At 45.6% G+C, this 57,671-nt stretch carries 44 protein-coding genes, 1 rRNA gene and 3 pseudogenes (1 of these 48 running past the window's edge); 16 read left to right on the top strand and 32 right to left on the bottom strand.

Annotated features, from left to right (window positions below; translation table 11 throughout):
• On the top strand, positions 1–170 hold the 3' portion of the coding sequence (locus ACU1JV_RS24280) for a hypothetical protein (RefSeq protein WP_058831258.1). It extends 229 nt beyond the left edge of the window; 170 of the gene's 399 nt are visible here — the last part of the coding sequence; the start codon falls outside the window, past its left edge; the stop codon is at positions 168–170.
• A gap of 113 nt (positions 171–283) precedes the next feature.
• Here ACU1JV_RS24280 and ACU1JV_RS24275 read toward each other — a convergent pair whose 3' ends face one another.
• The 6 genes from ACU1JV_RS24275 to ACU1JV_RS24250 form a co-directional block, all read right to left on the bottom strand.
• Positions 284–1,111 carry a carbohydrate ABC transporter permease gene (locus ACU1JV_RS24275; RefSeq protein ID WP_017425736.1) on the bottom strand — a complete coding sequence of 276 codons (828 nt, stop codon included), beginning with the start codon at positions 1,109–1,111 and terminating at the stop codon, positions 284–286.
• Positions 1,108–1,992 carry a carbohydrate ABC transporter permease gene (locus ACU1JV_RS24270; protein WP_413987502.1) on the bottom strand — a complete coding sequence of 295 codons (885 nt, stop codon included), beginning with the start codon at positions 1,990–1,992 and terminating at the stop codon, positions 1,108–1,110. Before ACU1JV_RS24270 ends, ACU1JV_RS24275 begins: the two co-directional genes overlap by 4 nt.
• Before the next feature lie 38 nt (positions 1,993–2,030).
• Positions 2,031–3,311 (bottom strand): ABC transporter substrate-binding protein, encoded by a 1,281-nt coding sequence (locus tag ACU1JV_RS24265; RefSeq protein ID WP_413987501.1) that lies wholly within the window; start codon positions 3,309–3,311, stop codon positions 2,031–2,033.
• 109 nt (positions 3,312–3,420) lie between these two features.
• Positions 3,421–4,488 carry a response regulator transcription factor gene (locus ACU1JV_RS24260; RefSeq protein WP_413987500.1) on the bottom strand — a complete coding sequence of 356 codons (1,068 nt, stop codon included), beginning with the start codon at positions 4,486–4,488 and terminating at the stop codon, positions 3,421–3,423.
• Positions 4,485–6,284 (bottom strand): sensor histidine kinase, encoded by a 1,800-nt coding sequence (locus tag ACU1JV_RS24255; RefSeq protein ID WP_413987499.1) that lies wholly within the window; start codon positions 6,282–6,284, stop codon positions 4,485–4,487. The genes ACU1JV_RS24260 and ACU1JV_RS24255 overlap by 4 nt, the downstream gene beginning before the upstream one ends.
• Before the next feature lie 136 nt (positions 6,285–6,420).
• The gene (locus ACU1JV_RS24250) at positions 6,421–8,427 is read right to left on the bottom strand and encodes a beta-galactosidase (protein ID WP_413987498.1); all 2,007 of its coding nucleotides are present in this window, start codon (positions 8,425–8,427) and stop codon (positions 6,421–6,423) included.
• A gap of 194 nt (positions 8,428–8,621) precedes the next feature.
• On the opposite strand from ACU1JV_RS24250, the gene ACU1JV_RS24245 reads away from it, so the two are divergent.
• Positions 8,622–9,536, top strand: coding sequence for an AraC family transcriptional regulator (locus ACU1JV_RS24245; RefSeq protein WP_013369328.1), 915 nt, complete (start codon positions 8,622–8,624; stop codon positions 9,534–9,536).
• Positions 9,537–9,691: 155 nt separating this feature from the next.
• Here the strand turns inward: ACU1JV_RS24245 and ACU1JV_RS24240 are convergent.
• Positions 9,692–10,780 (bottom strand): annotated as a pseudogene (locus tag ACU1JV_RS24240) (site-2 protease family protein).
• Between the two features lie 334 nt (positions 10,781–11,114).
• On the opposite strand from ACU1JV_RS24240, the gene ACU1JV_RS24235 reads away from it, so the two are divergent.
• Entirely contained in the window at positions 11,115–12,065 is a 951-nt protein-coding gene (locus ACU1JV_RS24235) for a macrolide 2'-phosphotransferase (RefSeq protein ID WP_413987497.1), read from the top strand.
• Positions 12,066–12,234: 169 nt separating this feature from the next.
• Positions 12,235–15,594: a DEAD/DEAH box helicase gene (locus ACU1JV_RS24230; protein ID WP_446724692.1), complete on the top strand. Its 3,360-nt coding sequence runs from the start codon at positions 12,235–12,237 to the stop codon at positions 15,592–15,594.
• A gap of 115 nt (positions 15,595–15,709) precedes the next feature.
• Here ACU1JV_RS24230 and ACU1JV_RS24225 read toward each other — a convergent pair whose 3' ends face one another.
• From ACU1JV_RS24225 to ACU1JV_RS24215, 3 genes are all read right to left on the bottom strand, one after another.
• Positions 15,710–16,669 (bottom strand): ring-cleaving dioxygenase, encoded by a 960-nt coding sequence (locus tag ACU1JV_RS24225; protein ID WP_064961745.1) that lies wholly within the window; start codon positions 16,667–16,669, stop codon positions 15,710–15,712.
• A 38-nt stretch (positions 16,670–16,707) separates the two neighbouring features.
• Positions 16,708–17,334: a nitroreductase family protein gene (locus ACU1JV_RS24220; protein ID WP_025677994.1), complete on the bottom strand. Its 627-nt coding sequence runs from the start codon at positions 17,332–17,334 to the stop codon at positions 16,708–16,710.
• Positions 17,335–17,452: 118 nt separating this feature from the next.
• The gene (locus ACU1JV_RS24215) at positions 17,453–17,824 is read right to left on the bottom strand and encodes an MmcQ/YjbR family DNA-binding protein (protein WP_025677993.1); all 372 of its coding nucleotides are present in this window, start codon (positions 17,822–17,824) and stop codon (positions 17,453–17,455) included.
• A 403-nt stretch (positions 17,825–18,227) separates the two neighbouring features.
• Between ACU1JV_RS24215 and ACU1JV_RS24210 the strand changes: the two genes are divergently transcribed.
• A complete protein-coding gene (locus tag ACU1JV_RS24210) occupies positions 18,228–19,145 on the top strand; it encodes a ketopantoate reductase family protein (protein WP_413987540.1) in 918 nt (305 codons plus the stop codon).
• Between the two features lie 66 nt (positions 19,146–19,211).
• On the opposite strand, the pseudogene ACU1JV_RS24205 reads toward ACU1JV_RS24210, so the two are convergent.
• The 7 genes and pseudogenes from ACU1JV_RS24205 to ACU1JV_RS24175 all read right to left on the bottom strand — a co-directional run bounded on the left by ACU1JV_RS24205 (position 19,212) and on the right by ACU1JV_RS24175 (position 24,982).
• Positions 19,212–19,771: pseudogene (locus tag ACU1JV_RS24205) on the bottom strand (NADPH-dependent FMN reductase).
• 145 nt (positions 19,772–19,916) lie between these two features.
• Entirely contained in the window at positions 19,917–20,924 is a 1,008-nt protein-coding gene (locus ACU1JV_RS24200; protein WP_013369319.1) for an AI-2E family transporter, read from the bottom strand.
• A 55-nt stretch (positions 20,925–20,979) separates the two neighbouring features.
• Entirely contained in the window at positions 20,980–21,396 is a 417-nt protein-coding gene (gene psiE, locus ACU1JV_RS24195) for a phosphate-starvation-inducible protein PsiE (RefSeq protein WP_013369318.1), read from the bottom strand.
• 89 nt (positions 21,397–21,485) lie between these two features.
• Complete coding sequence (locus ACU1JV_RS24190; protein WP_013369317.1) at positions 21,486–21,980, bottom strand: DedA family protein; 495 nt, start codon at positions 21,978–21,980, stop codon at positions 21,486–21,488.
• Between the two features lie 22 nt (positions 21,981–22,002).
• Positions 22,003–22,512 carry a CDP-diacylglycerol--serine O-phosphatidyltransferase gene (pssA, locus tag ACU1JV_RS24185; protein ID WP_025677988.1) on the bottom strand — a complete coding sequence of 170 codons (510 nt, stop codon included), beginning with the start codon at positions 22,510–22,512 and terminating at the stop codon, positions 22,003–22,005.
• Between the two features lie 23 nt (positions 22,513–22,535).
• Positions 22,536–24,305 (bottom strand): sensor histidine kinase, encoded by a 1,770-nt coding sequence (locus ACU1JV_RS24180; protein ID WP_040102176.1) that lies wholly within the window; start codon positions 24,303–24,305, stop codon positions 22,536–22,538.
• Positions 24,302–24,982, bottom strand: a complete 681-nt coding sequence (locus ACU1JV_RS24175; RefSeq protein WP_040102177.1) for a response regulator transcription factor — start codon at positions 24,980–24,982, stop codon at positions 24,302–24,304. Before ACU1JV_RS24175 ends, ACU1JV_RS24180 begins: the two co-directional genes overlap by 4 nt.
• 213 nt (positions 24,983–25,195) lie before the next feature.
• On the opposite strand from ACU1JV_RS24175, the gene ACU1JV_RS24170 reads away from it, so the two are divergent.
• A complete protein-coding gene (locus ACU1JV_RS24170) occupies positions 25,196–26,539 on the top strand; it encodes a glycoside hydrolase family 30 protein (protein WP_346835182.1) in 1,344 nt (447 codons plus the stop codon).
• Positions 26,540–26,702: 163 nt separating this feature from the next.
• Complete coding sequence (locus tag ACU1JV_RS24165; RefSeq protein WP_013369312.1) at positions 26,703–27,098, top strand: winged helix-turn-helix transcriptional regulator; 396 nt, start codon at positions 26,703–26,705, stop codon at positions 27,096–27,098.
• 303 nt (positions 27,099–27,401) lie between these two features.
• Here the strand turns inward: ACU1JV_RS24165 and ACU1JV_RS24160 are convergent, their stop codons facing one another.
• Positions 27,402–27,893 (bottom strand): phenolic acid decarboxylase, encoded by a 492-nt coding sequence (locus ACU1JV_RS24160; RefSeq protein WP_413987495.1) that lies wholly within the window; start codon positions 27,891–27,893, stop codon positions 27,402–27,404.
• Between the two features lie 160 nt (positions 27,894–28,053).
• Between ACU1JV_RS24160 and ACU1JV_RS24155 the strand changes: the two genes are divergently transcribed.
• Positions 28,054–28,602: a PadR family transcriptional regulator gene (locus tag ACU1JV_RS24155; protein WP_013369310.1), complete on the top strand. Its 549-nt coding sequence runs from the start codon at positions 28,054–28,056 to the stop codon at positions 28,600–28,602.
• Positions 28,603–28,676: 74 nt separating this feature from the next.
• On the opposite strand, the gene ACU1JV_RS24150 is transcribed toward ACU1JV_RS24155, so the two are convergent.
• The 3 genes from ACU1JV_RS24150 to ACU1JV_RS24140 are packed head-to-tail and all read right to left on the bottom strand — an operon-like array spanning position 28,677 to position 32,690.
• Complete coding sequence (locus ACU1JV_RS24150; RefSeq protein WP_413987494.1) at positions 28,677–29,876, bottom strand: Ger(x)C family spore germination protein; 1,200 nt, start codon at positions 29,874–29,876, stop codon at positions 28,677–28,679.
• Complete coding sequence (locus tag ACU1JV_RS24145; RefSeq protein WP_328801662.1) at positions 29,873–30,967, bottom strand: GerAB/ArcD/ProY family transporter; 1,095 nt, start codon at positions 30,965–30,967, stop codon at positions 29,873–29,875. Before ACU1JV_RS24145 ends, ACU1JV_RS24150 begins: the two co-directional genes overlap by 4 nt.
• A gap of 22 nt (positions 30,968–30,989) precedes the next feature.
• Positions 30,990–32,690, bottom strand: coding sequence for a spore germination protein (locus ACU1JV_RS24140; protein ID WP_413987493.1), 1,701 nt, complete (start codon positions 32,688–32,690; stop codon positions 30,990–30,992).
• Between the two features lie 245 nt (positions 32,691–32,935).
• On the opposite strand from ACU1JV_RS24140, the gene ACU1JV_RS24135 reads away from it, so the two are divergent.
• From ACU1JV_RS24135 to ACU1JV_RS24125, 3 genes are all read left to right on the top strand, one after another.
• Entirely contained in the window at positions 32,936–33,277 is a 342-nt protein-coding gene (locus ACU1JV_RS24135; RefSeq protein ID WP_013369306.1) for a phage tail protein, read from the top strand.
• 48 nt (positions 33,278–33,325) lie between these two features.
• On the top strand, positions 33,326–37,216 hold the full coding sequence (locus tag ACU1JV_RS24130) for an immunoglobulin-like domain-containing protein (protein ID WP_413987492.1): 3,891 nt from the start codon (positions 33,326–33,328) through the stop codon (positions 37,214–37,216).
• A gap of 213 nt (positions 37,217–37,429) precedes the next feature.
• On the top strand, positions 37,430–39,103 hold the full coding sequence (locus tag ACU1JV_RS24125) for an exosporium glycoprotein BclB-related protein (RefSeq protein WP_413987491.1): 1,674 nt from the start codon (positions 37,430–37,432) through the stop codon (positions 39,101–39,103).
• Between the two features lie 67 nt (positions 39,104–39,170).
• Here ACU1JV_RS24125 and nirD read toward each other — a convergent pair whose 3' ends face one another.
• Together nirD and nirB are read right to left on the bottom strand one after the other, a co-directional pair.
• The gene (nirD, locus tag ACU1JV_RS24120; RefSeq protein WP_102163361.1) at positions 39,171–39,500 is read right to left on the bottom strand and encodes a nitrite reductase small subunit NirD; all 330 of its coding nucleotides are present in this window, start codon (positions 39,498–39,500) and stop codon (positions 39,171–39,173) included.
• Positions 39,501–39,542: 42 nt separating this feature from the next.
• Complete coding sequence (gene nirB / locus ACU1JV_RS24115; RefSeq protein WP_413987490.1) at positions 39,543–41,972, bottom strand: nitrite reductase large subunit NirB; 2,430 nt, start codon at positions 41,970–41,972, stop codon at positions 39,543–39,545.
• Positions 41,973–42,289: 317 nt separating this feature from the next.
• Here nirB and ACU1JV_RS24110 point away from each other — a divergent pair, with 317 nt between their 5' ends.
• The 3 genes from ACU1JV_RS24110 to ACU1JV_RS24100 are packed head-to-tail and all read left to right on the top strand — an operon-like array spanning position 42,290 to position 46,299.
• Positions 42,290–43,978: a spore germination protein gene (locus tag ACU1JV_RS24110; protein WP_090737016.1), complete on the top strand. Its 1,689-nt coding sequence runs from the start codon at positions 42,290–42,292 to the stop codon at positions 43,976–43,978.
• A gap of 25 nt (positions 43,979–44,003) precedes the next feature.
• Positions 44,004–45,107 (top strand): GerAB/ArcD/ProY family transporter, encoded by a 1,104-nt coding sequence (locus ACU1JV_RS24105; protein WP_064961902.1) that lies wholly within the window; start codon positions 44,004–44,006, stop codon positions 45,105–45,107.
• A complete protein-coding gene (locus ACU1JV_RS24100) occupies positions 45,100–46,299 on the top strand; it encodes a Ger(x)C family spore germination protein (protein WP_413987489.1) in 1,200 nt (399 codons plus the stop codon). Before ACU1JV_RS24105 ends, ACU1JV_RS24100 begins: the two co-directional genes overlap by 8 nt.
• A gap of 121 nt (positions 46,300–46,420) precedes the next feature.
• On the opposite strand, the gene treR is transcribed toward ACU1JV_RS24100, so the two are convergent.
• The 4 genes from treR to ACU1JV_RS24080 all read right to left on the bottom strand — a co-directional run bounded on the left by treR (position 46,421) and on the right by ACU1JV_RS24080 (position 51,903).
• Entirely contained in the window at positions 46,421–47,170 is a 750-nt protein-coding gene (gene treR / locus ACU1JV_RS24095; protein WP_013369297.1) for a trehalose operon repressor, read from the bottom strand.
• 76 nt (positions 47,171–47,246) lie between these two features.
• Entirely contained in the window at positions 47,247–49,211 is a 1,965-nt protein-coding gene (treP, locus tag ACU1JV_RS24090; protein ID WP_137077805.1) for a PTS system trehalose-specific EIIBC component, read from the bottom strand.
• Between the two features lie 105 nt (positions 49,212–49,316).
• The gene (gene treC, locus ACU1JV_RS24085) at positions 49,317–51,044 is read right to left on the bottom strand and encodes an alpha,alpha-phosphotrehalase (RefSeq protein WP_413987488.1); all 1,728 of its coding nucleotides are present in this window, start codon (positions 51,042–51,044) and stop codon (positions 49,317–49,319) included.
• 277 nt (positions 51,045–51,321) lie between these two features.
• Entirely contained in the window at positions 51,322–51,903 is a 582-nt protein-coding gene (locus tag ACU1JV_RS24080; protein ID WP_013369294.1) for a LysE family transporter, read from the bottom strand.
• A 112-nt stretch (positions 51,904–52,015) separates the two neighbouring features.
• Here ACU1JV_RS24080 and ACU1JV_RS24075 point away from each other — a divergent pair, with 112 nt between their 5' ends.
• Complete coding sequence (locus ACU1JV_RS24075; RefSeq protein WP_413987487.1) at positions 52,016–52,570, top strand: helix-turn-helix domain-containing protein; 555 nt, start codon at positions 52,016–52,018, stop codon at positions 52,568–52,570.
• A gap of 121 nt (positions 52,571–52,691) precedes the next feature.
• Here ACU1JV_RS24075 and ACU1JV_RS24070 read toward each other — a convergent pair whose 3' ends face one another.
• From ACU1JV_RS24070 to ACU1JV_RS24055, 4 genes and pseudogenes are all read right to left on the bottom strand, one after another.
• On the bottom strand, positions 52,692–53,261 hold the full coding sequence (locus ACU1JV_RS24070; protein WP_013369292.1) for a sugar O-acetyltransferase: 570 nt from the start codon (positions 53,259–53,261) through the stop codon (positions 52,692–52,694).
• A gap of 13 nt (positions 53,262–53,274) precedes the next feature.
• Positions 53,275–54,311, bottom strand: a pseudogene (locus ACU1JV_RS24065) (MFS transporter).
• A 181-nt stretch (positions 54,312–54,492) separates the two neighbouring features.
• Positions 54,493–56,178 carry a dihydrolipoyl dehydrogenase gene (lpdA, locus tag ACU1JV_RS24060; protein WP_413987486.1) on the bottom strand — a complete coding sequence of 562 codons (1,686 nt, stop codon included), beginning with the start codon at positions 56,176–56,178 and terminating at the stop codon, positions 54,493–54,495.
• A 58-nt stretch (positions 56,179–56,236) separates the two neighbouring features.
• Positions 56,237–56,677 carry an OsmC family protein gene (locus ACU1JV_RS24055; protein WP_090737030.1) on the bottom strand — a complete coding sequence of 147 codons (441 nt, stop codon included), beginning with the start codon at positions 56,675–56,677 and terminating at the stop codon, positions 56,237–56,239.
• A gap of 203 nt (positions 56,678–56,880) precedes the next feature.
• Between ACU1JV_RS24055 and ACU1JV_RS24050 the strand changes: the two genes are divergently transcribed.
• On the top strand, positions 56,881–57,306 hold the full coding sequence (locus ACU1JV_RS24050; protein ID WP_025675712.1) for a MarR family winged helix-turn-helix transcriptional regulator: 426 nt from the start codon (positions 56,881–56,883) through the stop codon (positions 57,304–57,306).
• 256 nt (positions 57,307–57,562) lie between these two features.
• Here ACU1JV_RS24050 and rrf read toward each other — a convergent pair.
• Positions 57,563–57,671: ribosomal RNA gene (gene rrf, locus ACU1JV_RS24045) — 5S ribosomal RNA — on the bottom strand; the annotation flags it as partial.

Below are 57,671 nucleotides of genomic sequence, written 5' to 3'. Positions count from 1 at the left end.
TTCACTACACCATTTATCTATCCAGTATTTTTTTTATTCCCAGTTTAATCATTGGCTATAAAAATCCTGAAGACTTTGGAGCTCTTATCGGAAGACGAGTTTCTAGTATTTATCTATTTTTGATCATCATTTCGCTTTTATTTTTTATAATAAGCTGTTTGTCGAAGTGAAAGTTGGATCTGCGTCGTTCCAAAACAAGAGCCTTCCTTAATTATAGGAAGGCTTTGATATTTATGTCATGGGGATGATAGGTAGTACCATCCGCCTGCCCACCGTCTCCACCTTATCCCTTAACCGCTCCCTCCGCGATGCCTTCCATAATGAATTTCTGAAAGAAGGCATAGATCAGGATAACCGGGATAGAAGTCAGCACGAGCGCGGCCAGAATAAGCGACCAATCCTTGTTGTACTCTCCAAACAGCATATTGGTCGAGAGAATCAGGGTGTAATGGTTCACATCCGTCAACATCAAAAGTGGAAGCAAAAAGTCATTCCAAATCCACAGAAAATCCAAAATAGCAATCGTGACTGTGATCGGCAGCAGCAAAGGAAATATAATGCGAAAGAACGTTTGGAACTCATTGCACCCGTCCATTTGCGCAGATTCTTCCAGCTCACGCGGGATGGATTTGACGAATCCGTGATACAAAAAGATTGCCATGTTCACACCCAAGCCGATATAGATCAAAGCCAAGCCGTACGTACTGCCTTGAACAGACAAATCCTTTGCCATTCGTGTAAGCGGTATCATTATAGAGTGAAACGGCACCAGCATGGAGGCAACAAACAGGAAGAAAATCGCACTGCTCAGTTTTCCACTTGTACGAGACAGCTTGTAGCCTGCCAGTGCCGAACAGACTACGATCCCGCCAATACCGATAAAAGAAATAATCGTAGAATTCAGAGCGCTATTCAGCAAATGGGTCTGATGAAAAGCCTGACTGTAATTTTCAAAGTGAAGCTTCGTCGGCAATGCCGTAAAGGATGCAAACATCTCGCCCTGTGTTTTAAACGAATTAATGACCGCCATGTAGATCGGGAAGAAGGACACGACTGCGCCCACGCACAACATCAGCGTGATCAGCAAGGAATTAGCTTTTTTCAGCCTCATGCCTCCACCTCCCTCTTCTTCATGACACGCAGTTGGATCAGAGTAAAGATTAGCACAATGGCGAACAAAATAACGGATTTAGCACTCGCATAACCATAGCGGAAGTTGTTGGAGAACGCTTCCTCATAAATGTTCATCGTAATCACCTGTGTACTGCGTCCCGGTCCCCCGCCAGTCAGTCCGTACACGACCTCATACACCTTGAAGGCACCGTTAAGTGTCAGGAAGAAACAGATCGTAATCGCGTGGGTAATCATCGGCAGCGTCACACTTCTCAATGTCTGAAATGCGTTCGCCCCGTCAATAATAGCAGCCTCCTTCAAGCTTTGTGGTACACCCTGAAGCGAAGCCAGATAGATGATCATCATATATCCCACACCATTCCAGAGCGAGACAATAATGATGGAAAAGAAGGATACTTTTGGATCGCCCAGCCATGATTGACCTAAAAAGGCGATGGCCGTCTTTTCAGCGATTTGCGGTAGCACGGAGGAAAAAACGAATGTCCACATAAATGCGCTAATAATAGTACTGATCATATTAGGCATAAAAAATATCGTCCGAAAAAATCCTTTGCTGCGTGTGCGTGACTCAATCAACACTGCCAGTACTAGCGCAAGTACATTTTGCAGCACGATCATGACCAATACGTATTTAAGTGTAAACCAAAGGGAATTGAGAAAATCGGGGTCTTCCTTCAAGGATTCCACAAAGTTCCCCAAGCCGATAAAGTTGTAATTGGGATTCAATCCGTTCCAGTCTGTAAAACTGTAGTACATACCGCTGATCGTTGGAATAAGCAGGAAGATGGCGTAAAAGATTAGTGCCGGAGCAGTAAACGCCAGCAGCATGACGTATTTTTTGTAGATTTTAAAAGGCATGGAGTCTCTCCCTCCCGATGTCATTCTGTAGGTTACCGCTACTTGTTCACTTTGTTATACGATTTCCATGCCTTATCCAGCGCCTTAATGACGTCATCCTGCGAGAGCTGGCCAGCATAATAGGATTGTAGCGATTTGCCTGCCTCATCCTTAACCGCCTGCGGGATGGATGGATCTTGGTACGACTTGCCTGCTTTCACATACTCGGTAGCGTCATTAACCCAAGGATAGCTTTTAAACGTATGCACTTTGGAGATGGGGTTAAATTTCAATGCTTCATAGAATGCGCTCGAATCCTTGTCGTCCAACACATAGTTAACAAAATCGAGCGCAACCTCCTTATTCTTGCTGGTAGAGGATACAGCCAGCGAAGTCGAAGTGGACAGATTGATCAGGGTCGCATTAGGATCGTCATTAATCGGCAGAGGTGCTACTCCAAATTCCATCTTCGGATCAGATTTTAAAATCGTTTCCGCAAACCACGGTCCCTGGATCCACATTGCCGCTTTACCCGAAGCAAATGCCGCTGATCCATCATCCCCGCCAATTTCCAGCGCCTTGTCTGTGCCATTGCTGTTCACCAGATCAATAATATCGAACATGCTCTTCATTTCGGAAAAAGAGCCTTTGTCTTGATTCATCCGTTCGATAAAATCTTTATTCTGTGTGTTCATCATCGCACCTGCTGTGAGCGGCACAAACAGCTGTGGAATCCAGGATTCCTTGTAAGACAACAGGAACGGTTTCACATTGTTCGCTTTCAGCTTCTCGACGACAGCCTTCATTTCGGTTAACGTTCCTGGCGGCTTCAAATCCAAATCCTTAAATATCTTTTTGTTGTACAAATAGCCCCAGGAGATCGTTTCCAAAGGAACCGCTACAACCTTGCCGTCTTGGGTTGTCACCGAAGGCTTCACACTATCCATCAATTTACTGACGAATGGCTGACCGGACAAATCCTCCAAGTATCCCGCTTTGTAAAACGGTGGAATTTCATTCACCGCATGCAATGCGAATACATCCGGTGCATCGTTGGAAGCGAGTCTTGTCTTCAGAATTTGTGCGGCATTGTCAGCAGGCGGCATCTCTAGTTGAACGGTGACGTCGATATTTTTATCTTTCTTCTCTTTGGCTACAAACGCATTAATGTATTTATCGTAGTGCTCCTTTAAGCGGGGCTGAGCAATAAACATTTTGAGATTTACAGTTTTTCCGTCTCCACTGGAACCGCTGCTGTCACTGCCTGAAGAATTTGCTCCACATCCGGCCAACAACGTGCCAACCAGCATCGTACTCAATACACCTTTCCACATTTTCATGCAAAATGACCTCCTCTAAGTTGAAAATCTCATTTTGTATACGCTTTCATTATAGGATGAGAGGTCACTTCTGCCATTGGACACCCTTAACTTATTGGATTGGATTTTTTTAAACTTCCTTTCTCATTTCACCGGGGGCCATGCCAAAATGCTTTTTAAATACCCGATAAAAATAAGACACATCTTCATAACCAGCCATCTCTGCAACGGCTTTAATTGAAATCTGTTTATTGGACAGCCATTCCCGCGCCTTTTCCATTCTCCGTTCTACAATGTAGTCCGTTACATTCTGACCATACTCCTGCTTGAATACCTTGCTCATATATTCCTTGCTCACAAAAAAGTTTTTCGCCAACTGCTCCAGTGTAATCGGCCCAGCAAAGTGACTGTCGATATACCGCCGTACCTCCTCCAAATTCAGCTTATTTTTGTATTTCCGTTGCCGAATCAGCTGATCCAGTTCCTGAACATAGCATGACGATACGAATTCCAGCGCATGTTCTACAGAGGATAGGGCAGCCTGCGAAAGCGGAAATCGTTTCTTTGCCGTAGAAGTATCCAGCCCGTTATCCGCTGACAGCCCTTTCAGCAGGGAAAGCAACTCCTGTACCAGCCTGCCCAGCATAGGTTGACTTGGTGCTCCATAACTCTCCAGCTCCTGCACAACCTGCCTGCATGTTAAGTTCACCCCGTCACGATTCAGTTCATTAAAATAAAGACGCAGCAGTTGCTTATACCGGGTTAACTTGTGGAAAAACTCATAATCCAGTTCTGTTGCTTCTGGCTGCTGTTCGGTCGCCTTGACCTCCAGATCGTTTTTGCATTTGAGTAGCACCGCATTCAGCTCGACAGGATTGACAGGCTTGAGCAAATAATCAACAGCCTTGTAACGGATCGCATGTTTGGCATACGCGAAATCATCATAACCGCTCACGACAATGATTTTCACATCAGGACATTGGTTATTTAGCGCTTGCAGCAGCTCTACTCCGTCCGCACCCGGCATGTGCATATCCGTAATCACAATGTGGGGAGCTAACTCCCCGACCAGCCTGAATGCCTCGTCTCCATCCTCAGCCTCACCCACTACTACCATTCCAAGCTTTTCCCATGTGCCAAATGTCTTCAAAATATCGCGGTTCCACGGCTCATCGTCAACGATTAATACCCTGATCATATTTTGCCCTCCTCTGCTGAGATGAATGGAATACGAATAGTGACACATGTACCGACTCCCTGCTCACTATCTATAGTCACTCCATAATGCACTCCAAAATTCATTTGTATGCGTGAAGCCACATTGCTTAATCCGATATGACTGCCCTGCGCCCAAATTGGTTCCTCCGATGCGTTTTCCAGCTTAGCCCGAACTTTCTCCAGCTTGTCCGGGGGCATACCGTTACCATTATCGCTGACCGTAATGCACACTTCTTCCTTCATAATTTCCACGCGGATTGCCATTCGCCACGCCCCTGCCTTGCGATCAAGACCATGCTGAAACGCATTTTCCAACAATGGTTGAAGCGATAGCTTCGGCAAACGAATATCCATCGCCTGCTCTTCTGTCTCCACCTGAAATACCAATCTTTGCGGAAAACGACGCTGCTGGATACGCATATAATGTCCCACATGATCAAGTTCTGCACGCAGAGAGGCCATATCCTGAGGCTCACGTACCACGTAACGGAACATCTCACTCAGCGAACGAATGACTTCATAGGTATCCTCCGGCTTTTGCGAAAACACCATACTTCCGATCATTTGCAGCGTATTTTGCAGAAAATGAGGATGAATCTGCGCCTGGAGCGCTTTCAATTCAGCCGTCTTTTTTTGCAAATTGATACTGTATTCCGTCTGGATATGCTCGCGTATTCGGCCTGCCATCCCATGCAGACTTCTTTCCAGTAATCCAATTTCATCCGGTCGTGTACTTGGCTCTCCAACTGGCCCCTTGATCATATCCAGCTCCTGCACCGAACGTGCCAAATGGACAATCGGGCGTGCGGTCCGCCATGCGATGAAAACGGCAATGCAGATGGAAACCAGGATTGAAATCACGCCTACGACAATACCATACAGCATGGTTGAAAAGGCACTGTGGTTAATGGAGGAAGTCGGTACGATTTTGACCAGTTTCAGTCCAACTACATCCAGATCATTGTAGAACACATAATGTTCGGCAGTTTGAAGCATCCCGTGGCCCGGCTTAACATCACGAAGAGCGGTCAGTACTCCTGGAGGAGGAGGCGACTGACGAGCCTGCGTTGGATACATGACCCTGCCATCCCCATCTGTAATCAATACCTGGTGCTGATCCCCACGTCCCAACAGACCCAGCGTCTGATCAAATTGTGACCATAGCACCTCCAATGAAATAGCCCCCGTCTGCTTCTGGTCTTCAAAACGCCGAATACTGCGTGTCAGTGTAAAGCGATCTGGATCTGCAGGGCTTGATCGAATCGAATAATCCTTGTTCGCTTGCCACATCTCGGCGTACTGCGAGGGAATACCGCCCACTGTCGTAATTTCATTTTGCATACTATTAAAGGTAAACAGGGTTTGCGATTGCTTCAAATACAGCTGAATACCGATGACATGACTCCCGGCTGAATAATATACATTCGCCAGCGTATTCAACATTTTTCGCTGAGCATTAAATTGGCTTGAAAGATTGTCAGGCTCGCGTTCATTCAAATAATCGCTTAGATCAGGGCTGATCTGAATGCTGTAAATCAGATGATTCAGACGATCTAACTGGTCGCTGATATAAATGCCCGTCCATTTCATATTGGACATGTTCGTCTCGACCACTTCGGTTTCCATAGATGCTCTGCTTTTCTCCGCAGCCAGCACCGTGACAGCAATGACAGGCACAACAGACAGAACTATCATCGTCAAAATCAGTTTGAGCTGAATGCTGCTTCGATACGGGGCCGTCAGCGCCCGGAACCAGCGGACTGCTCGGGTTGGCATAGCGATGCACTCCTCTATTCAGCCATATGCGAAAACGCCCCGCAATTCGCAGGGGCGCTTCAATGTGCCGGATCGTTACGGCGGGATACCTATTCTGATATTATTCGTACGTCGATTTCAACTCATTATTCATCATTTACGCTTCTTCGATAATTATAACACTCCAAGGCTTCAATTGGAGCAATTGTCCATGGGTAACCGCCTGCTCTCCGATCAGCTCCTTGCCGTCTCCGTGCGGATACACCACCGACCCTGCTTGTTCGGAATAGTTAAAATAGTACCGGATCGTTCGTCCCAAATCATTCGTACCGGACTTAACAATGATCGGATAAGAAGCTTCCTGATCCAGTCCCCATACGCCTGCCTTTTTGGCTACAGAGCTGAACAATTCGCGGATGACCGCCGAACTGATGATACAGCCGATGTAGGTCGCCGTTCCCTGACCATAGCGATTTTGCGTAATCGCAGCATATTTGCCCCAATGCGGGTGATCGTAATAGGCTAATACTTCGGCAGTCGTCGGCGTTATCAGCTCCATCCACGTATCTACCTGATTGTCCTCTTCTGCCACTTTAAAAGGATTATCCTTGAGTGTCACATTTTTCGGCTCCACAAACAAGCTGTAATGAATACCACACGCTTCGCTAATCACGCCCGGCTGCTGCGATGTTCTCACCTGGACATGTTCGTCGGTAAATCCGCTGCGGGACGTGTATACCACATGACCACCTTGTTCGACATATCGGTTCAGCTTTTCCAGCAGTGCATCTGGCGCAGAATACAGACTCGGAACGATCAAGAGATCATAGTCATCAAACGATTCTGTACCCGGATGGACGATATCCGTCCCGATATTCAGCTTATACAGCTCGTCATACAGACGGCGTACGATGTCATTGTAATTCAGTGGGCTGTTCATATTAAACTTGAACCAGTTAATGGATGTCAACGCTTCGTTGCTAACCAGGATAGCTGTTTTATTTTTCTTTTTCAGATTGACCAGATGCGTGGACAGTCTTGCAAAGTCCTTCCCTATCGTCTGTGCTTCCTCATACACAGGATTCGTTTCAAAATCATGGCTAAGCAGACCCTTCCAGTAGGTTTCGAAGGAATTATGAATGGAATGCCAGTGCCAGTAAGCTACCATATTGGCCCCGGAAGCCAGATGACTGAACGCTTGCAGACGCAATTGTCCCGGATAAGGAACCCAGTGTGTAAACGCCTGCGCCTCCGTTTCCAGCACTAAGTAATTATTATGTTTTGTCGAACGTGCCACATCACCACCGAAAGAGATTTCAATTCCAGTCAAATCATCTTGTGATGGATGGTAAATATCGACACCCGTCACATCAAACGCTTCAGATGCAGCAAAGTGATCCACGTCCGGCTGAATTCCAAAGGAATGACCTCTCCACTCAAAATCAAAATTTTGCGTAACAAATTGGTCTTCCCGCTTATATTCATTGACAATCGCGACCTGCCAGGCCAGGAAGTCCGTCACCAGCTTGCGCTGGAACTGGGAAAAGGCCGCGCCCAAGCTTCCATTAATCGTTCCGACCACCGAAGGGAAGTCCTCCCAGCTATTGATGCGATTGCTCCAGTAATCCAGTCCAAATTTGCGGTTCAGCTCCTCCAGTGATTCAAACCGCTCCCGCAAATACTTCACAAACTGTAATTGCACATTGGGACCGCTCGTATTATAATGCTTCGTCTCGTTGTCTGTCTGAAAGCCAATAACTGCCGGATGCTGACTCACCCGTCCAATCAGCTTGCGTATGATTCGCTCAGCATGGAACAGATATACCGGGTTCGTAATGTCCATAATCTGACGAGCCCCGTATTGGCCCGGTCCCTGAGGTGTTGTCGCCAATACATCGGGATGCTCCTTCACCAGCCATGTGGGTACGGCATAGGTCGGCGTGCCCACAATGACCTCAATACCCGCCTTATGCATGGCGTCCAGCACCCGATCCACGGAGGTGAAATCAAACACTCCGTTCTGCGGTTCATGTGTACTCCAGGTGGATTCGGCTATCCGCACTACGTTGATTCCTGCATCCTTCATCATTTGGATATCTTGGTCCAAACGGTCATAAGGCATATATTCATCATAATAAGCAACACCGTACAATAGCTTTTTCATCGAGTCGTCCTCCAATAAGTTTAATGCTTCCTGATTACAATATGGTGCCGCTTTCAAAAATACTATATATAAACGATTTTTTATGTAAAAGCATGCATTACAGCACTTGTAAGCGCTCTTTTATTATAGATGAATGTTAGGTACAATGAGATTGTCTAAGCGGTGTAAAATTTGCCCTAATCGAAGGTGATCTGATGATATTAAATCCGGATGTTGATCCAGCTCTATTCCATGATTGCCAATGGCTACCCATTATTGACTGGAATGTGAAATTTTTTGGCGCTCATATTCATCGGGTCAAAGCGGATTGGTGCATGCCCGAGGAATCTCATATCGGTTTTGAAATTGCTCTCATTTTAGAAGGCCGTCAGGAAACGATAATGGAGAATAACGTATACTCGGTGGGAAAGGGCGATATTTTAATGATTCCACCAGGATTCAAGCATGTAACTCAGTGTGTATCCCCGGATGGAATGTATTATTTTAGCACCCATTTTAATGTTGATGATCCGCTGTTCCGTCAAGAAATGATTAAGAACAATCAGCTCTTTTTCCCGGCAGGCACTGAAACCAATACCAAGCTGCAAAAGGTGGTCCATAGCTGGATTAGCATGGTGCGGGAGAATGGAGAATATACGACAGCGGACCGCTTTCGCATGCAGATTGCTTTGTTCGAGCTATTCGGGATATTCTCGCAAATGATTTCTACGGGATTGGAGCCGAGAATTGCACCTTCATCCGTTCAATATGCCAAGGCCATTATGGAAGCAATTCAATCGAGGTTCAAGCCTTATCGGGGGGATGAATCTGGTGAGCAGACGTTCCGACTTGAAGATGTGGCGGCTTCCCTTGGGATCAGTCCAGGCTATGCGCAGGAAGTGTTCCGCAAGGTCTACGGCTATTCACCACGTCACTATCTATCGGAGACCAAGCTGCATGAGGCTAAGGTGCTGATCCAGCAACCCAATCTACCGCTAAACAAGGTAGCTTCCCTACTGGGATACTCCAGTCTGGCTCATTTCAGCAGACAGTTCAAGCGCTGGACAGGTACCAGCCCGCTAAAATACCGCCAGACGTTAAAACCGATTACGGATGAGCAAAGGAGCTAGACATAAGGAAGGATAACAATGGCTTCACTGCGTTAATCATATGAAAAAGAGCACGACACCGTATATTGCGGCTGTCGCGCTCTTTTTACTTTATTTTCTAATGAGTTTCATTGCCTTAATAATCTATATTGATGGTGAAGTTCCTATCCTGCGAATCATAGCCTGATATCTCCTATGTGCTGATGTACTACATACATCATCCCCATCAGGAATAAGGCCAATCCCAAGTACCCGATTCCGAATTTCCAGCGTGATGCAGCGGGTACTTCGTAATATTTATCATTTTCAAACGGAATGTAGTCAATCCCACACAGCAATCTGAGCTGATACGCATCCGGGGTCGGTATATGTTCTACACCGTTCAGCCATACATGCTGGACAAGACACTGCTGGGGCAGCAGAAGCGTATGCTCCACATCCAGACTTTCCATATATACCGTTACATATTGCTGCCCCTCCAGATCCGAGTAGGTATTAAAGGATAGTCTGCGCGTATGCTCCGGCCCAGGCAGCGGATATCCTTGCTCATACAAATGCTGTACGTCAACCAGCGGCTTCTGTAATAACGATTGAACCTTGACGTCTTTTTTATTGCGTTTGACATATTTTTTGTATAGATCATAGGCAAATAATGCCCAAATAAAGAAAAATAAAATGGATTTCAAATACACAATCACTACAATCCCACCCAATAGGCCCACCAGCCATAACCAGCGTGTCACTGCTGTAGAAATCCGTCCTCCATCGAGCGGATGAATCGGCAGTAAATTGATCAGGTTCAGGAAAAAACCGATATATGCTAGTGCATACAAAAGTGGACTGTCTGTTGCTTACGCTCCTGCGTATACTGCCATAGCCCCAACTGTCCCCAATAACGGGCCGCCCATGGCTACGTAAGCCTCTGTCTGGGCATCCAAAGGATGGCGTTTCATGGTGATTAACGCACCGAGAAAAGGAATAAATAACGGTGTCGACACCGGAAGCCCCTTGCGTTTGGCAGCTAATACATGCCCCAGCTCATGCACAAATAACAGCAACACGAACCCAACCGCAAATCCCCACGGGTATATGATCGCATACGTGCCAATCGTAAATGCCATAGAGATCAGCGCGCCGCCAAATTTACTGAATTTTAAAAGGGCAAGTAACGATTTGCCTTTCAGCAGGAGCAATGCTGCTGCACTACCAAGATACCATTTGGATGAGCCGGATTTGGAATCGGTTTTATTGTCTTCTTTTTGCAAAATTATCCGTCTCCTTTCTCTAATACTTCCATTGTATCTTGCAATGTGCAGGTTGTAAAAACTTCTCTAACTCACAGATAAGCGAACTGGGGAAGCTATGTACATTATTCCGTATATTGTAGACATCCTCGAATGTCGGATGGTATATTGGTGCTGGGTTAGATACCCTATTTTGTAAAAGGAGGTTTGCTCATTCATGTGTACTCACTACATGCGTCTCAGATAAAAGGATAGACTTCTCCATGAAGCTCAACCTGTTTTTCACATGAAGGGTTGACGCTTGTTTAAGTTGTCTTTTTTTAAGACTAAATCTGAACAATGAGGTGTGTTTCATATGACTGAAAACCGTCCCTTGACTAACTCAAAAGATGTTAGCGATATATTGGCCCTTGCCCAAAGCAACGGGCTTCACATACGACATGAAGGATTGGAGCTCAACGAGTCCGGGCTGGATTTCCGGGCCCTATTCGCCAAAGACGTTCAGGGTACCCCTTGGGTTCTACGTACACCGCGACGAATAGATGTGATCCAATCAGCCGCTTACGAGCACAAAGTGCTTCGGTTGATTCGTGATACGCTACCTGTAGCGGTACCGGATTGGCAGGTATATAGTCCAGAGTTCATCGCCTATCCTCAGCTGGAGGGCACACCTGCCGCTACTATTGATATGGAAACAAAAAGCTATGTATGGTTCATCAACCCTGATGCTCTGACAGATAGATTCGTTGCTTCGCTCGCTAAAGCCTTAGCCGCGTTGCACCAGACGGATCACCGACGGGCAGCCGATTTCGGTGTCCGCGTAAAGCAACACGACGAAGTTCGGCACTTAATGGGTCAGCGAATGGAAGAAACACAGCGCGTCTTTGGTGTATCCGGGGAGCTGTGGCAACGATGGCAGGCCTGGCTGGCAGATGATAGCTACTGGCCGGAATATTCCGCACTTGTCCACGGCGATCTGCACCCAGGCCATATTCTAGTCTCATCGAATACAGAGGTTACTGGAATGCTGGACTGGACCGAGGCCGAAGTAGCTGATCCAGCGATTGATTTTACGAGTTACTATACTTTGTTCGGAGAAGTAGAGCTTGCTCGTCTATTGAAGTTTTACAAGGCAGCAGGCGGACGTGTATGGCCGCGTATGAGCGAACACATCATTGAACTGACCGCGGCTTACCCTGTGCTTATCGCCGAATTCGCCCTCAAATCCGGACTAGATGAATATATGGAGATGGCACGTAACGCGCTGGGTGTTCATAAGCAAGAAGAAGGACTGCCCGACATATAATATAGCTGTAGCCACCTGGCAGACTTTGGTTCAATGACAGACCAAGGCCTGCTTTTTTTCTGTCCTCTCTCCTTGTTCGTAAAATTACATTCCGTACTCAAGTGTCTTTCCCCCTGTCTGTTCTGTTATCATGTAGAAAACGGAATAACTCAGGAAAGGATTACGAACCATGAGTTTTGAACTTACCCGGCGAGCGATCAGACAACTATGCAGTCAATCTGCTTACGACGACGGGGATGCCTATTACCGGGCCAAAAAGGTGGCCTTTACACAGATAGATCATAATGAAGGTGTGTATGAAGCTACAGTCAAAGGAAGCGGCTTTTATGCTGTTGCTGCGATGATCCGGCCCAACGGCAGTATCCGCGCGGAATGCACATGTAGCTCATTTCAGACCACCGGACGTTATTGCAAACATATTGCCGCTGTTCTCCTAAATGCCTATGATATGCGACGTGGGAAAAGTGTGTCCGCACGTTCCTATGTCTCCAGACTTCATCCCGGCCCTGCCCCAGATCCAGCGGGAAGCATGGGTGCAGACGGGATGTCTACAGATGCCCCAAATGAGCACACTGCCAGAACAGCACGATCCTCAGGCATCACACAAGGGGATCTCCAGCTGACCGACAGTATGTTAAAACTATTCGACCGCAAGAGACCACTTCGCAGCACACCTGCGCTGCTGGATACTCGCACGATCTTGGATTTTCAATTTGTCATCCGGCCTTTTGCCTACGGTTACCAAAAATATATGTTCGGATTGGAAATGAAGGCTGGACCCAAACGATTATACATCGTTCAGAAAATCCGCCCGTTTCTGGATAGTATTGACCGTGGGGATAGCTACATGTTCACGAAAAGCTTCTCTTACGAGCCGGAGCTGTACCGCTTCCGAGCTGAACATGACGCTATCCTCCAGCAATTATCTCAGGTGTGCCACCAGGAGCGCATGATTCGGGAAACCTCTGGTACGTATTCAGCCTCCGGCAGTCATATGAGTGGTGAGCGAATGCTTCTCATCCCGCCCGCGGCCTGGGATAGGCTGCTCCCCTTGCTGACAGCAGCACAGGGCGTCTACTTTGAAATTCACGGAGACATGAGCGAAGGTATCCCCCAATCCGACCTGATGCTTCCGCTGCAATTTGAATTTGATGAGACCGAAGCCACAAGTGAAGGCTACCAGCTAAGTATTCAAGGACTAGATGACTTGACCATCATGGAGGACTACGGTGTCGTCATTGCCGATGGCAAGCTTGTCAAGCAGAAGGCTGATTCCTTACGGCGTTTGTCCGAGCTTAAACGGATGGTCGAAGTACATCACAGACGAGCAGTCCAGATTGCACCAGAACAGATGGAATCATTTATGGATAAGGTCGTGCCCGGGTTAATGAAGCTTGGACGTGTCCATATGACACGTGCTGTCTCAGATCGGGTCGCCCAGCATCCGTTGAAGGCCAAACTGTATCTGGACCGGGTAAGAGACAAGCTGCTGGCAGGACTGGAATTCCAATATGGAGACATCATCATCAACCCGTTGGAAACAGATGCTCGAACGCCAGGTAACGATCGTATTCTGATACGTGATGGGGAACAGGAGCAGCGGATTTTGGAACTGATGGAGCATAGCTCCTTCGCCAGAACAGACAGCGGATATTTTATGGAAGATGAAGATGCAGAGTATGACTTTTTGTACCATACTGTTCCGCAACTGGAAAAGCTACTGGACGTCTATGCCACAGGTGCAGTCAAAGCGAAAATCAATAATACGCTACCTGTCCCAAGAATACGAGCGGAATGGGACGAACGTACAGATTGGCTTGAATTTAAATTTGATATTGAGGGTATACCAGAATCGGAAATTCGCAAGCTGCTCCAATCGCTGGAAGAAAAACAGAGATATCACCGTCTGCCGAATGGCGCCTTGCTACCGCTAGAAACAGAGGAGTACAAGGAGTTAATTCGGTTCATGAACGAAACAGGTATCCGCAAAAGCGATCTGGATGCAGCGCAAATTCGGATCCCAGTCACACAGGGGCTGTACTTGATTGATCCTCACGATCATGTGGAAAATCTGACCTTGGGTAAAACCTTTCGCCAGCTGCTAGAAAATATACGCAATCCTGATCATCTTGACTTTCCCGTACCCGTCACGCTCGCCCCAATCTTAAGAGATTATCAGGTCTACGGTTTTCAATGGCTTAAGACCTTGGCACATTACCGTTTTGGGGGCATTTTGGCAGATGATATGGGGCTGGGCAAAACGCTGCAAAGCATTGCCTTCCTCGTCTCTGTATTGCCGGAGATTCGCAGTCAACAGCTTCCAGCCATGATTGTGTCCCCTGCATCACTGGTGTACAATTGGCGGAATGAACTGGAGAAATTCGCCCCGCATATCCGCGTCACTATTGCCGATGGCAGCCCGGAGGAGCGAGGCCGGATTATACGGGATGGCGCCAGTTATGACGTCATTATTACATCCTATCCGCTGCTACGGCGCGATGCAGAGGTGTACAGCAAGCCATCGTTTCATACGCTTATTCTGGACGAGGCGCAAGCGTTCAAGAATCATGCCACCCAGACGGCACAGGCAGTTAAGGATGTACAAGCCCGTTACCGCTTTGCCCTGACAGGAACGCCTATCGAGAATACGTTGGAAGAACTATGGTCCATCTTCGACGTTGTATTTCCTGAGCTATTTCCCGGCGGAAAAAGAGCGTTTCACAACCTGCCTCGCAATGTGATTGCCAAGCGGGTTCGTCCGTTCCTGCTGCGCCGTCTGAAGAGCGATGTTCTTAAGGAACTGCCGGAAAAAATCGAATCCGTGCAGGTATCACGGCTTCTGCCGGATCAGAAAAAGTTGTACACGGCTTATCTGGCCAAGCTACAGCATGAAACGTTGAAGCATCTCAACGAAGAAGGATTTCAGAAAAACCGGATCAAAATTCTAGCAGGTCTGACCCGGCTTCGTCAGCTCTGCTGTCATCCGGGCTTATTCATAGAAGGATATACGGGAAGCTCGGCCAAATTTGAACAACTGCTGGAGATTATTACGGAATGTCTCGGCTCCGGGAAGCGGATGCTCATTTTCTCACAGTTCACTACGATGCTTCAAATGGTCGGACGCGAGCTTTCCCGTGAAGGGATTCCCTACTTTTACCTGGATGGACAGACTCCTGCCCCCGAACGAGTCGAGCTGTGCAGTCGCTTCAACGAAGGAGAACGCGAGCTGTTCCTGATTTCCCTCAAGGCAGGAGGTACGGGTCTGAACCTCACCGGCGCAGATACCGTCATTCTATATGACCTGTGGTGGAATCCCGCTGTAGAGGAGCAGGCTACCAACCGTGCACACCGAATGGGCCAGAAAAAAGTTGTGCAGGTTATTCGGCTCGTCGCCCAAGGTACGGTAGAGGACAAAATGTATGAGCTACAGCAAAAAAAGAAAAACCTGATCGACCAGGTCATTCAACCGGGGCAAGAAAGCCTTTCAGCACTGACCGAGCTAGAAATTCGTGAGCTGCTCATGATCTAACCAGCTCTTCCACGCTTATTTTTACGATACTGACACTTCAGAACCCAAAAGGTCCAATGAGGGTGGAAATCTTCCCGCATTGGACCTTTTAATGTTCCATATGTGATTGTCCTGCTCAAACCGATTCATCCTGTTTGAGCACTCTAGGCTCAATGGGAACCAGATTAGATTCAATCTGGGCGCGCTGAGGCTCATACCATTCAGGCAGCATCAGCTTGTGCCCCAATTCATTCAATTCCTCATCCACCGTAAATCCGGGCGGATCGGTTGCGATCTCGAATAATATACCGCCTTGCTCGCGGAAGTATACGGCATTGAAGTATTGGCGATCTACAATGCCACTCGTCCCAAAACCATGCTGACGAACCCATTCATTCCACGCCTGATGTTCTGTATCATCCTGCGCGCGCCACGCAATATGGTGAACCGTACCGGCGCCGCCGTTCCCCCACGGTACATCCTTGACTGGAATATCGATCAGGTTGCCCAAATCCCCAGTCGTCTGATAACGGATATAGCCCGCATCTGCGTCTTCACCGATGGGAGTCATGCCCAGAACATTCTCCAGCACGCCTTGGGTGTGCTTGGAATCCGCACTGTAGAGCACTGCTCCTCCAAAGCCTTTGATCGCTTTATCTGTAGGCACGCCTCCGGCTGTCCACGTGTTCACCGGGCCTTCCTCGCGCTCCACCAGTTCCAGATGCAAGCCCTCATTGTCTCGGAACTGGATGAATGACTCGCCAAAGCGAGTAGCCTTCGTGAAGGATACCTTCAAGCTGTGCAGACGGTTTTCCCAGTAATCCAGCGAGCCCAGCGGCACGACATACGTCGTAATCCCGACTTGCCCACCTCCAATTTTACCCTTGCGTGTACCCGGAGCCGGAAAAAAGGTAATGATCGTTCCCGGGCTGCCTTCTTCATTCCCAAAATACAAGTGATATACTTCTGGAGCGTCAAAGTTAATTGTCTTTTTGATCAATCTCAAACCAAGCACACCTGCATAAAAGTCAACATTGCCCTGCGGATCGCCTGCAAAGGACGTAATATGGTGAATTCCAGCGGTTTTCAAAGACATCTCAGTCACTCCTTAATGAACATGATGATTTACAAATTTCAAAATCCATTGTAGCTAACAAACTGTCCAACCGGCTTGCGATATCCTCTTGCCCGCTGACCTGATTCGTCCTCTTTTCCCAAGGTGATCATCATCACGGGTACAAATTGCTCTGGGATATTCAGTACTTCCTGCACCTTCGCCGGGTCAAAACCGATCATCGGACAAGTATCCCAGCCTTTGTCCTTGGCAATCAACATAAATTGCATAGCCGACAGGCTGGCATTACGAATTGCTTCTTCTCTCTGGAAGACAGGTCCCCGCTCGCGATAAAACTGAGTTACCGATTCTACTGTGCTATCATATTCCTGCTTGCTCAGAACACCCAAATTCAGGAACCCTTCGTTGAGGTCAGCTACCTTGGTATAAGCCTCTGTATCACCCAGCACTATAATGGTGGCCGAAGCAGTTAATATTTTATACTGCTTACTTGCCTCATCATGCAGCCTTTGTTTGATTTCTGCATCCTGCACTACGATGTAACGCGCATGCTGTAAATTAAAAGCCGATGGAGCGAACTTCACCAGCTGAAATATCTCTTCCAGTTCTTTTGCATCTATAGTAACATCAGGAATAAATTTAGAAGCCGATCTTCTCTCTTGAATAACATTCACCAGTTCGCTCATATTCAGGTCCACTCCTTGATATTATTTTCAAATAAATTATCTTTAAATTAAGAATATATCTTTAGTTGTTTTCTGTCAAGTAAAACTGTAAAAGTGTTATGTACGGGCTTACCACCCTTTACAGATCCGTTGACCGTATCCTCATCGTAATCGCTTCGCGTTGCGCTTTGGTTAAGCCCTTGAAGACCAGCTCATACGAATGATCGATCATGCTGTACAAATCCTCCAAAGGGAAGCTGTTATCAACCTCTATCGTATTCCAATGCTTTTTGTTCAAATGATAGCCTGGTTTAATGGCCTTGTTCTGCTCACGCAGGTTTTCTGCAATGACCGGGTCACATTTCAAGGATACGTGGCTAATGCCATCTTTTTCAGTCAGGAGAGCAAACATCTTGCCCCCTACCTTTAGTACCAGGGGATCAGCACCAAATGGATAATCCTTAACAGCCTCTTTTTGACTCAGACCATACGCTACAATTTGCTCAAACATCAGCCTTCTCTCCTCTGCTCCAAGTTATCGGTCTATAAACCTATTGCGCCCTATTATATCACCTCTATACGCTCCATATACACTAGGTTCGTGCTTTATGGATACCATCACACACACGCTGTTCGGATTGGATTTATATGGGACAGGAACCCTATATTCTGGTATACTTCCCTGAGAGGCTGTATCGATATATTCGAACGGTACTCTGGTAAGATGCAATTTAATAAGTATAAGTGTGAGCCTATGGAGGTGAACTCGTTGGATTTTGCTCTGATCCGAAAGGACCGAGACAAAAGAACGGTCGCAAATTGACTCTTTTTTTGCCTTTCGGACCTTTTCAGCAATGTGCTGGAAGGTTTTTTTGTTTTTCAAAAACTAAGTTAGGAAAGGCAGGGACCCTATGATGCGGTTTCTAGTTGTGGGTGCAGGTGCTATTGGAGGCTATTTCGGGGGACGTCTGGTTCAAAAGGGAGAAGATGTGACCTTTCTCGTCCGCCCTTCCAAGAAGCTTCATTTGGCAGAAAACGGTCTTACGATTCAAAGTGTGCACGGAGATTTTCAGACACCGATCCAGGCTATTACCTATGGTGAAGCTACTGAGCCATTTGACTGTATTATTCTCGCGGTCAAAGCGTACCATCTGCCTCTGTTGCAGCCCGATCTAGCGCCTTATATCAGTAAAAATACAATGATTCTTCCGTTACTTAACGGTTATGAACATTTTGGATCTTTACGCGAATATTTCGGAGCTGAAAAAGTGCTGGGTGGGCTTTGTTCTATTGAAACGACGTTAAATCACAAAGGCTCTATCGTTCAGACAAGCCCGTTCCACCGCATTGTTTTTGGTGAATGGGATGGAGGAAACTCAGAGCGGGCGCAACTACTATGTAGCCATCTTGATCATGCAGGCTTCACAGTCACACACAGTCATGACATTCAGCGTGAAATTTGGCAGAAGTATATATTTATTGCCAGCATGAGCGGAATCACAACCCTAATGGGTACCTCCGTCGGACCTATACTCGCCACGCCCGAATCGCGTGCAATCTATGAAAAGCTACTGCATGAGATCGTCACAATCGCACGCAATGCAGATATGCCTATTCATTCAGAAATGGAAGCACATACGCTAAAAACGATGGATTCCTTAAAGCCTGAGATGATGTCTTCTATGCAACGTGATATGCAGAAAAATCTACCGGTTGAAGCAAGCCATCTGCATGGTGCACTTCTGGCATTGGCTTCTAACAGTAATATTTCATATCCGATACTTGAAACGGTGTATGCCCGCTTAAAGGTCTATGAGAGCTTATTGAATTGAATACGAAGTAGGTGGCCATCCGAAAAAGCAGATCCTTCTATAATGAAGGATCTGCTTTGAATTTCCCTATACCTTTCCTCGGCAAACTTGCTCAAGCCCTTGAAGTAATGCTTCCAGCTCCTGTCTAGTTTCAGCATTTGTAATGATGCCTTCTTGATTCAGCTTCAATGTGATATGCGGAATAATGACCTTTCCATTTTCCACAATCTCTGCATTGATCATTTGCATGTGAGCAGCAGCGAAGCATGAGCCAGATTGCCGCCCATAGGGGACGGTGAAGCGCTAATGACCGCTGTAGGCTTGTTTACAAATTCACCTGAAGATACGAGCCAGTCCAAGGCATTTTTCAAAGTACCCGGCACACCATTCCCATATTCAGGCGTACAGATCAGCACTCCATCGGCTTGTTTCAATTGCTCCCGTAGCTCTCTTACGGAAGCTGGCCCCTCCTCTACATCCAAGTCAGGATTAAAATGGGGCAGATCCCCCAATCCATCATAAACTATGAATGATATATTTTCAGAAGCCAATCCAATAGTAGCCTTCATAAGCGCGGTGTTGGAAGACTTTTGACGAAGGCTCCCCGATATAGCCAATACCTTAATCTTTTGTTCCATCCTTATCATCTCGTTTCTTTTCACTTGATCTAATCTTGATACTCAGTGTACTACAGTCAACGCCAGGAAAATCAAAAAAAATGCCTGCGGCTTCGCAGGCATTCGTGATGAAGAATCCATAGTCACTACTATGTTCGTATCTGTCGTGAATATATTAGGTATCCTTCTCTTGCTTGCGTTGTACTCCAATCAAGTCAAGGAAGAAGACAAACAACGGAATACCTACAATCAAGCCCCACACCCCAATTAGATGCTCAGAGAAGATCAATACAACAAAGGTGAAGAAGATCGGTAAATTGGTTTTGGATGACATCAGCTTCGGATTCAGGAAATAGGCTTCAATCGCATGAATAACTACGATCAGAATAACCAAGTAAATCACATAATTGATTCCTCCGACGCTAAAAGCAATCAGACCGAGCGGGATCAGGGAAATAAATACGCCCGCCACTGGCACCAACCCCAACAAGAATATAATGAGCGCGAGGCCGAGCAGATTGGGAAAACCCATAATCCAAAGAGCTGTCGTCGTCAATATACAGTTAATGAGTGAAATTAATAGTTGAGCTTCCAGCACCTTCCCGAATGTACCCAGAAACATGCGTCCAAAATGGCCCACTTCCTTGAAGAACCAACCCAGCTTACTATCCACAAACGTAGCTGTAAAGCGTGTAATATAGGATTTTTCCATCAGGAAGAACAAACTCAAAATAATCGATACCAGCAGTTGTGTTCCCAGTTGGCTGATTTTCATTACCGCATTCCAGCCAGGCTCAAATAACCGCTGAACATTAAGCGTGTCCATAAATTCAATAATCGTTTCGTTCCATTGGTTACGATCAGGATACATGTAGGCTTGCTGAATCATGAGATACACCTGCTTGACCTGTACGCTGATTAGCGGCACCATTCGGTAAACTCCCCACACGATAATCAGGATCAGCAACCCGTATACCAGTAGCAGCACGATCATAGGCGGCACATTGGCGAACCGCTTGATCAGCTTATTCACACCGTTATATATACTGCCAATCAAGATCGTAAGCAACAGTGTTAACAAAATAATATTCATCATGCTTCTTAACATAAAGAGCAGTAAAACGATTATCGCAAGGACAGCTGCCCGCCTGACGCCTGCATGATTCATCCAGTTTCTTACCATTCGTCTTTATTCCCTCTCTCCTACTTGACTGTCACCCTTGCAATCTTCCTCGGCATTAACTTTCTCTCTTTAATAATTTACTGTTAGCAATCAATAGAGAACCTACCATGACTAGGATAGCAATGGACCACCAGAATGTATTTTGAGCATCATCATGGTCCACAATAATGAGCCTGATGACGGCCGTAATCCCAATATAGATGAAATAACGTAATGGAAAATGAAAATTGGTTTTAAAGTACTTAACTATTAATGCAATGAATTCAAAATACAAGAAGAATACAAGCAGTTCTTCCGTGAATTCATAGTAATTTTTGTCGGCTTCTGTATACAAGAACACATATGAAAATATGGACCATGTTTCTTTTAGAAGTAAGAAGCTTAAAATCAGCCCGACCAGAAACAGCGAGATGTTCAAGATTATTTGCAGAAAACCAGGTAACTTTTCAATATACTTCATTAGTGCATTCAATACAGATCCCCTCACTGGTTGTACAGGTTCTTTTATATTATATTATCGGTGCAATACATGAAAAATGCTACATTACTTTTGCGGTCACCTTAATGAAAATTTATATTCGCCCCCGCAATGTAACCAATAGAGATAAAGATCAGTGTCCATACCAGAGAACCGGCGCTGGCCACCAGCATATATTTTCGGACAGGCATCGCGCTAATCCCCGACAAATAGCTTGTTGCATGTCTGACTCCTGGAATAAAATAACCGAACAAAATGGTCCACAACCCAAAGCGTGCAAACCATCCTTTTACCCGTGCAAACCGCTTCGGTGTCAGTCCCACCCACTTGCCGTGCTTATCTACCAATGGCTGACCCAGCTTTTTGCCTAGCGTGTAACTGATCATCATCCCTGTCATCGCCCCAATGAAACTGACTAATATAGATAGGGAATAATTCAGTACCATGATAGAAGATAGATAGCCGACAAACACCATAATAATTTCATCAGGAACGGGTAGCCCTATAATTCCAAGGGCAAGAAGTGCAAAAATAGCGATATATCCGTATTGTGTAATCATGCTGATGGCCCATTCCATAGGGACGCCACCTCCTGACCGATTATTTTTTGAAGGACGGGAAGGGAATACGGCTAACCATTAGGAATGACAGCACTACCATGAGAGCCAGCAACAACCCCGGCTTCAAATGCTCACTCCATAAAAACATAAAGGACAAAATCACACCTGCGGCCGTAATGGGCATGCCCACAAAGCCTTTGCTAAAAGCCATCAGGTTGAATCTTGCCAACCTCACCGCACCGCATATCACAAACAACACAGCTACAAGCGGTCCTATCCAATGAGTATCTCCCAGCTTGTATAACAAGATCAAGAAAGCAGGGGCAACCCCAAATGAGACCACATCCGCCAGCGAATCAAGCTGTTTGCCAAAATCACTGGAGCAATGCAGCAGCCTTGCCAGCAAACCGTCTAATACATCCCATAAAGCAGCCACCACCACAAGAATAAAAGCGGTCATGTATTGCTCATGAATCGTGAAATACAGGGATAAGACCCCTGCCCCCAGGTTTGCAATCGTGCATAGTGAGGGCAACCAATTCCATTTCATACTCTTAACTCCTTTGCCGTAGCTTAGCCTCCGAATATAACGACAAAACGGACGCCGTCCTTGGTATTCTCCGCCTTATAGCGGAATTCGTGTAAATCGAGAATTCGTTTAACGATCGATAGCCCGAGTCCTGTCCCACCTGTCTGACGGCTACGGGAGAGCTCGGCCCGGTAAAAACGATTCCATATCAGCTCCAACTGATCGTCTGGGATGGTCTCACCCTTATTTTCAATGGAAAACGTATTTACTTCCCCAGAGCCTTCGATACGAATCGTGATGGAGCTTCCTTCCTCGGCATGCCGTATGGCGTTGACAACAAAGTTGATAATCACCTGTTCCATCCATCCTATATCGGCATGAATCGGCAGCTCATTGGCAGGAATAATAACCACTTCCAGCTTCTTCTCCTTCAACAGATGGAATAGCTTATCCACAACCTCCTCCACCAGCTCACTCAGGATAAAGGTCGCCTTGCGAAGCTTGAGGGTTCCAGACTCCAATTTGGCAAGGTCTAGCATATCCTTGACCAATCGCTCCATTTTGTCCGCTTCCTCTACAATGACCTTCATATAATGATCCTGCTTCCCCGCGCTAACCCCATCTTGTAGTCCTTCTGCGAATCCCTTGATGATACTTAACGGGGTTTTCAGCTCATGAGAAGCATTGGCAAAAAAGTCTTGTTGCACAGCCTCCATCCTCTGCTTCTGTTCCATGTCCTCGACCAATTGCTGATTGGCCTCCTGAAGCTCGCGCAAAGCTGTGTCCAGGTTCTGGGACAGGGTATACATGCTGTAGGACAGGCTGCCCAGCTCATCATTTTGCCGGATTGGCGTATGGGCTGTAAAATCGAGCTTGGCCATCCGCTTGGCGGTATTATTCAAAGTAATGAGCGGACGGGTTACCATTCGGGAATAGAACAGGGACAAAATCAGAATGAGTGCAAAACCGCCGATCCCCAGGTACAGATAAAACCAGCGTAGAGCCTCATTCGTCTCACTGATTTCCTGCAACGATGTCACAGTGAACAAGAGATCGATCTCGCCTGTGCTCTGACGAACAGGATGGACGATAACTGCATTTCGTACCCCTGTCCAAGGTTCTGTCCAATCTTCTTCCAACACTTCAAAATTTTTGAGTCTCTCCAGATGATCCTGGGATAAAGGAAACCATTCCTCCAGCGCACTAAACAGCAGGCCTTGACGCTGGCTCCAGGTTTTCAGATCCGGCAGTACAATCTCTGTCACCGTACCGGACAGCCTTACATTGTCATTTGTGCTTGTCTCTTCCGAGTTTGAACCTATATTTTTGAAACCGAGCTTCTGTATGCCTGTTGGGTAAATTAAATTGGCAGAAGAGATTCCGTCAGATCCCAACATCTCACCTTCCACAGTGACCTGATCACCAGGCTGAATCCGGGCAGCTCTCAGCTCATCTCCGTGCTCACTCATAAATAGAGACAGCGATATTTTAACGACTTTACCATCTGCTTTTCTGAGACTGATATGAAACGCATCATCCAGCTTTACTTTGCCGTCCAACGTTACAATCGCCAACTGGTTTTTATTCTGAAGCATGAAGCGGGCCGCCTCACGCGAAACCCTGCCCGATCCCCAAGCCTCCTGGACATAACTTTGACCGAAGCTTTGCAAACGGCTTTCCACACGCCCAATCTTCTGTTTCTGATAAAAATTTTCAAAAAACAGCAGCTGACTTAAAATCACCATACCGTAAAAACACAGGAAAAACACAACTGTCATAATGAACAACTTAAAGGTAACTCCCCGTTTGTTCATTCTTCCTCCTCGAACCTGTAGCCTGTGCCAAAAACCGTGCGAATATGGCGTGATTCACGGCCCAGCTTACTTCTCAGCTTTTTGATATGCGTATCGACAACTCGTGTATCCCCTTCAAAATCGATACCCCACACCCGGTTCAGTATCGCATCCCGTGAAACTACGATGCCTTTATTATGTATAAGCAGCCGCAGCAACTCATACTCCTTGGGCGTCAGTTCAACTTCCGCCTGATCCACTTCAAGCCGATGAGCCATCGTGTTGAGCATAGCACTGCCGAACCGCAAAATATGCGACTCCGGCTGCACATGCCCCTCCACCCGTTTCATCAGCGCGTTCGCGCGGGCAATCAGCACCTTGGGACTGAAAGGCTTGGTCACGTAGTCATCTGCCCCCAGCTCAAAGCCCAATATTTTATCATCATCACCGGATTTGGCCGTCAGCAAAATAATCGGTACCCCTGAACGGCTGCGTACCTGACGGCATACTTCCCAGCCATCCAGCTCAGGCATCATAATATCGAGTATAATTAGTTCCGGTTGCACCGAATCGAACCAGAGGAGTGCATCTTTTCCATTGCCTGCTTCATAGACTTCCCAATTATTTTGTTTAAAATAATCCGCAATCACTTCACGAATACGTATTTCATCCTCCACGAGAAGAACTCTTTTATTCAAATCGACTTCCCTCTTTCGGTCATTCTAGGACAACAGCATATCAAAGAGATGTGTACTTTATGTGTTCTCACTACTTTTTATCTACAGAAACTTCCCATCCGCAAATTTCACCTTGGATTAGGGCAAATTTGTCTTCGCTCAGACCATCTCTTCCCCTAAAATCCTACCCTATAATAGGTAGAGATACAAAAAGCCTGAACAGGAGGGTAACATATGAGCAATCAAACCATTCAGTGGTTTTCCACTTCCAAAGCTAATGCTTGGCAATCCCAAGCTCATCATTTGACCGAAACCCAAGAGAGTGCCAACCTAATCCTTACGGGAGAAGCATATCAGCTCGTCGAGGGCTTTGGCGGCTGTTTTAATGAATTGAGTTATGTAGCTCTGAATCATTTGGACAGCGAAGAACGAGAGCAGGTGCTTCATGCTCTCTTTCACCCGGAGGGCGAGCACAAATTCACAATCTGCCGACTTCCTATTGGAGCGAGTGATTACGCGCTGGAATGGTACAGCCACAATGAAACGGACGGCGACATGGAGATGAAGCACTTTTCCATTGAGCGCGATCAGCAATATCTCATACCTTTTATTCGGGAAGCGTTACAACTCAATCCAGACTTGAAGCTGTTCGCCTCACCCTGGAGTCCGCCGACATGGATGAAATCACCCAAAGCTTACAATTACGGCACACTGCGCTGGGAAAAGGATATTTTGAAAGCGTATGCATTGTACTTTGTCAAATTTGTTCAGGCATACCGCAAGGCAGGCATTACGATTCACCAGGTTCATGTTCAAAATGAAGTCATTGCCGATCAGAAGTTCCCTTCCTGTGTATGGACCGGAGAACAGCTGCGTGAATTTATTCGCGACTATTTGGGGCCCGCTTTTGAGGAACATGGGCTGGATACAGAGATTTGGCTGGGTACCATTAACGCCCCTGATCCGTGGGAGGAATTAATGAAAAAGACGTCGACCGGATTTGATGAGTATGCCCACACCGTGTTGAGTGACCCCGAGGCCTATAAATATATTAAAGGTGTAGGCTATCAGTGGGCAGGCAAAAATGCCATTCAGCGCACCGTAGCCAGCTATCCTGAGCTTCGTTACATGCAGACCGAAAATGAATGCGGAAACGGAGAAAACTCATGGGACTACGCCAAATATGTATATAACCTGTATCAGCACTATTTCACCAATGGTGTGAATGCTTATATTTACTGGAATATGGTTTTGGAGCCGAAAGGGAAGAGCACATGGGGCTGGGAGCAAAATTCGATGATCACCGTAGATCCAGCGAATCGAAAACCTATTCTGAACCCGGAATATTACGTTATGAAGCACTTTTCTCATTTTGTATTACCAGGGGCCAGACGCATTGGAATTCGGGGTTCATGGGCTGGAAATGCGGTTGCTTTTCAAAATACAGACGGACAAAAGGTTCTGGTCATCGCCAACCCGTTTAAGGAATCTCGCGTGCTGAATCTGTCTGTCGGAGAAACAACACACCGTTTGGAGCTGGAGCCGGAGTCCTTTAACACCATCGTTATTCCTGCTTAACCGTTGTAGATTTTTGGAAGCTTCCAGTCTGGCGCACATCATCAGATTGTGATTTCAGTCGATTCGTATCCCATCGTATGCATAGTTTCCAAAATGGATGTATCTCCTTTTGCGTACTGTAGTTATACATAGTATACTTGGAATAACTACGGACAGGAGGTCGATGAACATCACAACTGTAAAAGACCGGATTGATTTGAAACTGATTAATTGTGATAAAGAATTGACTCTCGCGGTCATCGGTGGCAAATGGAAGTTGATTATTTTGTGGCATCTTGGTATGGAAGGCACCAAGCGGTTCGGTGAATTGAAGAAGCTGATCCCCCACATCACGCAAAAAATGCTGACCAACCAATTACGCGAGCTGGAAGAAGATAAACTCATTCTGCGTACAGTCTATCCTGTCGTCCCTCCACATGTGGAATATTCACTGACCGAGCATGGTGAAAGCCTGATTCCGGTACTGCGAGCGATGTACGATTGGGGATCTAACTATCGCGAGAACGTGATCTGGAAAGAAGAAAAAGAAGAAGTGATTCAGGATGTAACACCCGTGTGATTCAGCTAAACAAGCATTTTGCAAAATGCAGATATATATTTTTCATAAAGACGACCCTGGGGTGACCTGGGGTTGTTTTTTGTAATATAAAGACCATCGTCAATTTCCTGATCCAGAACAGTATCAACATCATTGCTGCGGCTTGCTTACTATGTCGTGTAACGGCGCTCAGGGCCTGGCGGAATATAAGCTGCGACCATCCTCCACCACTCCATTAAGCAATCCACTCTCCAGTTTACGTAAAAAAGCCTGAGACTGCTTACCACAGGCTCAGGCTGTACAACTTCCATTAACCATGTTCGATTATGCTTGCAACTTCCCTGCACGAATATCGTCTGTCATTCCAGCGTAAGGTGCTTGGGAAATTAATTGTTCATTGTTCACACCTGCATTTTCGATGAAGGTAATATCCGCAAATTCAGGAACCACATACTTCGGATAGGTTTCATACTTTTCACGCGATTCTTCCATCAGCGGAATAAAATCGTTTTGGTAGCGCACCGTGATTTCCGGATGCTCATGAACCCATTTAGGGAAGAAAATAATGCCATGCATCCGTTTTTCTTCAGGCATAAAGTTCAGGGAAACGTCTGTGCCTGTCGGTTCGGTCCACGATACTTTATACACATTCTCTACCAGCTTCACCAGATTGACCTTCTGATCACGTACCCAGCGTCCGCCTACCATCCCACTATGAATGCGATAATCAATCGTATCTTCATTTTTAATATATATTTCGTACTCCCAGCCATTCTCATAGGTGTAAATCATGTGACTGCCGATAAACTTTTCCATCTTGCATCCTTCTTTCCTTATTATGAGTTTATGAATTAAACAAGACACCAAAATAATAAACAATCATTCAAACATGTAAATATAAACATGTTTTATAATACATATAAATTGTAGCGCTGTGATATACTATTGTCAAATACCCATTGCGAGGAGAACAACGTTGAAACGCACATTAAAATATGCCATTTTGGGTCTGGTTCACAAAGAGGAAATGAGCGGCTATGATATTACGAGCCAATTCAAGCAGGAAATCGGACAATTTTGGAGCGCCAAGCACAGTCAGATTTACCCCGAGCTTAAAAGGCTGACCGAAGAGGGACTCATTGAATATCGCACCTCCATTACAGGAGCCAAGCTGGAAAAGAAGCTGTACTGTATAACCCCCAAAGGGACCCAGGAGCTAACTGAATGGCTGCTAAGCCCCAAAGAGTTACCGGAAACAGAAAAGGATGAGTTTATGCTTATGCTGTATTTCTCAGCAGCCATCCCCAAGGAAGAAAGCAAGCGCTTGTTCGAGGACCAGATTGCCAAACGAGAAGAAAAGCTGGAATACCTGTACGAAAGTAAAAAATCCCTTCAACGGCTGGACGAGAACCTTCAAGTGCCCGGATCTAGTCAATTCGGCCATTATTTAGTGCTTAGCCGTGCTATTAATCGGGAAGAAAGCTATATTACATGGCTGAAAGAAACACTATCTCTATTTAAATAGACTTAAAAAACCTTCAATTCCACTTGGATTCGTGGTATTGAAGGTTTGTCCATAACAGGTGCAAACGAAATTCCTCAGTCTGCCGTCGTAATCGAAGAGCCGTAATCTTCAATATGGATATCTGTGCTAAACCGTACAGGAATGGTGCTAAAAGTGGTATCCCAATCCTTTTTGACCTTACGCCAAACTTTAGGATGCTGAATCCTCAAGGCTTCTCCGAAACCTCCGACGTCAACCTTCAGCTTTTGCATTTTAGCTAACGTTTGTTCAGCTAATGAATTCACTTTCTCCTGAAAGAGATTCTCTTCTTGTCCAAGCACTTTGTTGTTGCGCAAATTTTCATTCTTTATGTGCACCTCCGAAATGCGTCCCTCTGAGGTCATTTTTACCTGAAAGAAAATGTCATCCCCCTGAACGATGGCCTTGATCTTGCTTTTCACCGCTTTGATCTCATATGCTATATTTTTCCCAGTCTTCGGATCGCTGCTTTTCAGCACGCCTCCCTTCAGATCGCCTTTGATCCACATAAGACCTTCAACCTCTGACTCATTCAGATAACCACCGTAGGTTTGCGTCTTTCCCTTAATGATTCCCGCACCTGCGAGCTTGATTTCATTCTCCGCCGTAATGACATTAGGTAATATAAAGCTTCTTTCACCCTTCATGGGTCCGATCACTTTAGCCAAAGCCACGGGCTTTATCAACCGTGCATTCCGTTTACGGTTTTGGAATATATCCTTTAAAATATAAGCAGGAATCTGACCAGGAATTTTCTCCTGAAGCGTATTCCCCGCCTTGTCTGTACTAATCAGCAACTGTACGCTGAGCCGAATATCATTATCCCCCAAGGAAAAGTCCAGCAACTCATACAAAGGAATCTTGCGAAGCAGACTGGAGCTGATAATAATGGTTTTCAAATGTTGCCCGATGGGAGGACGATTGGTCCGTAATGAAATTTCTCTGATCATTTCAAAAATGGAATCTCCCGTTTCCGTAATATTAAAAAATTTTTTAGCTTGTGGAGAAGAAGTGTTGGAGCCACCGCTTTCTTCTGGAATGATAAATTGAAAGGTTCCTGTAATTAACTCCTTCTTTGGATAATCTCCTCCTTTTCGATTAATTTGTTCTTCTTGCAAAGATTCTTCCGCTATATCCATAGCAATGCCTGTCTCCAGATTCAGATCCTCCACCGGTGAACTGCTCCAGCAGCCTGAAAGTGTACAGCATAATAGGAGTGCCGTCATTCCGAGTAACCCTGACCGAGCCTTTATCATGACCGCACCTTCCTCCAGCGAGAAATAAGCAGCAGTGGCAGTGGAAGCAGAGCGAACAAAACAAAAGCTGCATTCCCGATGACCGATCCAAAAGAAAATAGCTCATTCAGGTTTTTCGGAATTTGGGACAGGAAGTAGATGATCGGAAGCAAAATGAACAGCGTCTTGGAATAAGAGCTATTCAAAATTTGAGAAACTCCGAGCGAAGCGCAATAAAAAGCAATACTAAATGTGGAAAAAATTTGCATGATCCAAATGGTCAACAATAAGGATTCGAACCGTTCCAATAACAGGTACTCCACTTCAAAACTGCGAGCCAAATCTAAAAATGGCCAGGTTCTGCTCAATACTCCTTCGAACGAAAAAGCGCCAATGCACAGGATCAGCGTAGCTGTATAAAAACAGACCGCGATCCCGATCGCCAGTCCGATTGCCTTGGTTGCTTTCTCGGGTTTTTCCATCCGACAAAGAATAATCAGCAAGGACTCTGTCCCCGTTAATGTCAGGATTGTAGTCTTGAGCGTTCTAACCACGGGCATCATCCCCTCCGACAAGACAGGACGCAAATTATTCAATTCGAAAATATTTAAACTCAGCAAGCATATCAACAAAAAGATAGCTGCCGTAATGGGGAATATTAATTGGCATATTTTCCCCAATGAGCCCACCCCTCCCATGCATAGGTACAGAGAGAGCCACATAAAAGGTGCTGAAATCGCCCACGCCGGAGTGCCTTCAAGCAGAAAGAACGACGTTACTTCCTCCACAGATCGGATTTCAAATGCGGCTATACAAACAAAATAAATAACAATCAGCATACCAATCCCTTTGCCAATGACTTTGCCTGTTATCCGCTGAACATACTGATAAAAGGTACTTTCCGGAAACCTTGAACTTAGTTTGATCATAATCCATCCGAACAGGAAAGTGCCCGCCCCTGCTAAAATGACAGATATCCACGCATCCGGTGTTTTTGCAACTTCAGTTGCTACTCTGGGAAGGGTAAGCAACCCGGCAGCCAGCATAAAGGAAACCACAATTGCCGTTGTCTGCAACGTTGTAATTTTATCCGCTTTTTTCCCACGGGCCATCTTGCTCCCTCCTGTGTCGAGCTCATCCTTGTCGCTTAGGATCTTTATGCTTCAATAGAATGGGTCTGTTTTTCATAAATTGTATCGGTGCTCGTATGAAGTAATCTTTCCAGTCTTTCAACGAACGGGGGGTCGTCAGACTCAGGAACGGCACACCGAAGCTGTGTAATTTAACCATATGAATGCTCAACATCAGGAAAAACATGATCACGCCATACAACCCGAAGGTGGCCGCCGTGAACATGGCCCCAAAGCGCATGACACGCATGGAAATCCCAGCGCTGTATACAGGGGCTGAAAAGGAAGAAATCGCCGTAACAGCCACCACAATAACGAGAATCGGGCTTACAATCCCAGCGTCAACAGCGGCCTGTCCGATAATCAAACCTCCGACGATGCCCATCGCTGGTCCAATGGGTTTGGGGAGCCGAAGTCCTGCCTCGCGTAAAATCTCAATCGAGGTTTCCATAATCAGGGCCTCAATCAGCGTCGAAAATGGAACTCCCTGTCTCGCACTGATAATGGAAATGACCAGCTTGGTTGGAATCAGTCCGGGATGAAACGAGATGAAGGAGATATACAGCGCCGGGGCGAATAGTGATATGAAAGTTGCCATAAAACGAAGAAATCGAATCAGCGACCCCGGTAGCCATCGTTCATAGTAATCTTCAGGAGACTGGAGCATCATCCCGTACGTTACAGGCATAAGAAGCGCAAAAGGTGTACCGTCCAGCAGAATCGCTACACGTCCCTCTAGCAATGCAGCCATGACTCGATCTGGTCTCTCCGTATTTTGAATTTGCAGAAATGGGCTGAGAAAATTATCCTCAATAAGCTGCTCTACATAGCCCGACTCCAGTACCTCATCCATATCAATGGTTTTGACCCGCCGCTTCACCTCATCTACAAGCTCCGGGTCGGCAATATCTCTGAAATACACTACCATCAGCTGTTTTTCCACTCTTTTGCCGACTTTGAAGGAAGACATAGCCAGTTCCGTACTTTCTCCATGTCTGCGCAGCATCGCTGTATTGTCGCTGAGTGTCTCTGTAAAGCCGACTCGTGGTCCGCGCAGCACCGATTCCGATATCGGGTCTTCCACCCCTCGTGTACTCCCTTTGGGCGTACCCAGTACAAAAGCACCGGGTATGCCCTGAATCATGAGTATGACTGAACCGAACAGCACCTTTTGCAAGGAAAACTGTACCTCTAACGTATACTCTGTCTCCGATACCAGCATGACCTGGTGAACAATCATATCCCGAAGCTCTTTTCCTCGCGGAAGCTCTTCCCTTTCTTGCCCGGAGCTGCCCCAATCCATTAGCGGCTTTAAAATGTTCTGATCCATGCCAACCTTGTCCGTTAATCCATCTACAAAAAAAAGTGTGCCTTCAGCGTTCAGATTCTCCAGAAAAATCGATCGTTCGTTTACGTCTGCCATATCCGTGACTGCTTGTCTGATTTTGGCTACATTGGCTTCATAATCTTCGGTAAAGGTCCCCTTTGCCTTCTCTGCCTCACTGACAGACGGATTATGATCAGCCTGCTCCGAACGATCTTCCTCTTCTAGCAGCTTCAATCGCTCCTTGCGTCTGCTTTCCCGGCCATCCAGCGCTTTAAGTTGTCGTACTGTAAGAAAAATAATCAAAGGGATGATAAATAAAAAGAGGGCTTCCACCCACACATTCCATTTGGGCACATGAGTTCCGATGACCTTCCACACGTTCATTCCTCCTTGAATTCCACCCGATTTGTATATAGATTTACCTGGATTAGAAAAAAGATGCATGAAAGATGGACCAGATGGAATAAATTTCTTTGCTCACAAAAGGAATAAAAAGGTGAATTTGATAGATGAACTGTATTGCAAAAGTGGAAATCCATGATAATATCTATTCATTCTATGACTAATGTCACAAATTTGTTGAATTCGTGGTCCATTATTCGAATCTAAAAGGAGTTGTAGGTATGAAGAATCATTTTTTGAAAAAAACCGCTGTATTGAGTCTGCTGGCGGTCATTTTGTTAGGAGGAACGGCAATCAGTCCCAAACAGGCTCAAGCATCGCCCGAGCCTTATATTGGGGAAATTACGATGTATCCGTATACGTACGCTCCTAAGGGCTGGATAAAATGCGAGGGTCAACTCCTGGATATTTCTCAGAATTCAGTATTATTCAGCCTGCTGGGCACTAATTTTGGCGGTGATGGAGTGCGTACATTTGCATTGCCTGACTTGCGCGGAGCTTCCCCGTTGCCGAATGTAAACTACTACATCGCTACCGAGGGGCCATACCCTTCCCGCCCATAATATGAATACATCAATAAGTGTGCTATTTAATAAAGAAGAGGTGATAGCGTGCTCGAAGGCAATAGCTTCACACGCAATAAGTTAAAACCCTACCGTGTGCTGGTTCCACTCATGCCATTGATCAGTGGTGCGTTCCTGTTCATAGGGACGAATGAAGCCCATGCTGCCGGTTGGGAAAATGTAGTGTTTAACAAACCAACTACATCCAGCGGTTACACCCAGCCCTATGATCCCTCCAGGGCTGTGGATGGGTCAGTCGACCCGACAAGCCGCTGGTATCAGGCAAGCAATGGTGAAAAATGGATCCAGGTAGATCTGAGAGACTGGTATATCGTAGATCGATATGTTGTTACAGGTATGGGTGTCCATTATGGATGGAACGATCAACGTGATCCATACAGTTTCCGATTGCAGACGAGCAGCAACGGATTTAATTGGGCGACTGTGGATACCGTGCAGAATAATGGGAGTTCTAATTTTCAAAAAAGCATTCCCCCTGTAACTGCACGATACCTGCGATTATATATTGATCAAGGAAATGCAAGAAACAATCAATGGGCTTCCATCATGGAATTCTCGGCTTATGGGGAGCGATTACCCGTTCCACAGGCCCCGGGCCATTTTACAGGTATTAAAAATGGAAATACGGTGGAGTTAAGCTGGGATGCCGTTCCTTATGCAACTTCCTACAAAGTCGTGCGTGATGGTATAACGCTCTACACAGGCAGCCTAACCCAATTCATAGACACTTCAGCATTGCCGCCAGGTGAAGCAGTTTACACAGTTCAAGCCGTGAATGCTAAAGGGGAGAGCACTCCCTCAGAAGTCAAAGTGAACATACTTACCGATGCAGAGAGAGTTGCACAGGCAAAAGCTGCACTTGCTCTAAGTCTCGCACCTGGAGATACGGTGGAATCGGTATCCCAAAAGCTGACCCTGCCACTCACTGGGTTGAATGATACGACGGTGAGCTGGAGTTCGGATACTCCTGACGTTATTACGAACGAAGGAGCTGTAATACGCCCGCGGTACGATATGGGTGATCAAAAGGTAAAACTGACAGCAACGATTGTAAAAGGAACCGCCTCGGATACTCAAACTTTTGAAGTTACCGTTTCGAAGATGACTGCTCAAGATACATTGAATCAAGCAGCAGATGCCCTATCGCTTGGCGATTTGTCTGCGGTACAAGAAAATGTATCTCTCCCTTTATCCGGTTATGGTGGAGTGCAGATCGAATGGTCCTCGTCCAAACCTCTTGTCATTGCAGCAGATGGAACACTCACCAGACCTTCCTATAGTAGTGGAGATACCGATGTTACCCTAACGGCCACCCTGCAACTTGCAGGCTTAACGAAAACAAAGGATTTTACTGCACACGTACTGCGTCTGCCGATGAGCGACACTGAAGCCGTGGACGCAGCATACAGAGCACTTGAACTACCGCTAACGACAGTAACCGGAGACGTATATTTGCCAAAAGATGCTCTGAATGGTGTTCAGGTGTCATGGTCGTCGAGCCAACCGGAGTTCCTGGATCATACTGGACATGTCACCTTCCCGACCTATGTACAGGGCGATCAGACCATCACGCTCGAAGCGATTGTGTCAAGAGGTGGGATTGAGCTTCGAAAAACCTTCAGCCTGCTCGTACCCGCATTGCCTGTAAGTGCTGATGAAGCAGTGAATTTGGCGGCAAAAACACTAAATCTGGATTACCCGGAAGGGATTAAGGATTCCATCACCCTGCCTCGTACAGGGGCATTCGACACCCAGATCGACTGGTCTTCGGATCGACCGGATATCCTCAGTGACAGTGGTCAGGTGAATCGGCCTAAATATACAGACGGTGATATGAATGTACAGTTAATTGCTATGATTTCTAAAGGTATAGCTTCTGTCCAAAAAACATTCACGATTACCGTGCTGAAAGCATTGCCGAATACACCTTATGTACGACTGAACGGCAGTAATCCAATTGTTCTGGAAACTGGGGATAGCTTCACTGATCCAGGAGCCAGCGTACTGGACAGTGTATACGGCAATATTCTGATTCCCGATCTTTCAGGTATCGGCAATGTCGATACGAATGTACCTGGTGTATACGTATTGAACTATACTTATAGCGACAATGGAAGTTGGACTGCAGAGCCGGCAGAACGCCGTATAAACGTGCTGCCCCGTGCTGTTGCAGCCGCAGCAGGCGATGAGGACATTGCCTCTGTGATCGTCACAGGCGCTTTACCGAACGCACGGCTTGAACTGTATAATGCTCAGCAGGAGCTTATAGCGGAAGGAATCGCTTCGAGTGAGGGAAAATATACATTTACACCAGTACCCGAAGGAGCTAGCTACTATGTGCTACAAAACGTAAATGGCATGAAGAGCGCGCCCTCTGGGCTAGTGTCTCCACAAGGATTAACCGCGCAGCGTGTCGCGGATTCCATCACAAGCATACCTGCCCCTACAACAAGTGATACAATGCTTATTCTGCCTGCTGTACCCGATGGCTACCGTGTGACCATCAGCAGCAGTAGTCAACCAGACATCGTGCGTACAGACGGAACTATTTTTCAGAGAGACACTCCTTCCGTTGTCACTATAATATTGGATGTCATGAAGGCAAGCGATGGTTCTCATGCTTTGACGCAGGCCATAAAAGTCATCGTCCCTGCTAAAGTGACTGTGGGCACAGGCAAGTCTAACAAAGATAAGAATGAGGGTCAGGATCTGTCTGCTGGCGTACAACAGATCGTTTTTTCAGAGCAAGGGAAAGCTGTTTCCCTCTTTGTTCCTTCGCCGGCATTTCTGGATGAACAGATTCAACAAGCACTGCGCGAAGGCAAGGCATACGCTGACATTCGTTTGGAGCAGGAAAAGCAAATGAGCCGTGTTCTCCTGACTCATTCTGTACTGAATAAATGGGCGCAGATTGGAGCTTCGGTGATCTCCCGTTATGGAACACTGATGCTATCCAGTGACACACTAACCAGCATGGCCGCCTCAGGTCAGCAGGACGTTACCATTTCATTTCAGCAGGCAGATCAGCAATTCCGAGATTGGGCTGAGCAACAATCCAACCTGAAGCTGATAGGAGCGGCTGTAGAAATTAAAGCTAACGTGACAGGGACTTCGTCCATCGTTCTGCCGCTGGATAGCGAATCTTCAAGTGAATTGCAGAATGTAGAACCCCAATTCTCTATTCTTGTGATGTATGAAAATGGCGAGCGCGAGATTCTAAAGGGCACTGCTGTGATAAATTCACAAGGGATTTTGTCGGGTGTGAGTCTGAATACACCTCGGTTAGGTACCTTCGCTGTTGCCGTCTCTACGGACGCGTCTCAGGTTGATCAGACCGATGTACAAAATGACCCAATCCATTCGTCAGATTCGCAAGAGCCAGCTCAAGTGTGGCCGGACCTACAAGATCACTGGGCAGCGAAGTCCCTACAATCTCTTGCAGCCAAAGGCTGGATGCAGGGCTATAAAGATGGCAACATGCGCCCTGAGCGTGCGGTAAGCCGTGCAGAATTTGTAGCCATATTGATCAGGGCTTTAGGAACTACTGGAGACGAAAGCCTGTCTACCTCATTTACAGATATGAAGGGGCACTGGGCTGGATCAGCCGTGGATGCCGCTCACCGTCAGGGATGGATTCAAGGACTAACCGCTCAGACGTTCGGACCTGATGAAAGTCTTACGCGTGAACAGGCGATGGTGATCCTGTCACACGCGATGCAGAAACAGACATCCGTTTCCAGCCCTACTGGACTGCAATCTTACAAAGATGATCAGCAGATTGCTTCCTGGGCTTCCACAGCATTCGAGAAAGCCATAGGTTCGGGTTGGATTAGCGGGTATCCTGATGGAACACTCAAACCAAAAGCCGCCATCAGCAGAGGCGAGATGGCTGAACTGCTGGTACGAATTTTCAAATAAATCTTTCGAAGACGTATAATCTAATAGACTACACACTAAAGCGCGGTCCCAGGCTATTTGGGGACCGCGCTTTTTGTTATCAATATTTTATTAAGCTTTGCTTGTGTATTCACCCTTTTCGCTTCAATAAATATATTATGAATATCTGTAAAACGGGGCGATTAACCATCTGTCACCTCTACAGTAGGAAGAATGAGGAGGAGATACTTGAGCATGAAACATAAAAGACCGTTCAGGTTCAGTGGTGCTTCAAAAAAAGACGAGGACTGCAAACCACCAAGAGATAATAGAAGTATCGAAGCGCTTCTCAAGCTTATTCATGAATTGACCTCGATCGTCCCACTTGTATTCGCAAACCCTTCTGCGGCTAATGTATCTTTATTGCAACAGATTTTAAGACAATTGCTGTCTCTGGCGAAAAGTTTAAGACTTAGAAGCGGGGCTAAGGCAGATTTACTGGCGGCGTTGGAACTTGCTATTGTAGCATTAGAAGCCACACCTTTCTCTCCGATCAGCGTAGGTACTACATTACAGCAACTGCTGGATGCCCTATTGTCCATCGTTCTACAGGAATCCCTCAATTCAACTCTTAAAGACAGTTTAATCCGTGCAATCAGAACTGCGGGTACGACGGTTAGCAACGCACTAAGTGAACCGTATTTGTCAGGGGAGCCCGGCCCACAAGGGCCTCCGGGACCTGTGGGGCCTGGTGGTGCGCCTGGTCCAGCAGGTGTGCCGGGCCCACCAGGACCTCCCGGACCTGTGGGGCCTGGCGGTGCGCCTGGTCCAGCAGGTGTACCGGGTCCACCAGGACCTCCCGGGCCTGTAGGGGCCGCTGGACCTATCGGAGCTGAAGGGCCTGCCGGGCCTGTCGGAGCCGCTGGGCCTATCGGAGCCGTCGGACCTGAAGGGCCTGCTGGGCCTGCCGGGGGTGTAACAGGCGCCACGGGCGCTACGGGCGCTGATGGTTTGGTCGGACCCGCTGGAGCCACAGGGCCGACTGGCGCTGATGGACTGCCAGGCGCAGTTGGTGCGGTCGGACCCGCTGGAGCCACAGGGCCGACTGGCGCCGATGGACTGCCGGGCGCTGTTGGCGCGACTGGGCCTGCTGGAGCCACTGGACCGACCGGGGCTGATGGGCTGCCAGGTGCGGTTGGTGCGGTCGGGCCCGCTGGAGCCACTGGACCGACTGGCGCTGATGGACTGCCGGGCGCGGTTGGTGCGGTCGGGCCCGCTGGAGCCACTGGACCGACTGGCGCTGATGGACTGCCAGGCGCGGTTGGTGCGGCCGGGCCCGCTGGAGCCACGGGCGCTACAGGTGTCGGCGGAGCTACTGGAGCCACTGGGGTTACTGGAGCCACCGGTTCAGGGGCAATTATCCCATTTGCCTCCGGTGGTCCTGCTATACTGACAACCGTTCTTGGCGGATTGGTAGGAACCACAAGTTTGATTGGTTTCGGAAGCTCAGCTACAGGTATTGGCCTTGTAAATGGGGTTATAGACCTCACAGGTACGCTTGTAGGACCACTCATTAACTTTGCTTTTTCCGTTCCACGGGGGGGTGTAATCACATCCATTACCGGATATTTCAGTACAACTGCTGCTCTAACCCTCTTAGGATCATCCGTTAGCATTACTGCCCAGTTGTTTAGTTCCCCGACACCTAATAACACCTTTATAGCCGTTCCCGGAGCTACCGTTACATTGACTCCCCCACTAACTGACATCGTTGCTTTAGGAACGACTTCTAGTGGTATTGCTACTGGATTGGCTATACCCGTAACCGCGCAAACCCGTCTGCTTATGGTTTTCTCTGCCACTGCGACAGGCGTTTCCCTCGTCAATACCGTGGTGGGTTACGCAAGTGCAGGTGTCACTATTACCTGATCCAAAACAAAAAGGGCCCTGCAGGATTGTTCCTGTCGAGCCCTTTTTATGCTTTCCCTCACATGAATTAAACCGTCACAAGCGATATTTTCACTACTTCTCCCTCTTCACAGACGGCGAACGTTTTAATTTGTCCGTGGTCAGGCTCTTGAACGAGGCCTGTTTGCAAATCAATTTTCCAGTCATACAAAGGATCATAAATATAATGACCAGATACTATTGCCTCTGTAAGAGGACCCCCCTTAGGGTGAGGATTACTATTTTCAACAGCATACAGCTTATTCTCCGAAGTGCGGAAAACAGCAATTTCAGCACCTTTGACGTGGATAGTGCGTCCTATTCTGATCGGAAAATCCTTGCTATGACCGACAACAAGCCATTCGGCATTCTTGATCATTTGCTTGCTCGCTTCCTTCCTCAGGCATTTTTAGATGCAATTTTACACAATAGACGGAGTGACAGCCTCAAATAGATTCTTGCGTGTATCCTCATCATGGATGATTTTTTTCCATGGGTCTTCGACCTGTTGTAATGCAAATTCAACGCGTTCTACTAAAGCTTGTCGATTAGCTGTATCGTTAACGACAGCCTTCTGAATCTCTTCCAGACCGATCCGTTCCACCCACTCGGAAGTACGTTCCAGGTATTGCCCTGTTTCCCGGTAGAATTGCATCACGGCTCCTACAATATCAATCAGTTCAGCGTCGGTTTTTACTTTACAGAGTGAATCAGCCAACCGTGCTTTAATACCACCGTTTCCACCGATAAAGATCTCCCAGCCCCCATCGTTGCCTACGATTCCGATATCTTTCGTACATGATTCCGCACAGTTGCGTGGACAACCATTAACCGCTAATTTGAATTTTGCTGGGAAATCCAATCGTTCGAATTTCCGTTCCAGCACTTCTCCCATGCCCATCGAGTCCTGTGTACCAAAACGGCAAAATTGCGATCCAACACAGGTTTTCACCGTACGAAGCGACTTCGCGTACGCATATCCCGAAGGCATATCAAGTTCTTCCCACACTTTAGGCAGATCTTCTTTACGGACACCAATCAAATCCAGCCGTTGTCCCCCAGTTACTTTTACAACTTTAACGTTGTATTTAAGCGATACATCAGCTATTTTCTTCAAATCTTCTGGAGTCGTTACCCCGCCGTACATTCTTGGCACCACTGTAAACGTTCCATCCTTTTGAATGTTCGCGTGCAATCGCTCATTTACAAACCGGGAATCTCCCTCATTTTCATAGGTATCAGGGTTAATCATACCCAAGTAATAATTCAGCGCCGGACGGCATTTGGAACATCCTTCATCATTATGCCAGCCGAGTACATTCATCACTTCACGCGTAGTGGTCAGCCCTTTGGTTTTGATCGCTTCCACAATCTCGTCCCGGCTCAAGGTTGTGCAACCACATATTCCCTGCTTGGCTGATGTTTTGAAGCTGTCTCCAAGAACATATTGCAAAATTTGCTCAACAACGGGCTTACATCCTCCGCAAGAACGCGTAGCTCCGGTACATGCCTTAATTTCATCAACGGTGGTTAGTCCATTTTCATTGATTGCTTCCACAATTGCCTTTTTAGTCACACCGTTACAACCGCAGACAATTTCATCGTCCGCCATGGTTTCAACGGATGACGTTTTCACCCCGTGATTGCCGCATCCAGTACCCATGATCTGTCCATAGATCTCATCTGTCATTTCCGTTTGCTGACGCACATATTTTTGCAGACTAGCAGATTCACTCACATCGCCAAACAGTACAGTACCAACAATTTTATTTTCACGAAGCAGTACCTTTTTGTATGTTCGCTTCCACTCATCCTTCGCTACAATCGCCGTATGTTCAGGTTGGGTTATGAATTCGCCAGCTGAGAAAACATCTACCCCTGAAATTTTAAGCTTGGTGGAAACTACCGATCCTGCATAGCCTTCAGTATCCACGCCTGCCAAATGCTTGGCAATCACACTTCCCTGTTCAAACAGCGGAGCTACCAGACCGTAGCAGATTCCACGGTGCTCAACACATTCCCCTACAGCGTATACATCCGGCATGGAGGTTCTCATGAAATCATCGACCACAATCCCGCGGTTCGTTTCCATACCACTTTCTTTAGCTACCTGGATATTAGGTTTAATCCCGACGGCCATTACAACCAAATCTGCTTCCAGCTCGCTTCCATCCGAGAAGCGCAGTCCTTGTACCCGATCTTGACCGTACACTTCCGCAGTTTGCATTTGCATAGCAAACTTGATTCCCTGACGTTCCAGTTCTGCTTTCAACATCGCAGAGGCTTCCCGGTCTAACTGACGTTCCATCAAATCTTCCATTAGATGAACGACCGTAACATCCATCCCGAGGTTGACCAGGCCTTTAGCTGCCTCCAGCCCCAATAGACCTCCGCCAATGACAGCGGCCTTTTTATAGGTCTTCGCTGCTTCCAGCATGGCCGAGCAATCGGCGATATCTCGGAAACCAATAACTCCCGGTAATTCTTTACCCGGAATAGGCAGAATAAACGATTGTGAACCAGTAGCCACCAAAGCCACATCGTAATCAATTTCCAGTCCGTCTTCGGTGAGAATCTTCTTGTGCTCACCGTCGATACTTTTAACCATTTTTCCTGTATATAAAGTAATCCCTTGATCCACATACCATTGCAAATCGTTCAGTATGATATCATCTATTGTTTTACTACCTTCCAACACATAAGAGAGCATGATCCTGTTATAGTTCGGATGCGGCTCACTTCCCAGGACTGTAATTTCATATTTATCTGTTAATTTTAAAATTTGTTCGACCGTATTGATACCAGCCATCCCGTTCCCTATAACCACAAGCTTCTTTTTACTGTTTATCATATACCGGTTCCTCCATTCATTCGACGCTACTTCCTATCCGACGACATCTCTACGTTTCTAATGAATATTGTTTATGCTTCTATTCTAATACAGCAGATAGGTCTATATGTGATTTCGATCACAATGTAGTTAAAATTATGAATATTTAGGGATTTCCCTATTCTATTTCAAGGGATTAAGGTAAGGACCGGAAATCATAGCAGTGTCATCGAAAGAATCTTTCCAATTCATGCGTAAATACAACCGTTATAAGGAATACTTTATGAACAACTTGTATCTTATGGGAAAACGAATTGAATTGTTTGGAGGTAATCAGCATGTGGTCTAAAATCATTTCTTATCTTCCTAGCTGGAGTACACTCTTTCAAGCTGGCCTAGCGTTGATTATTCCTTTAGGAATTTATTATATAAACACCTCGATTTATTCATTTGTCGGCAGTAAGGGAGCCAAATCCAAACACTCTGGCAGTCATCCGCTCTCTAATAAACATAACGAAGGTCACATGGATCAGCAGCATGAACCGAGCTCTAAAATTACAGGAAATTATGATTCCGACTTACAGGCAATTCGTGAAGCTATTGGCGAAAATAGTGATGTGCATTTTCGTGAGTTTGTGGTGAAGAAATTTCATGCTCGGTCCGTGTTAGTCTTCATAGAAGGTATGCAGGATGAAAAACTTATGAGCAAGCAGGTATTGGAGGTCTTGATGTTTGAAGGCCAGCAGCAGGGTCAGGATCAGCAGGAACAACCGGAAGGTATAAGTAACTCTTTTATAAAAGAAAGCCTGATGCCACTTACGCAAATTAGTGAAGTTACCCGTATGGAGGAATTGTACGAGTTCATCCTTTTAGGTCATACCGCCCTATTAATTGAAGGAATGAAGGAAGCGCTACTGGTGGGTCCGCCTAATGGCGCTATTCGCTCCGTCAATGAGCCAACCTCTGAAGCATTGCTTCGGGGTCCCAGAATCGGTTTTACGGAAGTATTGAGTGAAAACACTTCGATGCTTCGGCGCCAGGGTTTAAATAAAAGTTTGGAATTGAAGAAATTCCAAGTGGGCAGCAGAATCAAAAAGGATCTGGTTATCGCGTATATAAAGGATATTGTGAATCCAGACCTTCTTGAAGAAGTAAGCCGCAGAATATCAAAAATAGACATGGATTTTTTACCTGAATCCGGGTATGTGGAACAACTCATCGAAGACAATTATTTAAGTCCATTCCAACAGGCTCATAATACAGAGCGTCCTGACCGTGTTATTAATGCTTTGTTGGAGGGAAGAATAGCGATCTTACTGGATGGTACTCCCTTTGCACTTATTGTCCCGGTGACCTTCAGTATGCTGCTTCAATCTCCCGAGGACTATTATGAGCGATGGATTCCGGGGACACTATTACGTCTGCTACGGTTTAGCGGGGCTTTTATAGCGCTTATGGGGCCTGCTCTGTACATTTCTTTTATATCGTTTCATCCCGGTTTAATTCCAACCAAGCTGGTCATTAGCATTATCGGAACCCGTCAAGGCGTCCCTTTCCCATCCGTTATAGAGGTCATGATTTTGGAAATCTCTATCGAAATTCTACGAGAGGCCGGCATTCGCCTGCCCAAACCCATTGGCCCTGCGATGGGCATTGTGGGAGGCTTGGTCATCGGTGATGCTGCTGTCAATGCGGGCATCGTTAGTCCCTTCCTTGTGATTGTAGTTGCAGTTACTGCCATTTCATCGTTTTCGATACCAACATATAGTGCGGGCATTACCCTGCGCCTTTTGCGTTTTGTCGGAATGTTCTTTGCAGCAATGCTGGGCATGTTTGGAACCATATTGTTCTTTCTGTTAATTTGTATCCATCTAACGAAGTTGAAAAGCTTTGGTGTACCATATGTAACTCCCTTTTCCCCTATGCGCCTAAGCGATTGGAAGGATCTGTACATCCGGGCTCCTATGTCTCTGATGAAACGAAGACCTGTCATGATGAAAACACAACAACGCAAGCGTAGATCATGATGCCCAATACGAAGGAGGAGCCACTGTGTTTAGACGCTCTGATGATAAAATCACAACTAAGCAAGGGGCTGTATTCCTGACCAATACCGTATTGGGCGCGGGGATATTGACACTGCCGAGAGGTGTAACTGAACAAGTACAAACTCCTGATGCATGGCTTTCTGTCCTCATCGGTGGAGCTATTGTCATCTTCGTCGTCTGGATCATGGTGAAATTAAGTCAACAGTTTCCTAGAAACACCATGTATCAATACTCCAAAAGAATTGTAGGCACTGTTCCGGGAGGATTCTTAAGCGTGCTATTAATTATATACTTTATAATTATAGCCGGCTTTGAGATCCGTGTGTTAGCCGAAGTAACCATGTTTTTTCTACTTGAAGGTACACCTATCTGGGCGATTGTGATTCCATTCATTTGGGTAGGTAGTTATTTGGTGTTTGGAGGCATTAATTCCATCGCGCGGCTGTACCAAATTGTACTTCCAATCAGTCTCTTCTTTCTGCTTTTCTGTTTTCTCTTTAGCTTAAGAATATTTCAAATTGATCATCTTCGTCCTGTATTGAGTGACGGGATATTACCCGTCATCAAAGGGCTAAAATCGACTATTCTTGTCTTCTCTGGATGTGAAGTCGTCATGACACTGGTCGCTTTTATGCAGCATCCCGAAAAAGCATTTAAGGCCATGGCAGTGGGCATCAGTATCCCATTAGTTTTGTATTTTTTGACCGTAGTTATGGTGATCGGCGGGCTATCGGTAGATTCTACTGTGACAAGTACTTGGCCTACCATTAATTTGATGCGCAGTTTTGAGATCCCCGGATTTCTTTTTGAACGTCTGGAGTTTCCACTGCTGGTGATCTGGGTGATGCAAATGTTTTGTAATTTCTGTAGTTTTTTCTTCAATGCTTCCTTAGGTGTCTCACAGGTATTTGGTCTTAAATATCGTTATGCGATTTTCGGCTTAATCCCGTTTATCTTTATTTCCACGATGACTCCTGTTCGTATGACTGAAGTGTTTCGCCTTGGCGATGAGATCGGATACATGGGAATCGTATTATTTTTTCTGATCCCGGTACTTCTCTCCATCGTTTTTATGATCAGGAAGAAGGGAATGAAGCAAAATGTGTAGACGATCTTTCCTATCCTTGCTGCTTGCTTTCATTCTGCTGGTGACTCAAGTCGGCTGCTGGAGCAGCAAGGAAGTAGAGGAGCTTAGCATATATACAGGATTGGCTCTCGATAAGGGAGAGCTCAGTCCATTGGAACAGGATCTGGAGAAGAAAGGCAGCCGTTACTTCAAGAAAAATACAATTACGACCAGCGTACAAATCGTCCCCAAAAAATCATCCGGAAGCACAAATCAACAAGGCGGCGACGGTGGACAAGTGCTAAACTATGTAAATATAGCTGGCACCGGTGATTCTATACTTGAAATCTTCCGACAGCTCTCTCTCCGTTTGGATCGCCCCGTTATTGGTCACCACCTAAAAGTCATCGTGGTTTCCACCGAACTGGCAAAACTACAAACGATGCAACAATTGATGGATTTTGTGCTACGTGATAATGATATTCGTCCAAGTTGTATGGTTTTCTTAAGTAAGGATCGAGCAGCCAACACCTTAGTTACCAAATATACAGGCGAAATTCCGTCTATTCATATTCTGAATATGCTTCGTAACCATTTTAGAACCAGCAAGGTAATGAGGGGAGTCAATTTGTCTGAATTAGATGGGTTAATGCACTCCAAAAAAAGCTATATACTGCAAAACATTACTGAATCTAAGGGAGAATTAGAATTTTCAGGTGCCGGCATTATTAAAGGGGAAACCGGTCACTGGATTGGTGCTTTGGGACAACAAGACGTGGAGAGTATTGGATGGATTACAGGTGATGTTGAGGGCGGAGCTGTCAAAACGTATGACAAGCGGAATGAAGCCATAACTTATGAAATCAAATCGGTAAAAAGCAAAATAACAACTAAAGTGGGCAAGGACGACGACATCTCCTTTCACGTAAAAATTGAATCCAAAGGGCGTTTAATCGAAAACTGGGATGAGAAGGTAGACCCGACTGAGACGCGGAACATGAAAGAAGCTGAGCAAGAGTTTGAAAAACAAGTGACTAGAAGGATTAAGTCTCTTATGCACAAATTACAATCCGAATATAAAGTCGATGTTGCCGGCTTTGGTGATCACCTGAAAATTGATAAACCACAGGTGTGGAAAAAAGTAAAAGATGATTGGGATTATAAGTTCAGTAAAATCCCTGTAACCTTCGATATTAAACTAACCATTACGGATTTAGGTTCCTCTGCCGAATAGTCGAAGTCTACTCAAAAATTTACCTTGGAGTTAACAAAACCCCCTCTTCTTAGAAGAGGGGGTTTCCACCACAGGGAACTATTCCGATTTAATCTCTCGTCCTTGGATCAACCCTAATGGGTCAGCTTAAAAAATCAGACTTTCTCTCTTCACCGTGGGAACGTCTGGCAAAATCGACGAATTGGAATTTGTCCAGTCGATGCCTTGATTCGGTATACTGGAACAATGTGGTGTCTTCCAGATAAACATAGTTACGTACTACAACCACATGAGTATAGTTCTGGAGGTCCATTAGCTTACGGTCTTCTTCATCTGCATCTTCTACAGAAACGACTTTTTTAGCATAACTGATTGGAAGATGGAGTTCCCCCTCCAGATATTCGTAGATAGATTCACGACTAATTTCCTCGGTAAGCACAGGGACAATGTCTGATCGAAAGTAGTCTTTATCCAGTATGACACATTCACCTTCAATTTCACGCGCACGAATGACTTCCCAAACCAAATACTTATCTTTGTCAATCTCAAGATGAGTAGCTATGTCATCTGGAACGGGAATCAACTGATTTTTATGAACAATCGTTTGTGATTTACGCCCAATCCGCTCAGACATTTCTTTGAAACTGACCAATCCCCCTATAGGAAAATCCATCCGTCCGATATCCAGAACAAAAGATCCTTTAGCCTTTATTTTATGGATATACCCATTTTGTGCAAGCAAGTGAAGTGCCTTACGCACAGTCTCACGAGAAGTGTTATACTCCCGGGCCAATTCATTTTCAGAGGGCATTTTCGAACCAGGAGCCAATTCGCCTGTCTGGATTCGCCCCGAGTACTCTTGATAAATTTGCAAAAATATATTCTTAGTCAATTTTCATCACCACGTTTATTGTAGCATTCTTTCACTGACCAAGTTACTAAATTAGGCTAGCAGGGATGAATCTGACTTAATTCGTTTTGTCTGATGAAGAATTCAAATGAATTCTCATTAAGACATATTGCGAATCGTTCGCCTCACCTGGCAATTCCTCAATCGATTCAATCATACTCTGCCCATCGGGAACAATGACCGGTGTAATGATAGGATACCCCGATTTCTGAATCAGCTCACGGTCAAATTCCATCAGTAGCTGTCCCTGCTCCACATTTTGACCTGTCTCCACGTGCATGGTGAATCCTTGTCCCTTTAATGACACCGTGTTGATTCCTACATGCACCAGAATCTGCACACCTGTTGGATGCTCCAAAATCAAGGCATGCTTGCTTTTCACCATGATGTGAATGACTTTTCCACTGAAAGGGGCAAGAATCCGACCATCCTTCGGTTCCACTGCAATTCCTTGCCCCATCTGCCGTTCGGCAAAAGCCGGATCAGGAACCTGTTCTAATGGCACAACATGTCCTAGTACCGGAGTCTTTACTTCAAGCACATCCAGTGCAGAATTTTGTTGGTCCGAATTTTTCCGTATGGAGTCATTAGCTGGTGTAGCTGGAGTCTGACGACGCTTATTGAGCAGCTTCCCATACATAAAGGTTAAAGCAAACGGCACAATCAATACGATCGCCATCCCAACGAAGAATACCCCCCAGTTGTTTGGGAAAATAGACAGGAAGCCTGGAATCCCTCCCACACCAATGGAAGAAGCCAACACATGATTTACGGTGAGCAGTATACCTGCGATACCGGAACCGATCATTCCGAATACGAACGGATATTTATACCGAATATTGACCCCGAATATGGCAGGCTCGGTTACACCCAGAAAAGCAGACACGGAAGAGGTAAGAGCCAATCCTTTTCCCTTTTGCTCCTTCAATACCAACATCATTGCCAGTGCCCCGGCCCCCTGAGCGATATTGGACAGGGCCAGCATCGGCCATAGGAACGTTCCACCTTGTGTACCAATTAATTGCACGTCCACCGCCAGGAAAGTATGATGCATTCCCGTGATCACGAGCAAGGCGTAAAAACCTCCATAAATCAGGCCACCCAGCGCAGGAGCCAAATCGAAAACGTATACAAGACCAGTCGTAATCGCATTACCAATCATAAAAGTAACCGGACCGATCACTGTAAAGGCAAGAAATCCCGTGATTAATAATGTAATCGGTGCTACGAGCAACAGCTTAAATGAATCCGCTATCTTTTTATTTAGGAATTTCTCAATTTGTGCGAGCACGTAAGCGGATACCAAAACGGGTAAAACCTGTCCTTGATAACCAATCTTATTCACTTCCCAACCAAACAAATCCCAAACTGGAACAGTTCCTTTGGTAACGGCATCCGCATAACTGTATGCACTTAGCAGATCTGGATGAACTAGAATCAAACCGAGTACAATCCCGAGTAAAGGACTACCGCCAAACCTAACAACGGCCGACCATCCAATCAAGGCAGGTAGGAATGTAAAAGCGGTACTGGCAATGGTGTTAATAATAGACGCAAAGTCAGTCCATTGAGGATAGACCTGTACCAGAGCCATTCCTTCGAAAAAGATTCCCTTTCCAGTCAAAATATTATTGATCCCAAGCAATAAGCCTGCAGTCACAATTGCGGGCAAAATAGGAATAAAGATATCTGCCAGCGTCTTGATGGCACGCTGAATCGGGTTTTGTTTTTTACTAGCGGCGTTTTTAACATCGTCCTTAGAAGCCCGACTGCCTCCTGTAATGGAGATCATTTCGTCATATACCTTATCCACCAGACCTGGGCCAATCACGACCTGATACTGTCCTTGTGAAGAAAATTGGCCTTTGACCAGATCATTTTGTTCGAGTGCATCTTTATCGACCAACTTATCATCATACAGGGCAAATCGCAGACGAGTTACGCAATGCGTAGAGGCCTCTATGTTGTCTTTACCACCAACGGCTTTTATAATGTCTTCCACCTGTGCTCTTTCAATCGCCATCTAGTCCACTCCCTCGACGTTTGCTCATTTTTAAAGCAGCACCCCGGCTTAAAAATAAATGTACTACCGGGGTGCTACTGGATATTTCCATACTATTCATTAAGGTTAACGAACAATCCACATATAGGAAGCATACGGAGTCAAAGAGACCACCTGATTTAGCTGCGGAGCATACTGGGTATTACCGATTAAAAGCTCAGCCGCTGCTACTGCTTGATTATCTAATGATAAATAAAATGAATCCGGTATACGGAATTGTACATCCCGCCCACTAAAATTAGAGATGACGACCAAAGTCTCCTGTTCATTGCTGCGTTGATATGCGTAGACCTGAGGATGAGCTTCGTCCAAACGTTGGTAATCCCCATCGGTGATGACCTGTACCGTCTTACGCAGACGAATCAGCTTACGGTAATGGCTGTAGATCGAGTTCGGGTCCTCTAACTGAGACTGAACGTTGATCTGTGGATATCGTTCATCTACCTTAATCCAAGGCGTGCCTGTAGTGAAGCCCGCATTGCGAGTGTTATCCCACTGCATCGGTGTCCTCGAATTATCACGAGACCGCTCTCGAATGATATCCAATGCTTCCTCTGCACTTTTACCTTTCTCCTGCAAAATACCATACATATTCAGCGATTCAACATCACGGAATTCTTCAATATCTGACCACTGCGGATTGGGCATTCCGATCTCTTCACCTTGAAATATATAAGGTGTTCCTTGAAGTCCATGTAGCGTGGTTGCCAGTAGCTTGGCGCTCTCCACATGGTATTCATCATCATCCAAAAAGCGAGAGATCGCTCTTGGCTGATCATGATTGTTAAAAAACAATGCACTCCAGCCGCCACCCTGTTGCATGCCAATCTGCCAATCCGAGAATAGCTTTTTCAGCATTTCAAAATCATAAGGCATGAGTTCCCACTTTTGCCCATTGGGATAATCCACCTTCAAATGATGGAAATTAAAGGTCATCGATAATTCTTTTCTGTCTGGATTGGAATAACGGATACAGTGATCCAGTGAGGTGGAGGACATCTCCCCTACAGTGACACTGTTATACAGTGAGAATACTTTCTCATGTAATTCATGAAGGTATTCATGTACATGCGGACCGTCCGTATAATACTTACGCCCGTCTCCAGGAGCCGTGCTTCCATCGTCGTCCGAGAATTGCCGATCTTTGGAGATCAAATTAATGACATCAAGTCGGAAGCCACTAACTCCCTTCTCTGCCCAAAATTCCAGCACATTAACAACTTCCTGACGAACTTTGGGATTTTCCCAGTTTAAATCCGCCTGCGTCTTATCAAACAGTGTCAAGAAATATTGGTTTGTAGCCTCGTCATACTGCCAAGCTGGTCCACCAAACTTGGAAATCCAGTTGTTCGGAGGTCCTCCATCGGGTGCTGGGTCACGCCAGATATAATAGTCCCTGTACTCACTATCCTTAGAAAGCCGCGCCTGCTGAAACCAGACATGCTCTGTGGAAGAATGGTTAACCACGATGTCGATCATCAAGTGCATCCCACGCGCCCGAATTTCCCGGCTCAATTCTTCAAAATCCTGCATTGTTCCATAGTCAGGATTAATCCGGCAATAATCGGCTACATCATACCCGTTATCACGTTGTGGCGAGACATATACAGGCTGCAACCAGATAATATCAACACCCAGTCCTTGCAGATAATCCAGCTTTTGTGTCAGTCCTCTTATATCACCGGTTCCTTTGCCCGTCGTATCGTTAAAACTTTTGGGATAAACCTGATAGACGACCGATTTGCGCCACCAGTCCTTATCTTGAGGAATTAAAGCCTTGTTCATTGCTTCCATTCATGCTCATTCCTTTCTTGCGAAATGAAGTAGCGTAAAAGAATTTATTATAACGCTTTCAACTTCTTGTATATACAAGATTAAATCATGTATATACAAGTTGTCAATATACTTTATGTATTAAGGTAATACCCGTTTTACGGCTAAATGATCAGGAAACTCATCCATTCTGTCCGGATTATATTTCATGAATCTTTGAATAAGCTCTGTTCACACGAAAAAGGCTCCTGCTTATAAGTCAGGAACCTCTCTTTTAAATCGTGAATACGGTATTTATTTAAATCCATATGGATAGTGCACTATAAAGGAGCAATAAGGCCATAATGATATTGAAGGAGCGCTCATACTTATTCAAAAAGCGCTGGAACATAGCGCCGAAGATCGCCCAGCACATTACAGCTACAAAACCAATACAGGTCAGGAGCAACGAGATCGTAAACATTGTCATATACGACACATCATACGGCATTACAAACGTTGAAATGACCGTAATACCATACAAAATGATTTTTAAATTGATAAATTGTAGCAGCAGCCCTGATTTGAAGGAATATCCTTCATTGTGGTCATTATCCTCCGAAGTAGATTTGCTCTTTGCTATTTTTACTGCCAGATAAAGCATGTACAGACTACCAAGAACATTCATCCAGATTTTTACTCGAGGCAAGAAATGATATAAAGCTAGATTAAAATAGCAGGCTAACAGCATAATGGCGAAACAGCCTGCTGTTACTCCCAGTAAGAATGGAAAAGCTCTCTTTAAACCTAACCGCCTGGCACTGTCCAATGACATAATATTGTTGGGGCCTGGCGTAAAGCTAGTAACAAGCACATAAGATAAAAATGGAATAAACGGCATGCAACAATCAACTCCAGTGTGTTATAATTGAATAAAATGTACGTTGAAACGCACATTTGTGCTTCATGATTGTACATCATGTTCTTTATATAGCACAATAGGGAGCGAAAAAATGATGGATAATATTAATTTGATTTTAAGTAAAAACCTAAAACATCTAAGAAATGAAAGAAAATTGAGCTTAGATAAATTAGCTGACCTGACGGGGATCAGTAAAACAATGCTCGGCCAGATTGAACGTGGAGAATCAAATCCTTCGATTACAACGGTATGGAAAATTGCGAACGGCTTGAAAATATCATTCACTGCCCTGATTAGCGAACCGCCTGCCGATGCCGTAGTCGTTCCTAAAAGCAAAGTACAAGTGCTTGAAGAAAGCAATCACTATCGTTTGTATCCGTTTTTCCCCTATGAAGGAAACAGAAATTTTGAGGTCTACACCGTAGAGATAGAAACAGGCGGGGAACTGAGTTCCGCCCCTCACCGTGAGGGTACCGAAGAATTTATTACCGTATTTGAGGGTGAAATGGTGGTAAAAGTCAGCGAAGAAACGTACACGGTGAAAGCCGGAGATTCGATACGCTTTAAAGCAGACCGTCTGCACATATACTATAATTTAGGAGAAACGCTGGTAAGGATGAATATGATCATTTATTACTCTGTATAATAGTTCAATTCTTGAAGAGCATATATGTAAAAGTCCTTAAATATAAAAGATCCTATTAAAATAAGAGGCTCTTTTAATAGGATCTTTGGTACAAATCATAAATGATTAACCTGTTTGTTGTTTAGGAGATTTCAACTTGCTTGATTATTCGTGCCGGATTCCCAGCTACAATCATATGATCTGGAACATCCTTGGTTACGACTGCTCCTGATGCCACAACGACGTTATTACCTATCGTAACACCGGGATTAATAACTGCCCTGCCGCCAATCCATACATTATTGCCAATCGTTACAGGCTTTCCATACTCTGGACCAGCAATTCGTTCAAATGGATCAAGGGGGTGAGTCGCTGTGTAAATATGGACTCCCGGAGCCAGAAAACAATTATCTCCAATACGCACCTCGCATACATCCAAAATGGTACAGTCAAAGTTGGCATAGAAATTTTCCCCAACATGGATGTTGTATCCGTAGTCACAGCGTATGTTGGGTTCCATGCTTATATTTTCACCTGTGGAACCGAAAAGCTCCTTAAGTAACTTTTCACGGTACTCACTATCCGCCTCAGTCGTCTGATTAAAGAGACGTACACATCTTCTCGCATACTCTCTTTCACTCGTTAATTGAGGATCAGCTGCTACATACAGTTCCCCATCCAGCATCTTTTGTTTTTCCGTTTTCATAGACATGCGACAATCTCCTTTATATTTTAATCTCATTCTTTTCATTCGTCCCCACGGGCCGGGCAGCACCCGATATCAAACCAGCAACAATAACGCCAATGAGCACTACAATTAAAGCATGCAGGAGACCCACATGTTCACCTAAAAGCCCTAATCCCGGAGGTCCCACTAAAAAGGCAATGTAACCTATTGTTGCTACGGCTCCTACCCGGACAACCGCACCACGAGGATCATCTCCGGCAGCAGACAAACCTACAGGAAAACCAAGTGAAGCTCCAAGCCCCCATAGCAAGATACCCAATCCAGCTAAGAGATAATGCTGTCCCCAGATCACTAGAATAATACCCACAGTAGCCAGTCATTCGCAGCCCCTTCTGCAAACGCCATCCCGAGCACGATGATCCCAATCAGTAGGATTCGCCTTTCTTTCCAGACAGCAAGCTGAACCTTCATATTAGATCCAACCTTTTGCGTAGAAACTTCCTTTTCTTTACCTGTATCATGAGGCAAATAACGATACAAGTAGAAAGTTACTGCGGCAATCATGGCAGCCATAGCTCCAAAATGAATCACAACAGGTATTCGTAACGCCGCTGCTCCAGAACCGATGATAGCTCCTATAAGTGTCCCCATACTAAACGAACCGTGAAAGGCGGGCAAAAGCGTTTTATTCAACTGATTTTCTACCGCAGAACCTTCGACATTAAGAGCTACTTCGGCTGTACCATAGCCACCACCAAAGATGACCAAACCAACAAACACCATGCTCGTGAGCGAAAATGCAGTTCCCAACCCTACAATGACAAAACCAATCACAATCAAAAGCGCACTTCCCAGAATGACCAACCGTCCACCTATACGAGAAATAACATTGCCCGCACTAAGTAGTCCCAATAAGGAACCCGCGGCTAATCCAAAAATAATAATCCCCATTTCGGCAGTCGAGACATGCAAAATATCGCGTATGACAGGCGTGCGGGATACCCAGGAAGCAAAAGCTATACCCGGTAAAGCGAATAAAACAAATAAAACATTGCGAACTATCCTAGGATTCATGTAGGGTTCTACTGTCATCGCTTATCTCCTTAACGATACTTTTTATATATCTTTTAATAAGTAGTATTATAATAAATTATTCTATTTGCATCCAGCACTATTTGTCAACCTGGGCGGTATCAAAAAGGAATGCTTCCTTGTCCGTTTACTTAGACTAGAAGCATTCCTTTTATTTTTAATGTTACGCTTGATGAAGCGCTCCAATGCTAAGGCCAAACGCAGCTTCGTGAATCACTTCTCCAGTCGTTGGATGAGCAAAAACCGTTTGCGTGATTTGCTGCTCTGTCAGCTCATTGGCAATCGCCAATGTCAGGCTACTGATTAAAGATGATGCATCTGGACCAATGATCGATCCACCCACAATTTTTTGTGTCACATTATCCTTTATCAATTTAATAAAGCCTTCCGATTCATTCATCGTTAATGCTTTCCCATTGCTGGAGAACGAAACTTTGCTTACACTGAAATCCATTCCCTCTCGCTTGCATTGATCCTCTAATATACCAACACTTGCGATTTCGGGTGAAGTAAAGATGACATTTGGAATGGCGGCATAGTGCATACCTTCCGATCCACCCATGATGGCATCAATAGCCGTGATCCCCTGATGGGAGGCGACATGGGCAAGCTGCATAATATCCGTCACATCACCAATGGCATAGATATGTTCGACGTTTGTACGCATATATTCGTTAACGGCAATGCCTTTCCCTCGCTCATTGCGCTGGATACCCGCTTGTTCAATATCCAGTCCATCCAAATTGGGCTCACGTCCGATCGCAACAAGCACTTTCTCGCTAACTAACAAATGCTCACCTTGTTTGTTTTCATAGGTGACAATAGCCTGTCCATTGTCCGCCTGTTGGATCTTAGATACCTTGGATTGGGTATGGATATGAATCCCAGCATTCTCTGCCGATTGTTTAATTTCTTCTGAAATGTCACTGTCAACCATGGTCAACAAACGATCCATAAATTCTACTACGTGAACCTCTACGCCGAAATTGCGATAGATGAAAGCAAACTCCATACCAATCACACCACCGCCAATAATCGTAATACTTTTTGGTAGTTCAGTAGAGGCAAGGGCATCGGTACTATTCATTACAATAGGAAGATTGATGCCGGGAATATTCACTTTGGTAATTTTAGAACCTGTCGCAATAATGATATCGTTTGCTGTAACCTGGTAATGTCGTTGTCCTTTGACGCTTACTTGTGTGGCAGATAAAAAGGCTGCTTGACCGCGAATAATTTCAATATTATTTTTTTCCATTAAATAATCAATACCCGAAATCAATTTTCCTTTGATTTCATCTTTACGACGTTTGACTTGTTTCATATCGACTTGAAGATCTGTTCCCGTATGAATACCAAACAAAGACGATTCCTTGATGTGGTGACAAATCTCAGAAGACTTCACCAGGGATTTAGTTGGAATACACCCTACATTAAGACAGGTGCCACCCAACTCCTCCTTTTCCACCAAGGCCACCTTTATTCCTTTTTTAGCGGCATAAATCGCTGCCACATACCCTCCTGGTCCAGCTCCAATAATTAGTAAGTCCACGTTCTTATCCAGTGTAGGTTGTTCCATCTTAGTAGCCTGTGATGTTACTGTAGACGTCCCCTCTTCGGCAGCAGCGTCAATTGTAAACAAGACCTGATTAGAGGACACTTCGTCGCCTTCTTCAAAGTGGATTTTACTAATGCTTCCCTCGACAGTCGCTGTAATTTCTCGAACACCTTTTCCTGTCTCAACCTCAAGTAGTACATCCCCAAAGGAAACGTTTTGTCCGAGCTGGACGTGATTTCTGCTGGCTTTCCCCTTTTTTCCTCCAGGGATCATTGACATTTTAACTTCCATAATTCTCAAACTCCTTCACAACCAAAAGAGAATTTATTGAGCCCTTTTAGCGAATAATTTAATGTCTGACTACGCCAGCTTGTACCAATTTAACCCCATTAGCCAAACAATCACCCACAGGACAAGTCTTTTCAACAAACGCTGCAAAAGCTTCTGCTTTTTCTTGGCTCTCTGTCGTTTTAAAGTGCATGACAAAACGAATCTCCTGAAAGCCACAACGAACATCCGCTAACCCCATGAACCCATCCGGGTCCAAATCTCCTTCCAGCTCTATATGGAATTCTTCATACGAAAACCCAAAGCTTTCGGCAAAAGCAGCAACAACGATCGACTGACATGCACCAAGCGCACACAGAAGTGCTTCAACCGGATTCATCGCTTTGTCGGTTCCACCAAAATCTTCAGGTTCATCCATCACAATTTTAAACCCTCTAGATTGAGCTTCCACCTGCAACCCTTCAGGTAATTTTTTTGCAGTAGCTTTAAATGTAGTTAACATAAATATAACCTCCCGTTTACTTTGTGAAAAAAATAACTTGATTCAGGGAAATTGTAGCACTCTTGGTTTCAAAAATCAATAGTTAGCTAAGTAATTTATTTTAGCTGTTAAGAAAGTATCTGATATGATGAAAAGTACAAAGGTCTGTTATACTTAAGTTGATGTATAAGAAATATAGTTTAGTTGAATGGGTTGGTGTGGCCATGTTTAACTTAGAGAATTGTCTTGCTTTTATTACCAATCGTAGTGGAAAAATCTTTTCGGAAGCCTTGGAGAAAGAATTTCGGCCTTATAACATTACTAGGAGTCAATGGATTGCGATGTATTATATCTATACACATAAATCCATGACTCAACGAGAACTTGCAGAAGAATTGTCGATTAAGGAGCCAAGTGTAGTGCGGCTGCTACAAAAACTAGAAGCCGAAGGGTATTTACTTCGAAGTATTGATGACACAGACAAACGAATGAAACAAATTCAATTATCCGATCTTGGTACGCAGGTTTGTCTTAAGCTTCTGCCGATTGCTGAGAAGTTTAAGCAAGACACCATTGCTGGGATCTCTCAAGACGATCTTCATACCTTTGAGAGTGTGCTTCAGAGAATGGTTGATAACACAAGGAAATAGCAAATATAGAAAAACGACCAAGAAAGGTACTTCCCTTGGTCGTTTTTCTTATAAAGCACGCATGTAATTGCTGTTTTACACTTCTATACTTACTGGAAAAGTAGAAGTAAATGGTTAAGTAAGCACAGGAGTAGTAGCACAGGGATATCCTATTATATATTTCATAAAGAAAGTACGTAAATGAAATCACGTTTCTAAGATGGGCTTGATTCCAAAAAAAAGACACATCCCAGTAAGGGGTGTGTCTTTTTACCTTGCTTGGCAACGTCCTACTCTCCCAGGACCCTGCGGTCCAAGTACCATCGGCGCTGGAGGGCTTAACGGTCGTGTTCGGGATGGGTACGTGTGGAACCCCTCCGCTATCG

The sequence above is a fragment of the Paenibacillus sp. T2-29 genome, from assembly GCF_052921365.1.
Note: the sequence above shows the minus strand (reverse complement) of the source record. Positions and strands in the feature narration are given on the sequence as shown.

What these genes read in the sequence shown, in the direction of transcription:
- ACU1JV_RS24110 (WP_090737016.1), top strand. Translation starts at nt 42,290, where the DNA reads ATGTGGTCTAAAATCATTTCTTATCTTCCTAGCTGGAGTACACTCTTT.
- ACU1JV_RS24230 (WP_446724692.1), top strand. Translation starts at nt 12,235, where the DNA reads ATGAGTTTTGAACTTACCCGGCGAGCGATCAGACAACTATGCAGTCAA.
- ACU1JV_RS24150 (WP_413987494.1), bottom strand. Translation starts at nt 29,876, where the DNA reads ATGATAAAGGCTCGGTCAGGGTTACTCGGAATGACGGCACTCCTATTA.
- lpdA (WP_413987486.1), bottom strand. Translation starts at nt 56,178, where the DNA reads ATGGAAGTTAAAATGTCAATGATCCCTGGAGGAAAAAAGGGGAAAGCC.
- ACU1JV_RS24080 (WP_013369294.1), bottom strand. Translation starts at nt 51,903, where the DNA reads ATGCCGTTTATTCCATTTTTATCTTATGTGCTTGTTACTAGCTTTACG.
- ACU1JV_RS24215 (WP_025677993.1), bottom strand. Translation starts at nt 17,824, where the DNA reads ATGTTTGAGCAAATTGTAGCGTATGGTCTGAGTCAAAAAGAGGCTGTT.
- ACU1JV_RS24070 (WP_013369292.1), bottom strand. Translation starts at nt 53,261, where the DNA reads ATGTCTATGAAAACGGAAAAACAAAAGATGCTGGATGGGGAACTGTAT.
- ACU1JV_RS24165 (WP_013369312.1), top strand. Translation starts at nt 26,703, where the DNA reads ATGAACATCACAACTGTAAAAGACCGGATTGATTTGAAACTGATTAAT.
- ACU1JV_RS24055 (WP_090737030.1), bottom strand. Translation starts at nt 56,677, where the DNA reads ATGTTAACTACATTTAAAGCTACTGCAAAAAAATTACCTGAAGGGTTG.
- ACU1JV_RS24190 (WP_013369317.1), bottom strand. Translation starts at nt 21,980, where the DNA reads ATGGAATGGGCCATCAGCATGATTACACAATACGGATATATCGCTATT.
- treC (WP_413987488.1), bottom strand. Translation starts at nt 51,044, where the DNA reads ATGGAAGCAATGAACAAGGCTTTAATTCCTCAAGATAAGGACTGGTGG.
- ACU1JV_RS24260 (WP_413987500.1), bottom strand. Translation starts at nt 4,488, where the DNA reads ATGATCAGGGTATTAATCGTTGACGATGAGCCGTGGAACCGCGATATT.
- ACU1JV_RS24270 (WP_413987502.1), bottom strand. Translation starts at nt 1,992, where the DNA reads ATGCCTTTTAAAATCTACAAAAAATACGTCATGCTGCTGGCGTTTACT.
- nirD (WP_102163361.1), bottom strand. Translation starts at nt 39,500, where the DNA reads ATGATCAAGAATGCCGAATGGCTTGTTGTCGGTCATAGCAAGGATTTT.
- nirB (WP_413987490.1), bottom strand. Translation starts at nt 41,972, where the DNA reads ATGATAAACAGTAAAAAGAAGCTTGTGGTTATAGGGAACGGGATGGCT.
- pssA (WP_025677988.1), bottom strand. Translation starts at nt 22,512, where the DNA reads ATGAAATGGAATTGGTTGCCCTCACTATGCACGATTGCAAACCTGGGG.
- ACU1JV_RS24235 (WP_413987497.1), top strand. Translation starts at nt 11,115, where the DNA reads ATGACTGAAAACCGTCCCTTGACTAACTCAAAAGATGTTAGCGATATA.
- ACU1JV_RS24210 (WP_413987540.1), top strand. Translation starts at nt 18,228, where the DNA reads ATGCGGTTTCTAGTTGTGGGTGCAGGTGCTATTGGAGGCTATTTCGGG.
- ACU1JV_RS24160 (WP_413987495.1), bottom strand. Translation starts at nt 27,893, where the DNA reads ATGGAAAAGTTTATCGGCAGTCACATGATTTACACCTATGAGAATGGC.
- ACU1JV_RS24220 (WP_025677994.1), bottom strand. Translation starts at nt 17,334, where the DNA reads ATGAGCGAACTGGTGAATGTTATTCAAGAGAGAAGATCGGCTTCTAAA.
- treP (WP_137077805.1), bottom strand. Translation starts at nt 49,211, where the DNA reads ATGGCGATTGAAAGAGCACAGGTGGAAGACATTATAAAAGCCGTTGGT.
- ACU1JV_RS24050 (WP_025675712.1), top strand. Translation starts at nt 56,881, where the DNA reads ATGTTTAACTTAGAGAATTGTCTTGCTTTTATTACCAATCGTAGTGGA.
- ACU1JV_RS24245 (WP_013369328.1), top strand. Translation starts at nt 8,622, where the DNA reads ATGATATTAAATCCGGATGTTGATCCAGCTCTATTCCATGATTGCCAA.
- ACU1JV_RS24170 (WP_346835182.1), top strand. Translation starts at nt 25,196, where the DNA reads ATGAGCAATCAAACCATTCAGTGGTTTTCCACTTCCAAAGCTAATGCT.
- ACU1JV_RS24255 (WP_413987499.1), bottom strand. Translation starts at nt 6,284, where the DNA reads ATGCCAACCCGAGCAGTCCGCTGGTTCCGGGCGCTGACGGCCCCGTAT.
- ACU1JV_RS24125 (WP_413987491.1), top strand. Translation starts at nt 37,430, where the DNA reads ATGAAACATAAAAGACCGTTCAGGTTCAGTGGTGCTTCAAAAAAAGAC.
- ACU1JV_RS24265 (WP_413987501.1), bottom strand. Translation starts at nt 3,311, where the DNA reads ATGAAAATGTGGAAAGGTGTATTGAGTACGATGCTGGTTGGCACGTTG.
- ACU1JV_RS24250 (WP_413987498.1), bottom strand. Translation starts at nt 8,427, where the DNA reads ATGAAAAAGCTATTGTACGGTGTTGCTTATTATGATGAATATATGCCT.
- ACU1JV_RS24100 (WP_413987489.1), top strand. Translation starts at nt 45,100, where the DNA reads ATGTGTAGACGATCTTTCCTATCCTTGCTGCTTGCTTTCATTCTGCTG.
- ACU1JV_RS24180 (WP_040102176.1), bottom strand. Translation starts at nt 24,305, where the DNA reads ATGAACAAACGGGGAGTTACCTTTAAGTTGTTCATTATGACAGTTGTG.
- ACU1JV_RS24225 (WP_064961745.1), bottom strand. Translation starts at nt 16,669, where the DNA reads ATGTCTTTGAAAACCGCTGGAATTCACCATATTACGTCCTTTGCAGGC.
- ACU1JV_RS24075 (WP_413987487.1), top strand. Translation starts at nt 52,016, where the DNA reads ATGATGGATAATATTAATTTGATTTTAAGTAAAAACCTAAAACATCTA.
- ACU1JV_RS24135 (WP_013369306.1), top strand. Translation starts at nt 32,936, where the DNA reads ATGAAGAATCATTTTTTGAAAAAAACCGCTGTATTGAGTCTGCTGGCG.
- ACU1JV_RS24145 (WP_328801662.1), bottom strand. Translation starts at nt 30,967, where the DNA reads ATGGCCCGTGGGAAAAAAGCGGATAAAATTACAACGTTGCAGACAACG.
- ACU1JV_RS24200 (WP_013369319.1), bottom strand. Translation starts at nt 20,924, where the DNA reads ATGGTAAGAAACTGGATGAATCATGCAGGCGTCAGGCGGGCAGCTGTC.
- ACU1JV_RS24275 (WP_017425736.1), bottom strand. Translation starts at nt 1,111, where the DNA reads ATGAGGCTGAAAAAAGCTAATTCCTTGCTGATCACGCTGATGTTGTGC.